At 38.8% G+C, this 57,671-nt stretch carries 57 protein-coding genes, 1 tRNA gene and 1 pseudogene (1 of these 59 running past the window's edge); 23 read left to right on the top strand and 36 right to left on the bottom strand.

All coding sequences use genetic code 11. The features are described 5' to 3' along the window. From fbaA to epd, 3 genes are all read right to left on the bottom strand, one after another. On the bottom strand, positions 1-57 hold the start of the coding sequence (fbaA, locus tag C5469_RS00290; RefSeq protein WP_166300786.1) for a class II fructose-bisphosphate aldolase. Its footprint begins 1,020 nt before the window's first position; the window shows 57 of its 1,077 coding nt (coding positions 1-57); its start codon is at positions 55-57; its stop codon lies beyond the left edge, outside the window. A gap of 53 nt (positions 58-110) precedes the next feature. Then, positions 111-1,274, bottom strand: a complete 1,164-nt coding sequence (pgk, locus tag C5469_RS00285; protein ID WP_166300783.1) for a phosphoglycerate kinase — start codon at positions 1,272-1,274, stop codon at positions 111-113. Positions 1,275-1,356: 82 nt separating this feature from the next. After that, a complete protein-coding gene (gene epd, locus C5469_RS00280; RefSeq protein WP_166300780.1) occupies positions 1,357-2,376 on the bottom strand; it encodes an erythrose-4-phosphate dehydrogenase in 1,020 nt (339 codons plus the stop codon). A gap of 464 nt (positions 2,377-2,840) precedes the next feature. On the opposite strand from epd, the gene C5469_RS00275 reads away from it, so the two are divergent. Together C5469_RS00275 and C5469_RS00270 are read left to right on the top strand one after the other, a co-directional pair. Next, positions 2,841-3,314, top strand: a complete 474-nt coding sequence (locus C5469_RS00275) for a MarR family transcriptional regulator (protein ID WP_166300777.1) — start codon at positions 2,841-2,843, stop codon at positions 3,312-3,314. A gap of 216 nt (positions 3,315-3,530) precedes the next feature. After that, positions 3,531-3,902 carry an antibiotic biosynthesis monooxygenase family protein gene (locus tag C5469_RS00270; protein ID WP_166300774.1) on the top strand — a complete coding sequence of 124 codons (372 nt, stop codon included), beginning with the start codon at positions 3,531-3,533 and terminating at the stop codon, positions 3,900-3,902. A 105-nt stretch (positions 3,903-4,007) separates the two neighbouring features. Here C5469_RS00270 and tkt read toward each other — a convergent pair whose 3' ends face one another. After that, positions 4,008-6,002 (bottom strand): transketolase, encoded by a 1,995-nt coding sequence (gene tkt / locus C5469_RS00265; protein WP_166300771.1) that lies wholly within the window; start codon positions 6,000-6,002, stop codon positions 4,008-4,010. A gap of 626 nt (positions 6,003-6,628) precedes the next feature. Between tkt and C5469_RS00260 the strand changes: the two genes are divergently transcribed. From C5469_RS00260 to C5469_RS00245, 4 genes are all read left to right on the top strand, one after another. Continuing rightward, positions 6,629-7,378, top strand: a complete 750-nt coding sequence (locus C5469_RS00260; RefSeq protein ID WP_166300768.1) for a PAS domain-containing protein — start codon at positions 6,629-6,631, stop codon at positions 7,376-7,378. A 147-nt stretch (positions 7,379-7,525) separates the two neighbouring features. Further along, on the top strand, positions 7,526-8,209 hold the full coding sequence (locus C5469_RS00255) for a helix-turn-helix transcriptional regulator (protein WP_339413195.1): 684 nt from the start codon (positions 7,526-7,528) through the stop codon (positions 8,207-8,209). Positions 8,210-8,226: 17 nt separating this feature from the next. Further along, positions 8,227-8,895: a helix-turn-helix transcriptional regulator gene (locus C5469_RS00250; protein ID WP_166300765.1), complete on the top strand. Its 669-nt coding sequence runs from the start codon at positions 8,227-8,229 to the stop codon at positions 8,893-8,895. Positions 8,896-9,579: 684 nt separating this feature from the next. Next, a complete protein-coding gene (locus tag C5469_RS00245) occupies positions 9,580-9,831 on the top strand; it encodes a helix-turn-helix domain-containing protein (RefSeq protein ID WP_166300762.1) in 252 nt (83 codons plus the stop codon). Positions 9,832-9,942: 111 nt separating this feature from the next. Here the strand turns inward: C5469_RS00245 and C5469_RS00240 are convergent. Then, positions 9,943-10,019, bottom strand: a tRNA-Asp gene (locus tag C5469_RS00240). Between the two features lie 129 nt (positions 10,020-10,148). After that, entirely contained in the window at positions 10,149-10,895 is a 747-nt protein-coding gene (dnaQ, locus tag C5469_RS00235) for a DNA polymerase III subunit epsilon (RefSeq protein ID WP_166300759.1), read from the bottom strand. 56 nt (positions 10,896-10,951) lie between these two features. Between dnaQ and rnhA the strand changes: the two genes are divergently transcribed. Next, entirely contained in the window at positions 10,952-11,422 is a 471-nt protein-coding gene (rnhA, locus tag C5469_RS00230; protein WP_166301619.1) for a ribonuclease HI, read from the top strand. On the opposite strand, the gene C5469_RS00225 is transcribed toward rnhA, so the two are convergent. Continuing rightward, the gene (locus C5469_RS00225) at positions 11,419-12,135 is read right to left on the bottom strand and encodes a methyltransferase domain-containing protein (RefSeq protein WP_166300756.1); all 717 of its coding nucleotides are present in this window, start codon (positions 12,133-12,135) and stop codon (positions 11,419-11,421) included. The two genes, rnhA and C5469_RS00225, sit on opposite strands and share 4 nt — an antisense overlap. A 43-nt stretch (positions 12,136-12,178) precedes the next feature. Between C5469_RS00225 and gloB the strand changes: the two genes are divergently transcribed. After that, entirely contained in the window at positions 12,179-12,931 is a 753-nt protein-coding gene (gene gloB, locus C5469_RS00220; protein ID WP_166300753.1) for a hydroxyacylglutathione hydrolase, read from the top strand. Between the two features lie 71 nt (positions 12,932-13,002). Beyond that, complete coding sequence (gene mltD / locus C5469_RS00215) at positions 13,003-14,364, top strand: murein transglycosylase D (RefSeq protein WP_166300751.1); 1,362 nt, start codon at positions 13,003-13,005, stop codon at positions 14,362-14,364. 168 nt (positions 14,365-14,532) lie between these two features. On the opposite strand, the gene C5469_RS23370 is transcribed toward mltD, so the two are convergent. From C5469_RS23370 to C5469_RS00200, 3 genes are read right to left on the bottom strand one after another with little or no spacing between them, the layout of a single operon-like run. Further along, the gene (locus tag C5469_RS23370; protein WP_242689334.1) at positions 14,533-14,850 is read right to left on the bottom strand and encodes a hypothetical protein; all 318 of its coding nucleotides are present in this window, start codon (positions 14,848-14,850) and stop codon (positions 14,533-14,535) included. A gap of 60 nt (positions 14,851-14,910) precedes the next feature. Next, complete coding sequence (locus tag C5469_RS00205) at positions 14,911-15,117, bottom strand: helix-turn-helix domain-containing protein (RefSeq protein ID WP_166300748.1); 207 nt, start codon at positions 15,115-15,117, stop codon at positions 14,911-14,913. Between the two features lie 9 nt (positions 15,118-15,126). Continuing rightward, on the bottom strand, positions 15,127-15,690 hold the full coding sequence (locus C5469_RS00200) for a DUF2975 domain-containing protein (RefSeq protein WP_166300745.1): 564 nt from the start codon (positions 15,688-15,690) through the stop codon (positions 15,127-15,129). Positions 15,691-16,461: 771 nt separating this feature from the next. Here C5469_RS00200 and C5469_RS00195 point away from each other — a divergent pair. Together C5469_RS00195 and C5469_RS00190 are read left to right on the top strand one after the other, a co-directional pair. After that, positions 16,462-17,394, top strand: coding sequence for a 2OG-Fe(II) oxygenase family protein (locus C5469_RS00195; RefSeq protein WP_166300742.1), 933 nt, complete (start codon positions 16,462-16,464; stop codon positions 17,392-17,394). 1,053 nt (positions 17,395-18,447) lie between these two features. Next, the gene (locus tag C5469_RS00190) at positions 18,448-19,383 is read left to right on the top strand and encodes a 2OG-Fe(II) oxygenase family protein (protein ID WP_166300739.1); all 936 of its coding nucleotides are present in this window, start codon (positions 18,448-18,450) and stop codon (positions 19,381-19,383) included. A gap of 537 nt (positions 19,384-19,920) precedes the next feature. Here C5469_RS00190 and C5469_RS23365 read toward each other — a convergent pair. The 8 genes and pseudogenes from C5469_RS23365 to C5469_RS23355 form a co-directional block, all read right to left on the bottom strand. After that, positions 19,921-20,502, bottom strand: coding sequence for an MFS transporter (locus C5469_RS23365; protein ID WP_242689333.1), 582 nt, complete (start codon positions 20,500-20,502; stop codon positions 19,921-19,923). 17 nt (positions 20,503-20,519) lie between these two features. Beyond that, positions 20,520-21,101 carry a hypothetical protein gene (locus C5469_RS23360; RefSeq protein WP_242689332.1) on the bottom strand — a complete coding sequence of 194 codons (582 nt, stop codon included), beginning with the start codon at positions 21,099-21,101 and terminating at the stop codon, positions 20,520-20,522. Positions 21,102-21,150: 49 nt separating this feature from the next. Beyond that, positions 21,151-21,822, bottom strand: a complete 672-nt coding sequence (locus C5469_RS00180) for a dTMP kinase (protein ID WP_166300736.1) — start codon at positions 21,820-21,822, stop codon at positions 21,151-21,153. After that, a complete protein-coding gene (locus tag C5469_RS00175; RefSeq protein ID WP_166300733.1) occupies positions 21,815-22,948 on the bottom strand; it encodes a radical SAM protein in 1,134 nt (377 codons plus the stop codon). Before C5469_RS00175 ends, C5469_RS00180 begins: the two co-directional genes overlap by 8 nt. Continuing rightward, positions 22,945-23,796, bottom strand: a pseudogene (locus C5469_RS00170) (inositol monophosphatase family protein). Before C5469_RS00170 ends, C5469_RS00175 begins: the two are co-directional and overlap by 4 nt. Next, positions 23,793-24,239, bottom strand: a complete 447-nt coding sequence (locus C5469_RS00165) for a hypothetical protein (RefSeq protein ID WP_166300731.1) — start codon at positions 24,237-24,239, stop codon at positions 23,793-23,795. Before C5469_RS00165 ends, C5469_RS00170 begins: the two are co-directional and overlap by 4 nt. 18 nt (positions 24,240-24,257) lie before the next feature. Then, the gene (locus C5469_RS00160) at positions 24,258-24,815 is read right to left on the bottom strand and encodes a hypothetical protein (RefSeq protein WP_166300728.1); all 558 of its coding nucleotides are present in this window, start codon (positions 24,813-24,815) and stop codon (positions 24,258-24,260) included. 17 nt (positions 24,816-24,832) lie between these two features. Further along, positions 24,833-25,036: a hypothetical protein gene (locus C5469_RS23355; protein ID WP_242689331.1), complete on the bottom strand. Its 204-nt coding sequence runs from the start codon at positions 25,034-25,036 to the stop codon at positions 24,833-24,835. 686 nt (positions 25,037-25,722) lie between these two features. Here C5469_RS23355 and C5469_RS00150 point away from each other — a divergent pair. Next, on the top strand, positions 25,723-26,934 hold the full coding sequence (locus C5469_RS00150) for an MFS transporter (protein WP_166300725.1): 1,212 nt from the start codon (positions 25,723-25,725) through the stop codon (positions 26,932-26,934). 91 nt (positions 26,935-27,025) lie between these two features. Here C5469_RS00150 and C5469_RS00145 read toward each other — a convergent pair whose 3' ends face one another. Further along, positions 27,026-28,411: a DASS family sodium-coupled anion symporter gene (locus tag C5469_RS00145; protein WP_166300723.1), complete on the bottom strand. Its 1,386-nt coding sequence runs from the start codon at positions 28,409-28,411 to the stop codon at positions 27,026-27,028. 974 nt (positions 28,412-29,385) lie between these two features. Between C5469_RS00145 and C5469_RS00140 the strand changes: the two genes are divergently transcribed. Both C5469_RS00140 and C5469_RS00135 read left to right on the top strand, forming a co-directional pair. Further along, positions 29,386-30,108, top strand: a complete 723-nt coding sequence (locus C5469_RS00140; protein ID WP_166300722.1) for a helix-turn-helix transcriptional regulator — start codon at positions 29,386-29,388, stop codon at positions 30,106-30,108. A gap of 594 nt (positions 30,109-30,702) precedes the next feature. Continuing rightward, positions 30,703-31,425, top strand: coding sequence for a helix-turn-helix transcriptional regulator (locus C5469_RS00135; RefSeq protein ID WP_166300720.1), 723 nt, complete (start codon positions 30,703-30,705; stop codon positions 31,423-31,425). A gap of 380 nt (positions 31,426-31,805) precedes the next feature. Here the strand turns inward: C5469_RS00135 and C5469_RS00130 are convergent, their stop codons facing one another. The 3 genes from C5469_RS00130 to pyrG all read right to left on the bottom strand — a co-directional run bounded on the left by C5469_RS00130 (position 31,806) and on the right by pyrG (position 35,532). Beyond that, on the bottom strand, positions 31,806-32,015 hold the full coding sequence (locus C5469_RS00130; protein WP_166301613.1) for a helix-turn-helix domain-containing protein: 210 nt from the start codon (positions 32,013-32,015) through the stop codon (positions 31,806-31,808). Between the two features lie 505 nt (positions 32,016-32,520). Beyond that, positions 32,521-33,822, bottom strand: coding sequence for a phosphopyruvate hydratase (gene eno, locus C5469_RS00125; protein WP_166300718.1), 1,302 nt, complete (start codon positions 33,820-33,822; stop codon positions 32,521-32,523). Between the two features lie 72 nt (positions 33,823-33,894). Next, the gene (gene pyrG, locus C5469_RS00120) at positions 33,895-35,532 is read right to left on the bottom strand and encodes a glutamine hydrolyzing CTP synthase (RefSeq protein WP_166300716.1); all 1,638 of its coding nucleotides are present in this window, start codon (positions 35,530-35,532) and stop codon (positions 33,895-33,897) included. 265 nt (positions 35,533-35,797) lie between these two features. Here pyrG and C5469_RS00115 point away from each other — a divergent pair, with 265 nt between their 5' ends. Genes C5469_RS00115 through C5469_RS00100 form a run of 4 tightly spaced genes read left to right on the top strand, consistent with a single transcriptional unit; the run spans position 35,798 to position 38,274 of the window. Further along, positions 35,798-36,145, top strand: coding sequence for a hypothetical protein (locus tag C5469_RS00115; protein ID WP_166300714.1), 348 nt, complete (start codon positions 35,798-35,800; stop codon positions 36,143-36,145). Between the two features lies 1 nt (position 36,146). Beyond that, complete coding sequence (locus C5469_RS00110) at positions 36,147-36,755, top strand: restriction endonuclease fold toxin 5 domain-containing protein (RefSeq protein ID WP_166300712.1); 609 nt, start codon at positions 36,147-36,149, stop codon at positions 36,753-36,755. Positions 36,756-36,768: 13 nt separating this feature from the next. Beyond that, the gene (locus C5469_RS00105) at positions 36,769-37,491 is read left to right on the top strand and encodes an Imm52 family immunity protein (RefSeq protein WP_166300710.1); all 723 of its coding nucleotides are present in this window, start codon (positions 36,769-36,771) and stop codon (positions 37,489-37,491) included. Positions 37,492-37,551: 60 nt separating this feature from the next. Next, positions 37,552-38,274 carry an Imm52 family immunity protein gene (locus tag C5469_RS00100; protein ID WP_166300708.1) on the top strand — a complete coding sequence of 241 codons (723 nt, stop codon included), beginning with the start codon at positions 37,552-37,554 and terminating at the stop codon, positions 38,272-38,274. A 57-nt stretch (positions 38,275-38,331) separates the two neighbouring features. On the opposite strand, the gene C5469_RS00095 is transcribed toward C5469_RS00100, so the two are convergent. The 5 genes from C5469_RS00095 to rlmD all read right to left on the bottom strand — a co-directional run bounded on the left by C5469_RS00095 (position 38,332) and on the right by rlmD (position 45,030). Beyond that, entirely contained in the window at positions 38,332-38,961 is a 630-nt protein-coding gene (locus C5469_RS00095; RefSeq protein ID WP_166300706.1) for an AAA family ATPase, read from the bottom strand. Further along, a complete protein-coding gene (locus tag C5469_RS00090; protein WP_166300704.1) occupies positions 38,954-40,081 on the bottom strand; it encodes a hypothetical protein in 1,128 nt (375 codons plus the stop codon). Before C5469_RS00090 ends, C5469_RS00095 begins: the two co-directional genes overlap by 8 nt. Positions 40,082-40,511: 430 nt before the next feature. Further along, positions 40,512-41,291 (bottom strand): nucleoside triphosphate pyrophosphohydrolase, encoded by a 780-nt coding sequence (gene mazG / locus C5469_RS00085; RefSeq protein ID WP_166300702.1) that lies wholly within the window; start codon positions 41,289-41,291, stop codon positions 40,512-40,514. 154 nt (positions 41,292-41,445) lie between these two features. Beyond that, positions 41,446-43,677: a GTP diphosphokinase gene (gene relA, locus C5469_RS00080; protein ID WP_166300700.1), complete on the bottom strand. Its 2,232-nt coding sequence runs from the start codon at positions 43,675-43,677 to the stop codon at positions 41,446-41,448. Between the two features lie 21 nt (positions 43,678-43,698). Beyond that, positions 43,699-45,030 carry a 23S rRNA (uracil(1939)-C(5))-methyltransferase RlmD gene (gene rlmD, locus C5469_RS00075; RefSeq protein ID WP_166300698.1) on the bottom strand — a complete coding sequence of 444 codons (1,332 nt, stop codon included), beginning with the start codon at positions 45,028-45,030 and terminating at the stop codon, positions 43,699-43,701. A 54-nt stretch (positions 45,031-45,084) separates the two neighbouring features. Between rlmD and C5469_RS00070 the strand changes: the two genes are divergently transcribed. Further along, positions 45,085-47,415 (top strand): ATP-binding protein, encoded by a 2,331-nt coding sequence (locus C5469_RS00070; protein ID WP_166300676.1) that lies wholly within the window; start codon positions 45,085-45,087, stop codon positions 47,413-47,415. A gap of 4 nt (positions 47,416-47,419) precedes the next feature. Here the strand turns inward: C5469_RS00070 and dgt are convergent, their stop codons facing one another. Next, on the bottom strand, positions 47,420-48,949 hold the full coding sequence (gene dgt / locus C5469_RS00065; RefSeq protein WP_166300673.1) for a dGTPase: 1,530 nt from the start codon (positions 48,947-48,949) through the stop codon (positions 47,420-47,422). A gap of 126 nt (positions 48,950-49,075) precedes the next feature. Between dgt and mtnN the strand changes: the two genes are divergently transcribed. Continuing rightward, positions 49,076-49,777, top strand: a complete 702-nt coding sequence (gene mtnN / locus C5469_RS00060) for a 5'-methylthioadenosine/S-adenosylhomocysteine nucleosidase (protein WP_054479930.1) — start codon at positions 49,076-49,078, stop codon at positions 49,775-49,777. A gap of 98 nt (positions 49,778-49,875) precedes the next feature. Beyond that, on the top strand, positions 49,876-50,703 hold the full coding sequence (btuF, locus tag C5469_RS00055; RefSeq protein WP_242689330.1) for a vitamin B12 ABC transporter substrate-binding protein BtuF: 828 nt from the start codon (positions 49,876-49,878) through the stop codon (positions 50,701-50,703). Between the two features lie 90 nt (positions 50,704-50,793). Here the strand turns inward: btuF and erpA are convergent, their stop codons facing one another. Further along, the gene (gene erpA, locus C5469_RS00050; protein WP_036772078.1) at positions 50,794-51,138 is read right to left on the bottom strand and encodes an iron-sulfur cluster insertion protein ErpA; all 345 of its coding nucleotides are present in this window, start codon (positions 51,136-51,138) and stop codon (positions 50,794-50,796) included. Between the two features lie 342 nt (positions 51,139-51,480). Here erpA and C5469_RS00045 point away from each other — a divergent pair, with 342 nt between their 5' ends. Together C5469_RS00045 and hemL are read left to right on the top strand one after the other, a co-directional pair. Continuing rightward, complete coding sequence (locus C5469_RS00045; RefSeq protein ID WP_166300670.1) at positions 51,481-52,266, top strand: DUF1460 domain-containing protein; 786 nt, start codon at positions 51,481-51,483, stop codon at positions 52,264-52,266. Positions 52,267-52,315: 49 nt separating this feature from the next. Further along, complete coding sequence (gene hemL / locus C5469_RS00040; protein WP_166300667.1) at positions 52,316-53,599, top strand: glutamate-1-semialdehyde 2,1-aminomutase; 1,284 nt, start codon at positions 52,316-52,318, stop codon at positions 53,597-53,599. A 41-nt stretch (positions 53,600-53,640) separates the two neighbouring features. Here the strand turns inward: hemL and C5469_RS00035 are convergent, their stop codons facing one another. The 7 genes from C5469_RS00035 to C5469_RS00005 form a co-directional block, all read right to left on the bottom strand. Beyond that, complete coding sequence (locus tag C5469_RS00035; protein WP_166300665.1) at positions 53,641-53,901, bottom strand: antitoxin; 261 nt, start codon at positions 53,899-53,901, stop codon at positions 53,641-53,643. Positions 53,902-53,982: 81 nt separating this feature from the next. Beyond that, complete coding sequence (locus tag C5469_RS00030) at positions 53,983-54,483, bottom strand: contact-dependent growth inhibition system immunity protein (protein ID WP_166300662.1); 501 nt, start codon at positions 54,481-54,483, stop codon at positions 53,983-53,985. 162 nt (positions 54,484-54,645) lie between these two features. Beyond that, positions 54,646-55,230 (bottom strand): contact-dependent growth inhibition system immunity protein, encoded by a 585-nt coding sequence (locus C5469_RS00025; protein WP_166300659.1) that lies wholly within the window; start codon positions 55,228-55,230, stop codon positions 54,646-54,648. Between the two features lie 147 nt (positions 55,231-55,377). Continuing rightward, positions 55,378-55,878: a contact-dependent growth inhibition system immunity protein gene (locus tag C5469_RS00020; RefSeq protein ID WP_166300657.1), complete on the bottom strand. Its 501-nt coding sequence runs from the start codon at positions 55,876-55,878 to the stop codon at positions 55,378-55,380. A gap of 156 nt (positions 55,879-56,034) precedes the next feature. Continuing rightward, positions 56,035-56,535, bottom strand: a complete 501-nt coding sequence (locus C5469_RS00015) for a contact-dependent growth inhibition system immunity protein (RefSeq protein WP_166300654.1) — start codon at positions 56,533-56,535, stop codon at positions 56,035-56,037. A gap of 163 nt (positions 56,536-56,698) precedes the next feature. Next, entirely contained in the window at positions 56,699-57,205 is a 507-nt protein-coding gene (locus C5469_RS00010) for a contact-dependent growth inhibition system immunity protein (protein ID WP_166300651.1), read from the bottom strand. Next, the coding region (locus tag C5469_RS00005) for an endonuclease toxin domain-containing protein (protein ID WP_479687565.1) at positions 57,205-57,671 on the bottom strand (467 nt) is incomplete at its 5' end. The genes C5469_RS00010 and C5469_RS00005, both read right to left, overlap by 1 nt.

Here is a 57,671-nt window from a genome sequence, read left to right as displayed (position 1 = left end):
TTGAACATCATCACCAGTGATGACACCCGGTTTTACGAAATCAAAAATTTTAGACATGTTACGTGGGTCCTGTTTAGAGCGGGCAGATAAAACTGCCCGTCATGACTTAATTACTGTTTTGCACGTTCTTCCAGCATCACAACCGCGGGCAGTTTTTTTCCTTCTACAAACTCAAGGAAAGCCCCACCACCGGTAGAGATGTAAGAAATTTTGTCAGCAATACCGAACAGGTCGATCGCTGCCAGAGTATCGCCACCCCCTGCGATAGAGAATGCATCACTATCAGCAATTGCACGGGCTACAATTTCAGTTCCTTTACGGAAATTAGGGAATTCAAATACACCAACTGGACCATTCCACAGAATAGTTTTAGCATTTTTCAGGATCTCCGCCAGACGTTGAGCAGACTCATCACCCAGATCGAGGATTTGCTCATCATCTTTAATATCACTGGTGGATTTCAGGGTTGCTTCTGCGGTTTCAGAGAATTCGGTTGCTACACGAACATCAGTTGGCACTGGGATATCACAGCTTGTCAGCAGTTTTTTCGCTTCTGGGATCAGATCATCTTCATATAGGGAACGACCAACATTATGGCCTTCAGCGGCAACAAAAGTATTAGCAATACCACCACCTACAATTAGTTGATCAGCAATTTTTGACAACGAGTCCAGAACAGTCAATTTGGTTGAAACTTTAGAGCCACCAACGATAGCAACCATTGGACGAGCTGGCTTATCCAGCGCTTTACCCAAGGCGTCAAGTTCTGCGAACAACAAAGGACCCGCACAGGCAACAGGAGCAAACTTAGCCACACCATGAGTAGAAGCCTGAGCACGATGAGCCGTACCGAATGCATCCATAACATAAATATCACATAAGAAAGCGTATTTTTTAGCCAGTACTTCGTCGTCTTTCTTCTCACCTTTATTAAAGCGAACGTTCTCCAGAACAACCAATTCACCTTCTGCCATATCCACACCTTCCAGATACTCTTTTTCCAGACGAACTGGAGAAGACAGTTTCTCTTTCAGGTAGTCTACTACTGGTTTCAGCGAGAATTCTTCATTATATTCGCCTTCAGTAGGGCGTCCAAGGTGAGAAGTCACCATGACTTTGGCGCCCTGTTTTAATGCTGCTTCGATGGTCGGTAGGGAAGCACGGATACGCGCATCAGAGGTGACTTTGCCATCCTTTACCGGAACGTTCAGGTCAGCACGGATCAAAACACGCTTACCCGCTAGATCTAAATCGGTCATCTTAATTACAGACATGGTGAATCCTCTCATTGATTCTCTAAATTATTTAATCTTATGCCGTGTACAAATCTATTATGCACCGTCTGTCAGCAACAGATCATTTGAAACCGGTAGCAGCCATCGCTAACGCTGTATCCAGCATTCGATTAGCAAAGCCCCATTCATTATCACACCAGACTAATGTTTTAATCAGATGTTGCCCACTTACCCGCGTTTGTGTGCCATCAACAATCGCGCTGTGGGGATCATGGTTAAAATCCGTTGAGACTAACGGCAATTCTGTATAGTCAACTATACCACGAAATGAAGTCGCTGCTGACTCTTGCATTAGTTCATTGATTCTTTTGACATTTACCGGAGATTTTACCGTAACGCTCAAATCGATAGCAGTAACGTTAATCGTTGGTACACGTACTGAGATAGCTTCAAAACGGTCACAGAATTTTGGAAAAATCCGGGTTATTCCTACCGCCAGTTTAGTATCCACCGGAATAATAGACTGGCTTGCCGCCCGGGTACGCCGTAAATCTTTATGATAAGCATCAATCACAGGCTGATCATTCATTGAGGCATGAATTGTTGTCACTGTGCCAGACTCAATCTCAAATGCATCATCCAACAATTTAATGATGGGAATAATACAGTTAGTGGTACAAGAGGCATTGGATACAATGCGATCTTCGGCTGTCAATAAGTGGTGATTCACACCATAAACCACAGTCGCGTCTAAATCATTTCCACCCGGATGAGAAAACAGCACTTTTTTTGCACCACTGGCAAGGTGAGCCTCCCCATCAGCCTTACTGCCATAAATCCCACTGCAATCAAGAACAATATCAATACCCAATTCCTGCCAGGGTAGCACCGATACATCTGGTTGATGAAACAAGCGAATATTATCATCACCAACCTGCAACAAATCATTGTTCAGACGCACATCCCAAGAAAAACGGCCATGACTGGAGTCATATTTCAGCAAGTGAGCAATCCCTTCGGCATCGGCCAACTCGTTAACAGCAATAACAGCGATTTCAGCCCGGCGACCCGATTCATAAAGAGCACGTAAGACACTACGCCCTATCCTGCCAAAACCGTTTATTGCTACTTTGATTGTCATGTTACTCCCGAATAATAGTAATTATCACGCAACCGCTTAGAATAGCTGACTCAATCATTAATGTACCGACTGTTTATCACAAAATTATTAAAACAATGGCACCGAAAACGCCGTCAGACAACAAAATGAAACGATTCAGCTACTAGTAAGGAGATTACGGGAAAAGGAAATTGATCGCAATAGCAAAAAGTGATCAACCTGCCAAGTGAAGATATCGAAATTAATTGTTAGCAGAAAAATACCTCTTTATTTTCTCCCTGTTCAAAGGCAAGGCTTCCTACTTTATTTAAAGACTGTTGCTCATATTCGTCGAACGTAAGCAAGCAAAAAGAAACAATCCCACCGTTATTTACTCACAACCGCGACATTGATCATCAATATCATTTATTGAAATATTGACATTTAATCTCAATAAATGGAAACTAGTTGTCGCTTTTTGAGGTGCTAAAGGAAGGAAGTAAATCGTGTCAACCGATAAAACTTCGGCGTTTGAAGTATTCACTGAGATCACATTGGCGGTATTTCGGCTCAACGCCCTACTGCTCTCTAAAGGGGATCAGCTCGTCGCCCCGTTGGGAATCACAAGTGCAAGATGGCAAGTACTCGGTGCGATTGCGCATGCACCACATCCACTTACTGCGCCTCAGATTGCCGCCGCAATGGGTATCACGCGCCAGGGAGTGCAAAAGCAATTGAATCTCGGTCTGAACTCAGAGATGGTGAAAATTATCACTAATCCTCGGCATGAACGCTCACCACTCTATCAGCTGACCGAGCTTGGTTGGCGTACTTTTGATACGGCGATATCGCTGGAAGCTGAATGGGTCGGATCACTGATGCAATCCTCTGATCCTAACGAGCTAAAAGTGACATTAAACACCTTGATAAGCCTAGAGACGGGGCTAGAAGAGTCACCAGTGCCAAATGGTGCTACATAACACGTCATAGCGCTACGGATTGGTTAGTTAATAACGACAAAGAATTACCAAACAGTTAAACAAAATACAACGTGGAAACAGCATGTAATTGGTGGAATGCATTTGTCTCTACGTTGGCATATTGTTGCCGTCAAAAGCCGCGTAAATCACGCGACTCGCCTAGGCAGGATAGCAATACAAGCATAAATATAAACAAATAATTTTCAGGAGATAGAAATGGTCAAGCTAGAAGAAATGGACACCCACGTAACCCTACGGGAACAGTTATTTTCGAACACTGATGGCTCTATAGTGCTGGTGAACATATTTCATGTTGATCCCTCAATGGCTGACGCCCTAATAGAAACTTGGAAGGAAGATGCAGAATATTTCCGGTCTAAGGTAGGACTGATTTCCACACAATTACATCGCGGAATCGCTGGCAGTGGCACATTCATGAACTATGCCGTTTGGGAGAGTCTGGAGCGTTTCCGCGCCGCATTCATGGACCCTGAATTCAAGGAGAAACTCTCCAAGTATCCTGATGGGATTGTCGGTTCGCCTCACGTATTCCAAAAAGTAGCCGTCCCTGGAATTTGCGTGGCATAAGCCGAGGAAAACTGTCACGATCCCTCTTCGATAACGATATCATGCAGAACAAGAGCGCACCCGCTCAACGTTTACCTCAGGTGCGCTCATTTATGAAGCGACTAATTATTTCAGCAGAGCTTTAGCCTTAGCGACCACATTCTCTACAGTGAAACCAAACGCTTTAAACAGTTGATCAGCTGGCGCTGACTCACCAAATGTATTCATACCAACGATAGCGCCATTCATACCAACATATTTAAACCAGTAATCAGCAATACCCGCTTCAACTGCAACACGCGCAGAAACCGTAGCAGGCAGAACCGTTTCACGATATGCAGCATCCTGTTTATCAAAAGCATCAGTAGATGGCATAGAAACTACGCGCACCTTACGACCTTCCTGAATCAGTTGATTGTAAGCCGCCACAGCCAGTTCAATTTCTGAACCCGTTGCGATCAGAATCAGCTCTGGCTGGCCTTCACAATCTTTCAGAATGTAAGCCCCTTTCTCAATATTAGCCAATTGCTCAGCAGTACGTTCTTGCTGGGCCAGATTCTGGCGAGAGAAGATCAGTGCTGACGGGCCAGTTTTACGTTCGATAGCGTATTTCCACGCCACCGCAGATTCAACCTGATCGCATGGACGCCACGTACTCAGATTTGGTGTCACACGCAAACTTGCAATCTGCTCTACTGGCTGGTGAGTCGGACCATCTTCACCCAAACCTATTGAGTCATGGGTATAAACAAAGATGCTGCGAATTTTCATCAGTGCCGCCATACGCACTGCGTTACGAGCATATTCAACGAACATCAGGAAAGTGGCACCGTAAGGTACAAAGCCACCATGCAGAGCAATACCGTTCATAATGGCTGACATGCCAAATTCACGCACCCCATAATGGATATAGTTACCTGCCTGATCTTCGTTCAATGGCTTAGAACCTGACCACATCGTCAGGTTACTTGGCGCCAGATCAGCAGAACCGCCCATAAACTCAGGCAGCACTTTACCGAATGCTTCCAAAGCATTCTGAGATGCTTTACGGCTGGCAATATTGGCCGGATTATTTTGCAACTGTTCGATAAATGCTTTTGATTCGGCTTCCCAATTTGCAGGCAATTCACCACAGGTACGGCGTTTAAATTCAGCCGCTAACTCAGGGTACGCTTTTTCATAAGCGGCGAATTTTTCATTCCAGATTGTTTGTTTTGCTTTACCCGCTTCTTTTGCATCCCACTCTGAATAAATTTCCGCCGGAATTTCAAATGCTGGATGATTCCAACCCAATGCTTCACGAGTTGCTGCTATTTCTGCATCACCCAATGGAGCACCATGGGAATCGTGAGTACCTGCTTTGGTTGGTGCGCCAAAACCGATCACCGTTTTACACATCAACAGTGAAGGTTTATCAGAAACTTTACGGGCTTCTTCAATCGCTGCTTTGACCGAGTCTGCATTATGACCATCAACACCGCGAACCACATGCCAGCCATAAGCCTCAAAACGGCTTGCTGTATTATCTGTAAACCAGCCTTCAACATGACCATCAATGGAAATGCCATTGTCATCATAGAAAGCAACCAATTTACCCAGTTTTAACGTACCCGCCAAAGAACACACTTCATGAGAAACGCCTTCCATCATGCAACCGTCACCCATAAATACATAAGTGTCATGGTCAACGATATCATGACCGGGACGGTTAAATTGCTCAGCCAGGGTACGTTCAGCAATCGCGAAACCTACCGCGTTGGCAATCCCCTGCCCTAAAGGACCCGTCGTAGTTTCTACGCCTTGAGTATAGCCATACTCAGGATGGCCTGGGGTTTTGGAATGTAACTGACGGAAATTTTTCAGATCTTCAACTGAAACCTCATAACCGGTGAGATGCAACAGGCTATAAATCAGCATAGAACCATGACCATTAGACAATACAAAACGATCACGATCGGCCCAATGTGGGTCAGTTGGATTATGATTCAAATAATCACGCCATAAAACTTCAGCGATGTCAGCCATTCCCATAGGCGCACCAGGGTGCCCTGATTTTGCTTTCTGCACAGCATCCATACTCAGGAAGCGAATAGCATTGGCAAGGGTTTTACGAGTGGTCATTTTCTACTCCAAGTGGGATAAAAACGTTTAGGGGGTAATTTTCTCAGCACAGCGTACAAACCGCAATCTTTAAAGCCCAAAAGGGAAACTATCTTAATTTCACCTGAACGGCAATTCTTTGATTTAGGTCGCTGCTTTACATGAATTTCAGTGTTATCAGAGCAATAAATAAACGAACTAATTGAGTAATACTAAAGAGGTGAATTAATTAAATATAACCATGAGCCGCAAATCAAGACATAAGATGGTAAAACATAAAATACTCAATTAAATGAAAATACATCTTTAATTTATGGAAATTTCCAAGCATCACATTAGTTGTTTATATTGGGTAGATTCACATATTAATGTCCTATCGTCATTGTAATTTATAAACATTACCGTAACATCAATAAACAAATTAAATAGTGCAGAATAAAATAATAATCACAGTTATATTTTCTCACATAATGAAATTTTTACACAAAATAATAAGCAATTTAATTAACAAATTATAGATAAAGTAAAAAAAATACTATTTTTTAACGAATTAATTATTGCAATCCATTATACGATCGGGTTATTTTAAATAGAATAATTAAAATAACCACGCAGATAACTACTTAATTAGTCATTAGGCGATTCTTATGTCATATATGAAAAACAGACCAAATAATATCACTCCGCAATTACTTTATATGTGGGAAAGAAGTGATGAACCATGGGGAGCTAAAGATTGCCAGTCAAGATTTATATATGCAAATCCAGCTTTTTACCAGTTACTTAACCTGTCTGAAGATTTCGACATTGCAGGGCTTTCAGTAGGTGAATTACCCTCAACCATTGCAGAATATGAAGAAGAATTCAACCATCAAGATCAAAAAGTCATTCAAACTATGCAAAAAGTAACTTCATTTAAAACCCATTTGTTTGGGAAGAATAAAGTTAAACAAACCTACCTCTGTGATAAATATCCACTTTGTGATGAACATGGTAACTGTATCGGTATCACTTTTCATCTGTATAAAATGCAAGACTTTTCTGTTTCTTACTATTATGAAAGAACATCGCCAAAAGCTCTGAAATTCACACCGCCTAATGACACACTAACTCAAATTGAGTGGGAAGTTCTTTTTTTGGCCCTTCGCTTATTAGATGAAGAAAGCATCAGTGAAGAGTTAATGATTAGTACAGAGGATACAATTAATCATATTCAGTCAATTTACCGAAAATTTAATCTACCGCTGCATATAGAACTGGAAGATTTTTGCAAAGAAAATGGTTTTGACCTTTACGTTCCTGAAAGGTTTTCCGCTATAGGCAACAGAGATTTATACCCTATGGATTTCAAGATGCATCGCGACGGCAAGGGAGCGAATCCCCGGGAGCATAGATAACTCTGTGACCGGGGTGAGTGAGTGCAGCCAACAAAGAAGCAACTTGAAAGATGACGGGTATATAAACTTTCACTAATAACATGACTTAAATACGGCCAGAATTAAGACCAAAATTTGGATATTTTCTGATAAAATAGGAATTACATTGTGCATTACAACAAATTAGCGGTATCTCCTCAAATTATTAATATGATGGAAACCAGTGATGAACCATGGGGAATTAAAGATAGAGGTTCCCACTTTGTTTATGAAAACAGAGCGATGGCTATGCTGCGAGATCTTCCTCCTGGTTATAATGTCGAAGGACGTCTTGACAATGATTTACCATGGGCTGGTGCAGAATTTGCCGAACAATTCCAGATACATGACAGAGCAGTAATGCAATCAGAACAAAGAATATGTTCATTAGAAACACATTTATATGGTAAAGAAAAATTACTTTCCTCGTATTTCTTCGAAAAGTTCCCATTGTATAATGAAAATAATGAATGTGTTGGTACCATTTTTCATGCCTGGAAAGCTGAAGTCTTTTCTGTAACCCGCTTTTTTTATGGTAAGCTCCCCGCTTCTATCATGTTTCAGCCACCCTCTGAATTATTTACTCAACGGGAATGGGATGTTATTTTCCTATTTTTACAGAAATACACCAGTAAACAAATCGGACGAATATTGAATATTTCTTATCGCACTGTAGAAACGCATATATTGAGAATATATAAGAAAATTGGTATCAACTCTGGTCAACAATTGGAAGAGTATTGTCGCCTTAATGATTTCGATCTGTATGTTCCTGAAAGATTTTTAAAACCAGGAAGTAAAATGTTTATATAATATTAAAAGTAAAAAATATGAAAACTAAAAACGATATATCAGCACAGATAATAAACACAATGAAAAATAGCTATGATCCTTGGGGAATTAAGGATATAAGCACCTGTTTTATTTATGAAAATAAAGCAATGGCTATGTTACAAAATATTCCTGCTGATTTTAATGTCGAAGGGCGTTTTGATAGTGAATTACCCTGGGCAGGTGCTACCTATGAAGAACAATTTCAACGACATGATAGAACAGTAATGCATTTGGGGAAAAGTGTATATTCATTAGAAACACATATATTTGGCAAAGAAAGACTTATTTCCTCATATTTATTCGAGAAATTTCCTTTTTATAACGAAAATAATGAATGTATTGGCATAATTTTCCACGGGCAGAAATCCGAAGCCTTTTCTTTGAAACAATTTTTTAATGGAAAATTGCCACCTTCCATTATGTTTTGCTCTCCCTCAAAACAGTTTTCACCGCAAGAATGGGAGGTTATTTTTCTTTTCCTAAAGAAACACAGCAAGAGGAAAATTAGTCAAATACTTAACATTCCTTATCTATCTATAGAAAATCATATGGAAAGAGTATATAAAAAACTAGAAATTAATTCTTATTCTCAGCTAGAGGAATATTGCCGATTAAATAATTTTAATTTTTATATACCGGAAAAATTTTTATTTCCTTACATATAAATACTATCTTTATATTCAATTTATTATAAGTTACATCACATTATCAAGGTAAAATATCAATCTTTCAGAGAAGATAAAAAATCCCACTTTAATTATATTAATATAATTTTTATTAAAATCAATAAACTTTCTAAAAATTTTATTATTACGGCATGTTGACGAAAGATCATCCAAACCAGTTAATCAATTTTCTACTTTTTTAAAGAACGTGATCATAGGGTCTCAAAATACATATAGAGGTAATTTTCACAATATCTCATTACATTGGAAATTAACCGCCTGTATCTATTATACTTTAGACAATTAACAACATATCATTACAAAAAAAGCGGGTAATAATCTTTTACTCTGCCATAATATCAGAAATAGATTTATCACTAGTGAAACTAAAATTTCATATCATATTGTAGAAAAATATGATTAAAGTACCCATGGTAAACTATAAATCAATGTAGCTATTAAACTAATAATACTTCGCAAGAATAATGAATTTGACTTTTACATTCATAAAGAACACCATAAATATACAGGTGATATCTTTGTTTCATTATTAAGTATTCTTTTCTATAGCCTGCTCAATTCACCCTAATTGATAATCTGTGCTTAATTACTATTAAACAGTAAAAATATCGATGATTTATTTGTTATCAATATTTCCTTATAATTAAAATCAGGAGATTATTCATGTATATCCAAGATTGGCATCCGGCAGATATTATTGCAGCTCTACGAAAACAAGGAACAAATCTTTCAGCGGTTTCCCGCAAAGCAGGTCTGGCATCATCTACACTAAGTAATGCCTTACATCGCCCATGGCCAAAGGGAGAAGCCTTGATAGCTATCGAATTAGGTTTACATCCATCCGATATTTGGCCATCACGCTATAAACCCGGCAAAGAAAATAAGTTCCTGATAAGAAGCATAGAGTGTTGGTAGCATTTTGATGTCTTATTTCAATGCAATTTCGCCATTGTCTATAAAGAGATTATTACGCAGATGTAACGGAAACGAAAAAGCCCCGGGAGATTACCCAGGGCTTCGGAATTTTGGCGGTGCGGACGGGACTCGAACCCGCGACCCCCGGCGTGACAGGCCGGTATTCTAACCGACTGAACTACCGCACCGCGCAGCGTTCTGGTTGAGAACGTGGTGAATATTACGAACCCAAATTCATTCCGTCAATGTTTTTTATAACAAAAAGGCGCACCTGATCAACTTTTCACCCCAAAAGGTAATTTATCTGCAATTTTATTTTAACTCTGTCCAGAATTTGTACGCCACAGACAACTTCCACCTTTCTTCTCAACTAAATCCAATCTGGATTCATGAGCCGCAAGTTCTTCATCTGTTGCGTAAATAACTTTTAACTCAGTTTGAGGACGAGTAATACGCTGCACTTCAGATGCATTAGCACCACCAGACACTTCTCCTTCCATCGAAAATGCAAGAGCAGTCTGCCCGCCTGTCATTATCAGGTAGACATCAGCCAATATCTCCGCATCAAGTAATGCTCCGTGCAAGGTTCTCTTAGAGTTGTCTATATCATAACGATCACACAATGCATCAAGGTTGTTTCTTTTCCCGGGAAATAATGCTCTTGCAAGTTGTAAGCTATCAGTAATCTTGCAGAAGTCAGCAGTGGGCGGGATATCACGGTTCAGTTTCCCAAACTCATAATCCATAAAGCCGATATCAAAGGGAGCGTTATGGATGATCAACTCAGCGCCGCGAATAAATTCAATAAACTCATCGGCAATATCAGCAAACAGCGGCTTATCCTGCAAAAATTCATCACTTATTCCGTGAACTTCAAATGCTTCAGGATCGACCAATCTGTCTGGCTTAATATAGATATGAAAGTGGCGCCCAGTCAGACGGCGGTTAATGACCTCTACAGCCCCAATTTCAATAATTTTGTGTCCTTCATAGTGAACACCTAGTTTATTCATACCGGTGGTTTCGGTATCAAGGACAATTTGTCGTGTAATTGCAGTGCTCATAATGCCTTTTTATGTCAGACTAGGGTTTTGGATTGAATAAGAAGAGTCTACCAGAGATGAGCAAGCAGGTAGAAATTTTCACCGATGGATCTTGTCTGGGCAATCCGGGGCCAGGTGGATACGGTGTTTTATTACGCTATCAACAACACGAAAGAACCCTTAGTGAAGGTTTTCATCACACAACTAACAACAGAATGGAGCTGATGGCTGCTATTATTGGCCTGGAAACGCTAACCCGCCCTTGTAAAATCATACTAACCACCGATAGCCAATATGTGCGTCAAGGCATCACTCAATGGATTCATAACTGGAAAAAACGCAGCTGGCGTAAAGCAGATAAATCCCCTGTCAGCAATGTAGATTTGTGGCAGCGCCTTGACCAAGCAATTACCCACCATGATATTGACTGGCAATGGGTCAAAGGCCACGCTGGGCATAGTGAAAATGAACGTTGTGATGAATTGGCTCGGACCGCGGCAAACTCACCAACAGAAATAGACGTCGGGTATATCGAAAATACAGATTAATTGCGCTTTCGATAACATTTTGTTGCGCCAACTGCACTGCTTAATTTAGGCTTTAACAACGTTACTTTCATCTGGTTTAGAGTTAATGGTAATGTTCGTTTACGGGCAATAATCAGACTGACACAACCAAACACAGGCAAGTGTCGATTAAAAAAGCCAGTTTCATTTCGCCAGGGTAATACTTGAAAATTCCCGCGATACAGCACTTCATAATTAAGCAGACTTAACCAGTCAAGTTGGCGCATCAGGGAAAACATATGACTGCAATAGGGTCGACAGCGCCATAATCCGGGCACTAATTTCCCTAAGCCAAGCAAACTCAATGAATTGAAGCCACTAATGATAATCCAACCATCATCAATTATCACTCGGTCAACTTCCCGTAACAATCGATGAGGATCATCGCTGTAAGCCAGCATGTGACTCAGCAAACAAGCATCAACCGATTTTTCTTCAAATGGCAGATGGTAAGGATCGGTAATCACCTGCATATTCTTCCCTTCCTTACCGACATTAATCTGATTAAAGATTGGACACTCTTTACTATCAATTTCGGCACTCAAGTTACCGATTTTCAACAGATGGAAACCAAATATTTTCTGCCACCAAGGTTGTAATTGACGTTCCAAAGCGGCACGGTAATATTCCCCCCAAGGTAAATCAGCCCAAGAAGCCGGGGGGTTCATGTTCTGTATTGTATGTGCAGATTTCACGACTTCTTTTCCTTAATAAACTGCTGTTAATAAGAGGCATACAATGAAGCTTATCAGTATTCCTGCCCTTTCGGATAATTACATTTGGTTACTCTGTGATGAAAATAGGCACTCTGTAATCATCGATCCGGCGGAATCACAACCTGTTCTTGATACCTTAAAATCGCATGGCTGGATACCCGATGCGATTCTACTTACCCATCACCATCACGATCATGTTGGTGGCGTTCCAGGCATTCTTGATCAATACCCTGAGCTACCAGTATACGGTCCAAAGGAAACACAGAGCAAAGGTGCCACAATGATAGTACGTGGCGGTAATATCATCAATTTCGGTCATTTTTCTTTCCAAGTTATAGATGTTCCAGGCCATACTCTGGGACATATTGCTTTTTATCAAGCACCTTACCTCTTTTGTGGGGATACATTATTCTCCGGTGGCTGCGGACGCCTCTTTGAAGGCACTGCTGAACAAATGTATACATCTATAGGGAAAATAGCCGCGCTACCTGATGACACACTCATCTGTTGCGCTCATGAATACACAGTTTCTAATATGAAATTTGCTCATGCGATTCTACCTAATCAGGCCATCAGTGAATATCAGCAAAAAGTAACTCAAATGAGGGAAAACAATCAACCAACAGTACCAACCACGTTACAAATTGAGAAAAAAATTAACCTTTTCTTAAAGTGTGATGATGTTGATTTGCAAAGAAATATTGGAATTGAGCCCAACACCCAACCGCTTTCCGTCGTTTTCCGTCAACTCAGAGTGAATAAAGACCAATTCTGATTAAGATAGTTGCCATATCAAGATAAGGTAAGTATTATTGCTCGTCTTTTAAGCAACTATAAAAATTAATCATGAAGACAAAAGCGATTCTGTTCGCATCTGTCTTGCTGGTTGGCTGTCAATCCGGGCCAGATTGGTCAACGACAGCCGGGCAACGGGCACAGAATTCGTCTTCAACGAGTCTGAAAACAGGCAAGGCAGCAACTAATGATAGCGGTCAGTTTGCTGCCTACTGGAAGGATGGTGATCCTGGCACTCAACAAGAGCTGTGGGGATACATCCGTGATGAGTTGAAGATGAAGATCCCTGACAATTACAGGGTTCGTGAACAACGAAATTACTACTTAAAACACAAGAGCTATCTCCACGATGTAACTTTACGGGCTGAACCGTATATGTACTGGATAGTCGGGCAGATCAAACAGCGCGATATGCCGATGGAACTGGTGCTGGTACCCATAGTGGAGAGTGCTTTTAACCCGCATGCTACCTCACATGCTAAAGCAGCAGGTCTGTGGCAAATCATCCCAGATACTGGTCGCAACTACGGTCTTACTCAAGATAAATGGTACGATGCACGCCGAGATGTTGCCGCCTCAACAACTGCCGCATTGGACCTGTTGCAACGCCTCAACAAAATGTTCAATGGCGACTGGTTACTGACTATTGCTGCTTACAACAGTGGCGAAGGCCGTGTTATACGTGCAATGAAAGGAAATGAAGCAAAAGGCAAGCCGACAAATTTCTGGTCATTATCACTGCCGAGAGAAACTGCGCTCTATGTGCCTAAAGTTCTGGCGCTTAGTGATGTCATCCGCAATAGCGATAAATATGGCGTTACGCTGCCAAAACCTAATAATCAACGGGCTCTTGCACAAGTTGATGTTGGGCAGCAAATCACGCTATCTCAAGCCGCAGAAATGGCAGGCATGTCCCTGACTTCTATTAAGGCATACAATCCCGGATATAAGCGAGGAGTGACATCCCCTAACGGCCCACATTATATTATGCTGCCAAAGTCAAAAGTTGATCAGTTTAAAAATTCATTGGCAGATGGAGCAGTTTTAAACAATATTCGTCAGGAAGTTGCTAAAAATAACCTCCGTCTGAATAAACAAAGCCAATATAAAGTTCGTTCAGGTGATACATTATCCGTAATTGCAAAACGGTTTAATATTTCTATCCGTGAATTGCAGCGTATGAATAACCTAAGAACTGCCAATTTGTTGAAAATTGGGCAGACATTAAGAGTAAATAATGACAACGCCATTATCTATCGCGTTCGTCAAGGTGATTCAATTGCCAGCATTGCTAAACGTCACGGTATTAATATTAAAGACTTAATGAGCTGGAATGATGGCATAAAAATTACAGATGTAAAACCTGGAATTGAGTTAACGCTTTATATCGATGAATTCTCTGATGAAGCTTAAAATATTTTCCAGGTGGTGGTTTATTGTTGAAGCAATCACCACCTCCCTGAGAGGTGGTTTAAGGATGACAATAATAGATGGCCCTCTCTTGGGGTGGGGCCATTTTCTTTACATCCGGCGGAATAAAACTAAATTTGCAAGGCACTTTATCTTTAAACAAATCTTAGATCACAGTACAGTATCAATTACACATTGGATAAAAGGTTTTACCTCTTCACTTCTTTTCTTATCTAAAGGTTTTTTTGTTTCATCGGAAACATCAAACTTTCCTTTAAATTTTCCATCTGCATTCGCCGTTTTTTTATCTGACTTTCCAACAATACTAATTGTGTATGAATGCCCTTTGGGCAGTAAATCCGTACATTTACTCAAGGCACCTTTTTCATTTGCATGAACTTCATTATTAACATCATTTACTGATGTTTCCGCAAAAGAAAACGGAATGTAAGCCAAACCAAGTAATAAAGCATATGATAGAAATTTCATCTCTTTTCCTTATTTACTAAATTAATCTAACAATTAACAGTACTAACTAACACTAACCAACTAATCTTTCTTAAACTCCAGTATATCTCCAGGTTGACACTCCAAATATTGACATATAGTATTTAAAGTAGAAAATCTAATTCCCTTAATCTTTCCTTTTTTTAGTAACGAAAGATTCTGTTCGGTAATTCCTATTGATAACGCGAGATCTTTAGATTTAACCTTCCTCTTTGCCATCATGACATCCAGAGTAATATGAATTGACACAGTGCACCCCTATATAATACTCTGATTCTCAGCGTATATATCACAGGCTTGATAAAGAATACGAGAAATTATAGCCAGACAAGCTGAAAGAAAAAAAGCAACAAAATGGCCGGTGGTTAGACTTATCGACATAAAATGATTTCCCGCCGACTCATTCATCGTTAACCATAACGTTAGCAAAGGCTCACATAGAATATCTAACACACTCCAACCAATCACTCCCCAACCAGCAAATCCTAAATACCTTGCTGTTTTCTTTGAAAAGTAATCCCTTTGACTATAACTTCTAAACAGTTGATGTAAAGCCCACAAGCTAAATATTAATGATGACAACGGGATACTTGTTATGAGAATTCCACCAATAAGCTGCCACCAACTGAAAGAGTACATATCAAAGTTAGGTAATATTCTCTCCGTGAGAGAAAATCCAAGTCCATACTTCTCTAGGATCAATTCTGGTTTCAACCAACTAAAAATGTTAATTATAATAGCCACCGTGATGATTAACAGAGAAAATTTAGATATCACTAAGCTAAGGTTAGTCACTCGATCCAATTTTGAAAAGTCTGTCATACTTACCCCCATCACCAAACATGTTCACACTATAACCAAAAATTACCACAAAACAACATTTTCTTATCGTAAAACGATAATAATATCACACCTTGGATTAGGGCAATTAAGTAACAGATTGTTTTTTAAGCATCTTTGGGAAAGTAAAAATGAACCGATAAAGTGGACGAACGTTTTTTCTTATAGGCAAAAGATGCTTCACCGGGTATGTGGATTCATTATCTGGAATATACCTGTTATCCTTCAAGTTGCCTCTTTGTTGGCTGCACTCACTCACCCCAGTCACATAGTTATCTATGCTCCTGGGGAGGCGTTCTCTTGCCGCCGCACTGCAACTTGAAATCTATTGGGTATAAACGCCTATTAAGATAAAGACTAAATACATCCGCTATCAAAATATCAATTCACTAAATAATTCACATTGCCAGTGTTATTAATAACAACTATAAAAATAACCATATTTACCGCTAATAAAAATAGCGATAAAAAAACAATTATTAAAACCTGGGTATAATGAATAAACGGATTAATACACTATAATAGACAAAGAACAATATATTTAAAAAATTCTTCAAACCCAAAAATAAACAAAGTGGAGATACATTATGTTGAATACAACTTATCAGATTCCATTTCCAAACTTCTTTTATTTCGAACTGATAAGAATGGAAGATTGTATACCATTATGAATGGCTAACAAATCTCATCCAAGAATCGAAAATATTCACGAATAACACAAAAATCCTATCACTACGCCTAAGGAATACGACGATGAAAAACGCCTCAACAATGCGAACGACAGTGAAACTACCACCAATGCCATCTGAAAGCATAGCCTTAAAAACATATGAATCGGTCAACATGGCACGATCCCATCTGGAGGGGGACGAGCTAATTTTTACTGACAATGACGGCTTTGATCGAGCCATTCGGCATGGTTTTTTCCTCCTGGAAGCGCCATCCTATATGGATTTTGAATACGGCGATCGATTTGCATACCATTTCTTTGAACCTGCCACAGAAGGAGAGCTTCGTCCCTATACAGGATTCAAATCATGCGCCATTCCCAGTAGTTACGAAGGTTATTTCGACAGAAAACATGATCAATGGGAAAGTTTCCGTATCACACGGAAATACTGGAACCTCATTCCAACCGAAGTCGCAACACTTGGTCGCCAGATGGCACACGTAGGTATATGCATATTACGCTCAGTGTTAAATTATGTTGGCATTCCTCGCAGTGACTGGGAATTAGTCACAGGCGGCTGTTCAGAAGGACTGGGAAACCAGAATATGGGGTTTAATCACTACCGATCAGAGAAAACCACCCGTGGCTCCAAGTTTCATCGAGATGTAGGATGGATAACAGTCCTAAGAACAACTGAACGGGGTCTTTTGGCCTATATAGATAATCAGCTTTTGGCTATCGATCCCGTTCCTGGCTACCTAATTATTAACTTTGGTAGTTCAATCGAAGTGCTGACAGAAAATTTAATCAAGAATGTTCGGGCTAGTATACATGGCGTTGTTCGTACCGAACGAAACGGGCAGCGCGATAGAATGTCATATACAACGTCTTTAGTCAGCAATCTGACTGGTAATATCTACAAATATGGCCCAAAAGGCCCAATCAGAGTTCAATCCGTTAAAGAATTTGTTGCCCAGGAAGTTAGCCGGGCATACGATGATGATAACACTTTATAGATTGCTGCCTTAATGAAAGCACCAGATATGTTAAATCTATTTTCTGGCAACCTGTTTACAACAAATTTTTTCTATCTAAAACCGAGAAAATAGGAATAAGAGTGTAAACAGGTTTTTCCACATGCTTTTGATTAATACCAGCTTTGGTAAAAAATATCAGAAAATACGTATATCATTAATAAATATGACAAATCCTCAGCCCTTAAATTAATATTTAAAGAATTTTTGAATAAAATTATATTGTTAACAATATTGCCTATTCATCTCTTTAAGTTACCCATCATCAGCAGATGATGAAATAGCAGTATATGTGAGCAAGATCCAATTCGTAATAGAATGAAAAAAATAAATTATTTCTACAACACAGGATAATTATGAAAAAATAACCTCAAATTAATGGGTATTCAATCAATTATCATTCTAATCATAACAATTATATAAACTTTCTACTGCACGAGATAATTATATTAATCTCTTACAACGTTTAAACCCAAAATCTGAGTCTGAATTTATATGCCTATAAAATAACCATTATTAAACAGATCGTTCATTATCCTCCTCAATACCGATAATCACAGCAGAACCAATTCCAATTCTGGGAAAATTTCACCTATAAATTATCATATTTATAAAAACATAACAAAATGATTTATAAGATTTTTATTAAAAATAAATTTTTAACAAAAAATACATCGTATTTTTATTGTGGGAATTTGCATTTTAATTCTTTCTATGCCATATATTAATTACATAGACAAGAAAAATTAATTATGTAAATGCATATGTGGCGAGATTGCCACTTATAGCTATGACAAATAATTATATATCATTTCTTTTCTAAAAAAACTGGCAATGTCGAGTAAAGGTAACTTTACTTTTTTAACCCACAATTGGACAAAATGGGAGGATTAATATTTCTATCAATATGACAAAAACAGAATTTTTACACTAGTAAAACCATTCCTCAATTTTCAAAAGAAGAAGATTGAAGAAATTATTTACGAATTTCATCTAATTTAATAGTCCTTTTAACATTATCGCAGGACCATAATCATGAAAACCTCATCAACAATGCGATCTCCAATTAAACTACCACCAATGCCATCCGAAATAATCGCAGCAAAAACTTATAAATCAGCAAACATAGTACGCTCACATTTAGAAGGAGACGACCTTGTTTTTACTGATGATGATGGATTTAACCAGGCTATTCGACATGGTTTTTTCCTTCTGGAGGTTCCATCATATATGGATTTTGAATACGGTGATCGATTTGCATATCACTTCTTTGAACCCGCCACGGAAGGAGAACTTCGTCCCTATACAGGATTCAAATCATGCACTTTTTCCAACGGCTACGAAGGTTATTTCGATAGAAAACATGATCAATGGGAAAATTTCTATCTCGAACGAAAACATTGGAACTTAATTCCAACCGAGGTCGCAACACTTGGTCGCCAGATGGCACACATAGGTATATGTATATTACGCTCAGTGTTAAATCATGTTGGTATTCCCCGTAGTGACTGGGAATTAGTCACTGATGGTCTTTCGGAAGGACTCGGACATCAGATGCTTGGATTTAATCATTACCGCTCAGAGAAAGCTACCCGAGGCTCCAAATTTCATCGAGATCTAGGATGGATAACTATCTTAAGAACAACTGAACGTGGACTGTTGGCTTATATAGATGATGAGCTTTTGGCTATCGATCCCGTTCCTGGTTACCTGATCATTAACTTTGGTAGTTCAATCGAAGTACTTACAGAAGATTTAATGACGAAAGTTCGGGCTAATATACATGGTGTTGTTCGTACAGAACGAAATGGACAGCGAGATAGAATGTCATATGTGATGCTTTTAGATAATAACGCGACTGGCAATATCTACAAATATGGTTCAAAAGGCCCAATCAAAGTACAATCCGTCAAAGACTTTGCCACCCAGGAATTGGGTCGGACATACGATAGTAATGATAGCGTTTTATAAATATTTTCGTCACAATAAATCTAAGACATTGTAGTTTGAATATAAATGGTAGATATAAATAGGAATCCGCCAGACTATAAAGCGGCAGAATTCTGGCATTATTAATAGATTTAATTATATAGTAAAAGATGATTTCTGCTGACAATCGCAACCTGTTTGCAACAAACTTCCCTCTCTAAAATCGAGAGATATAGAACCGTGTAAACAGGTTTTTCTACGTGATTTCGATTGACAATAGCTTTAGTAAAATATCAACGAATACATATATCCTTAATAAACATGAAAAATCTTTAATTATTGAAATAGGCTTTAAAGAATTTTTAAATAAAATTAGGGGTTGTCCTAGATAAGTAATTTGATCTAGGACAGCCAAATCAATATATATTAGATACATACAGCTATGTCACAAAATTTCGTTTTTCAGTAGAAGGCAGACGTATGGCAAAGCTGTTACCCCATTTTGCCACTTGCATGATATTACCTCCTTAGGCATAACTTTTATTGTATATCCACTCACTGGCCCTCAGTAAAACTGTGTCATGACGTGGATTTACGATTTATTAAAATAATCACAATTATGGTTGAAAAAATACCTATAAATGTTGTGAAAAAAACGATGCTTGTGGAAAAAAAATAAGATATTGTGGAGCCTATCAAAGGGCCAATAAACATGGAAAAACCAACAGAAATTGACGTTAAACCAAATATTTTAGCCGAGTTATCATTAGTTGCGAATTTCTGCATATAAATGGTGACAATAATATTATTCATAGACGATCCTATTCCTATTATTACCATTGCTAAAAATATAAAAAACAAATTGATTTTATCAGGAAATAAATCGTTAAATTGATTTGTTATTCCTATTAAAAGATACCCCGATCCCCACAAAAAGAATGAAGATAACATAATACTTAAAGATATGTTAATCTTATACTTTCCAAATACTAAACCAATTAAAACACCTGAAACACCTGAAAGACACATGGCAAAACTATAATGGCTTCCATTTAATCCCTGCTCCATAAAGCTAAGAGCTATTAGGCTATCTGATAAATAGCCAAAACAAGTTAAAGTGGAAATAACAATAAATGAAAACAATATTTTATTATCTTTCATTATATTAAAGTAATTAATTAGTGATATCTTGTTTTTTTGCGGTTAATATTAATCAATGGTTCTGAAACAAAAATATATAAGACTGCTGAAATAAAATAAAGCATTGATATTAAAATAAGAATCTGTTTTGTTGAGTAGTAGATAAGAATAAAACCTAAAAATAACGGGGCCGACATTTTGTATATTTGAAATAAAACCTGCCAATAACTAAAGTTTTTTTCAAATTTGTTGGTTGATATGTTTTTTAATATTAAAAAATTAGAAGGTCCTAAAAATAAACGAAGGATATTTTTAATAAAAGAATAAAGAATATATATATTAATGTCATCAATATTGTATTGAAAAGTAGTAATAACACCGCAAAGTAACGAAATGATAATAATGTACTTTTTGGGTTTTATATTTTCATCTACAAATGACGAAACATAAGGCGTTAGAAATAGTAACGATGCAGCATATGAAATTGTATATAAAGATGAATATATCGCTCCACCGTTCCAGTGATATGTGATTAACGTGAATGATATTATCATTTCCAAATACAAAGTGAAAGAATTTCCTGAGGAGGCTAATATTAATTTTCGAAATTCTTTATCCATTATTTCCCTCCAACTAAAATAGCCTCAATAAATAAAGCCCTTGCAGTAATTACATTTTTTTCAGTATTTCCACCTGAATAACATCCACTATTAATTTAATTACTGCACCTTTAGTTAATGTGTCAGTATTAATAATTTTCCAAGTGTCATCATAAAACGTCTGATATTGATTAAGAACGTGTTTTTGATATTCTATAAAATCATATTTTTCATTTATCTCTAATTTTCCAGATTCACTGGGTTTTAATATTTTTTTCCTTTTTTCAGCAATATTTGGAGGAACATCAAGATATATAACCATGTCTGGTTTTGTGTTTATCGATAGAACCGATTTACTTAATTTTGCTAATTCCGTGGACTTAAGTAAGAATCTTGCTAAATATTTATAATACCAACTATCACATATAATAATTTTACCTTGCAATAAACAAGGTTGAATAATTAAACTATCTAAAACAGCAAACCATGATGCTATCAATAGAATCCAATGCCGGTTACCCAATTCACCCAATGGAGCTGAAATGTCATAATCCCAAAGAACATCTCGTATTTTTCCCATGTGATACATACTATACCCAGATGGTAGTAAAGGATAATTCTTGTCTAAAAAAACAATATTATTATAATCTAGAGATAAAATATCATAAACTTCGCGTGAAATTGTTGATTTACCTGCACCATCATTTCCTTCAAAAGCTATAAATAAACCGCGTTTAATCATTTCTTTTTTCCCCGTAGTACGCTTCAGTATCAAGTGAATTTCTACCACTACCGATAATAAATGGTTTGAATCCATATTTTTGATATAATTTATGCATCTCAGCATATGTTTTATAAATATCTTCAAAAATAGGTCTAGGGTGATTTTGATATTCAGAACCATGATCGGGATGAAAAATTGCTACTGCTGGAACTATGCCATTTTTTGAAAAAAATTCCATTCCTTGTACTAAATCATTTAAAGGTTCTAATCCCGCTACAAATCCAACATAAACATTGCCTTCACCTAACTCTGAAACAGCAGCTAGGTATGCTTCTAATAGATTATTTCTCCCGTAGTCCTGTGATTTACCAGGACATATCTGATCAAATAATTTAGGATTAAATATTTCTAAACTAATAGCCCAGCTATCAACAAATTCAGAAATCCCCTTTATTTTATTTAGATTTCTAGGGGGCATTGATATTAAGTGACTGTTAAGGTTGTTTTTTTCACAAAAAGGTTTTAGAGAAATTAATAATTGTTTGTGCATTTCAAAACCAATATCATAATTACGAGTTGTACCACCATTGATAAGTACTCTTTTATATCTATTAATGTTGTTAACTTCTATTATATTCATAACTTCAATTACTTTTGACGGTCTAATAGACTTTTTATGATCTGATAAACTATTTCTAGCTTCACCTAATGAACAAAATTTACACTGACGACCATCATTAAAATAATAACAATGCCCTGGAGAGAAAAAACCCAAAGTTGTATCACCGTACACCGTGACGTATTCTTCTACTCTACTGCCATCTGAAAGTTCTATACCATATATGTCTGGTTTAATGGGAAATATAACTTTAAACAAAATGTTGTCGGCTTTTATATAAAAATTTCCATTTTTATATATTAAATCATAATCAGAATTTTCATTATAATTACAGGCAATAATTGTACCATCTTCTAAAATAGCCTCTTGAGGTACGGAATGTGTTGTTTCTAATTTAGAGCTATCACTTGTTCCATACGCCCTTCTTTTAGGAATAAAATTTCGTTTACTGTACTCATATATCACGTTTTTATCATATTTTAATCCAGAACATAATACTCTGATTTTTAATTCTATAGTGTTCATTTTTGTATCCTCATTAATTCTAATATTGTATCCTCTACACTTTTAGAAGAAACAGCTATGATTGCTTTTTTCTCAAAAAATAAAGAATCTGTAGGTGATAGAATATTATAACTATTTCCATCACGAGTCATTATGTATCCCCCTGACTCCTCAAGGATTAGTTTAGCTGCTGCTATATCTACACAACGTTCGTGACCCATAAGTGATAAATCTAAGAATGCATGTAAAACGCCACTAGCGATCAGGCATATATCTAAACTTGAACAAGATGAGATTCTTACTTTATTTGCTTCATTAATAATTTTATTCTGAATCTCTGTATACTGATTGTTTTTCGCCCTATGAAATGATACTCTCAAATCGTTCAGTTGAAATGAGGGGCTTGTATATATTCGCTTGCTGGTATATATGCTTTGTATATAAGAACCTTCTCCCAATGATGCTTTATATATAATGTCTCTTGGAATATCATATACTCAGCCCATAATGTATCTATCATTCTTGTAAACAGCTATTGATGTAGTATAGGCAGGATAACCCATAAGCAAGTTATGAGTACCATCAATAGGGTCAATGAGTAAGGAAATCTTATCTTTAATATTTACAGATTGTGATTCAGAATCGTCTTCTGAAATAATGGTGACCTTGAGTTCTGATTTATCCAAGTGCTCGTAAATTATATTATTTAAAATGATATCTATTTCTACTGTTTCGCCATAGTATTTGTTATCATATCCGATATGAATAGTGGAAAGCTTGGCAAACCATATTCTACGAATCTCTTCTCTGAGTTTGTGAAAGTGTATTTCTAAATAATTACTAACTTCATTATTGAATACATACCTCATATGACATGATCTCCCAAATAGATGAGTTTTTTATGCCAATCCTCGGCTGTTAAATATGCTATTGTCTTTTTTACATCAAATAATCTGCCTGCATAAATTGCATAATCTGACGATGAAAATGCCCCTAATGTCTTTGGGGAAAACGATACTTTATATATTTGAGATTTGTACCCAACTAAATTTACAAGCATCTTGTAAGCTAATTGAATACTGCCTCCTGTATAAGATTTATCAATTATCAGCCAACTTTCGTTTTCTTTTCCTTTAAATTTTGGGTATATTTCATTGAATAATTTTCTTTTATGCAGTAAACCATTATCATTTTCACGATGTATTTCGCAGAAATATATATTTTTGTCTAGTGTTTTTGCATGATAAGATAACGCAAGGGGGATTCCTCCCGAAATAATAAATAATTTGTTTTTAGCTAGCGTAAAAACCATATCCCACAGGTAATGATCTTAGTAAATATTTTCTATGTTTAATGTGGGGCAAGTTTCCAATGAAAATAAATTAATACTTTTACTGTATTCGTAACGAAACTCATCATATAAATCAATTGTTTTTTGTGGGGCATCCTTTAATTTTACTGATTTATCAAGCCCTCTTGAATATATTAATTCTAATTTATTTGTTATTCCTTTGTTTATTATTGTGGATAGGATGTTTTCTTTATTTCTTTTTAACTCGCATAGTTCAGTACCATATAAAGCTAATTCTGGATCTAAGCCATATCCATTTACTAAGTTACCCATATCAGAGGTAAGTTTATTTATATTTAAATAATCAACTAGTTTATTCCAAATATGTATTATTTCAGTGCTTGATAATCTTGATATGGGTGATGACAAATTACTTAAGTCCATCAACATCTCTTCCGCATCGCGTAGATGAAATATTGTTTCTTGTAATTGGCATCCATTATTTACTTGGTTCAAATATTCTTGAAAATTATTAGTTTTGGTTCCCTTTAATGTTCTCCAGCAGTGGTTCCTACTTATAATCTTTATTCTTTCCATTGCATTCCCCATATGTATTATTTTGTTAATGCCCCTAGTCTTTCGAATTCCGATATATAAAAATTAGCATTTTTATTAGTTATTCCAAATTTTTCTAACTCTGAAACAACTTCAAACTCTGTTTTTTCATTATCTATTACTAACCAAACTTTATATGCATCTGAATTAATTTCACATAATGCTTTTTTTGCGAAAAGTATTAATTTTCCATCTTTGCACAAGACTCTATACCATAAATTTTTTATTATTGGTTTATTATTTTCATCTGATAATGAAATGCCGGATGTATTAGCTATTCTTTTTTTTGTAAAAGATACATTGTAACTAAAAATATCTTTTCCTTGACGTTAGCAGTCTAAATGCTTGTGCTGTTATCACATTCATTTCATACTCCTCTTGGATGTTTGTTTTGACAAATACACCGGATTAAAATTTAATTCAGCATTGTAATATTAACAGTTTTTATTATTTCAGCTATATAATAGTTAAATATTTGTGGGTATTATCACAACTAAAAATATAACTCATTGAAAAAATGCAAATTATTTGTTGCTTTTTTGTGACAAAATTTGTATCAAGCTTGGTATGCTTTCCAATAAGCTCATTTGACGTAATTATTTGAATTTATTGTTATTATTTTTTCGGTCATGTATTCAATTCGGTGGCAATTACACAGAATAATGTACAGACTCATTAATTCCTTGCCCGCTTTATCCATTAGATATATTACTAATGCGCTTCCCTTTTCTCCTTTGTAATATTTAACATTTTCACATCTGCCTAATCTGGTCTGGCATCGTCTCTTTTCTACGTATTTCACAACCGTTTTTCTACGTCACCGGCTGATCACACTTTACCGCAAGAAATATACGAATATCTATATATGATATGGAGTTAAATTGACCTTATGAACAAAAAAACACAATATTCATCCACCCTAGAACAGAATACAAAATACACGTTTTTATTTATCCTTTCAGTCACCGTATTCTTCGTTGGCGCAACCGAATTCATGCTGTCATCCATGCTTACTCCTCTTGCGGTAGCCTTCGGGACAACTACAGTTGGAGCATCTTGGCTGGTATCCAGCTATGCATTTTCCTACGCTCTGGCAGCGCCTGTACTTGGGTATTTTTCAGATCGTATTAACAGAAGCAAATTACTTCTGGGCTCTCTGCTATTTTTCGCCGCAGATGGCCTCGCTATCATTCTTGCCCCCACTCTTAATATCGCAATCACACTGCGAATTCTTGGCGGTATAGCATCAGCCGTAATCATACCCACCGTATTTTCCTTGATCGCCGATATCATTCCTCATAATCGCCAAGCCGGAGCAATGGGCTCCGTTATGCTTGGTATGACTTTTGGCATTGCATTCGGCCCAGCTTTAGCCGGGATATTGACAGATTTAATAAATTGGCAGGCGCCATTTTTATTTAGCTCACTCGGCTGTGTCGTTACATTCATCATCGGGATCTACTACCTTCCGTCAAAAACTGTGCCTCTAAAACCAACAAACCAGCGATTAGTTTGGTTTCGGCAATGGTCGGTTGTCAGGCCACTCATTGCAAAAGGAGCCTGGAATGGTACCGGCGTCTCTGCTTTTCTTTTGTCTGGAGAAGTCTTACGTCAACGGTACGGATTTGGCCCCACTGAAATCGGTTTGACCGTCACAGCCTTTGGTGTTGGCTTAGGGTTAGGTAATCTGTCCGCTGGTTGGCTTCGCAAGCTTTGCGGTCGAGAAGAAGTAACTTTGGTCTTGGTCAGTTTGCTACTGACTGGTGTAATCTCAGTTTTTATGCTTGTTCCACTTACACTCTCTGGTTCTCTGGGATGTCTGATATTCTGGGGTACAGCACTGGGCATTGGCGCTCCTGCAAGTACCGTCGTCTTAGCAACACGAGCAGGCCCTAACAAAGGTATGGTTCTGGCCTTTGCAGAAACATTCAATAATCTGGGGATCTTGAGCTTAGTTCCACTAGCCATTATTGGGTTAGTCGCAGGCGGGTCAAGCACAGCAATGGCCGTGCTATCCGTCGGATTAGCCATCGGCCTTATATTGACAATATTAGATTTATGGCTGATGCGTTCTGAAAATTCGGTAAGTTCTTCCGTATAAATCTTTTTCTTCTGGCTTTTCTCCCCGCCAGCATATTGGGCGGGGTCGTTATGAGTTATCTTGTTCCGAAAGATATTAATTAAACTTTCAGTTACAGCCAGAAGAACCAGGCAAACAGAGAGATGATAACGATACAAGCAATGTTCAAAACTATACCCACCCTTACCATTTCAGTCTGTTTAATATGACCAGTGCCAAAAACAATCGCATTAGGCGGTGTGGCAACCGGCAGCATAAAAGCACAAGACGCTCCGAAACCGATAATCAGTGTCAACGTCATCACCGGCATACCCAATGCTTCCGCAACTGTTGCAAATACTGGCACCAACAAAGCGGCACTCGCTGTATTACTGGTAAATTCAGTCAGGAAGATAATAAACGCCGCCACCGCAACAATGATCACAAACCAATGGCTTGCACCGAAAGTAGCGGCCATACCATTCGCCATAATTTCACTGGCACCTGAGTTTTTCAAAATGGCACTTAAAGTCAGGCCACCACCGAACAACATCAATACGCCCCACTCGGTGTTATTCTGAATCTGAGACCAACTCGCAACACCGGTTACACCAATCAGAATAGCGGCACTGACAGCGATAATGGTATCCAGATCTTTCACTCCTCCCAGAGCGGAGCTAATCGCAGTACTCGATATCCAGCAGAACACCGCGGACAGAAAAATCAGCATGGCCATCAAACGCTTGCCAGTCCAATCTAATTTTTCCAGCTTCATGTCGAATTTATGATTCAAATTCGGGCGCAACATTAGATACATGACACCCACCATCATTGGCATCAAAATAACAACCAGAGGAACACCAAATTTCATCCAACTAAAAAAATCAATTCCCAGTTGAGCCGCCGCAATCGCATTTGGTGGGCTACCGACCAGCGTACCTAAACCACCAATACTTGCACTATAAGCAACACCCAGCAATACAAACACAAAAGTATGGCGTTCAGAGCGTACATCTAAGTTAGACAAGATCCCCAATACCAATGGCAACATCATGGCGGCAGTCGCTGTGTTACTGATCCACATGGAAAGGCCAGCGGTAACACCAAACAGCAACATCACCGCTACAGACAAACGCCCACGGGCAATCATCAGCAGACGGTTAGCGATCAGTCTATCTAGTCCTTGTATATGAAGTGCCGTTGCCAGTGCAAAACCACCAAAAAACAGAAAGATGATGGGATTAGCAAAAGATTTCAGTGCATCTCCCGTATTCATCAAACCCATGCCAACAGCCAGAATTGGAATACATAACGCAGTAATAGTGACGTGAATAGCTTCAGTCAGCCACAGCACACCAACAAATACCATTAGTGCCAAACCCGCATTAGCTTTTTCACCAAACGGCAAGGTATTGAGCAAGATAAACAGTAATAAAATATCAGCAGCCAGAATAATTAAGCCTTTTTTATTAGAAAAATTTGGCTTCATGGCTGGAGTTAAAGATTCAGAAGCATCCATGGTGACTCCATTAGCGCCGGTGATATCTGATCCACCATTGCTACAATTGTTAAAAAATACAAGGCGTGTGAATATAAGGAGTCTGCCTTAAGAAGAAAATGCAGTTTTTTGAATTTTGAGATCTAAAGCGTGGGAATGGGGTCAATTAAATCATAACAGGCGGTATTTCATCCAAATTTTTGTTGTTACATCACATTATTACATCTTTATAGGTATAGGAAATCTTTACGTTTTATGCAGGTTTTCTGGGTACAAAAGCAGGTAAGTTTTACGTCTCCTCAAGCAGAGGAAAAACCCATTAAAAAAACGAGGGAGTATTTCAGTATCAACGATGGTTAAAGATCTGGCGAATTAATTAGCCAGAAAGGTTATCGGTTGGACGAGTATTTAAATATTAACGAACCCACTTTTTCATTTTTCACTGATAACTTTATGATGGGTAGGTTTTAAACTGTTATTAAAAGCCATTATTTAAACTTCTGGTTTAATCAGTATAAAGTTTTAACGACTTTTTTAACACTTTTAATATCTACTTTTTAAACTCTTTGTATAGGGATTAAATCCTGCCACATTAACCGTTTTATCCTCCTTTTTTATTGCATTATTTTTATGGCTTGATTCGTAAAATAACAGCGAGAAAGTCACTAAGTATGATCCTGTTCGGATAATATTTTTACGTACTGATTTCTTTTCAATTCTTTATTAATGGCGTTTATTAAGTTAAATTTACCTTTTATGTAGAATCTTTCATCTCGCTATATTCGCGTTTTTAAAATCTAGTATTAATTAGAGCTATTCTTTTAACTCTTAGCTGACCGCAGGGTAGACTAATACATTTAAACCCTAAAAAAACGGCTTTTTCAGAGACTATTGTTTTAAATCCACAAAACATAATTATCCATTGAGCCGTAAAAGTGGTACTCTCACATGGAAGTTATTACTGTTTTATAGTTTTATCATAACGGGTGGAAATTATGAATGATGAAAGTATGAGTTTCTCTGTAAATAAAGATCTGGATGTTCGTTCAAAAAGCTTTGATGCCTTCATATCATACATGGAAAACAGCAACGATTTTTGGATTATAAAAGACAAAGAATCTCGATTTTTCTATGCTAATGATGTTACGCATTATTACTGCAATCTACCCAAAGGTTTCAACATGGAAGGTAGGCTTGATATTGAATGTCCAGGACCATGGGTTGAGTTTGTAGATATTATACAAGCCAATGATAGAAGCGTAATGACTAGTCAAAAAACTATTCCAGTATTAAACACTTTCATTTACGGCGGGAGACAAAAAATAATCCAACCACTTCTAGTCAATATTACCCCCCTAATGAAGGACGGAAAATGCATTGGGGTTGTGGGGCACGGTAGAAAACTTGAAATTTATTCCATGTATCATTTTGAAAACAACAAGCATCCTGACTCATTAACTTTTGGCTCACCAACTGATTTATTTACTGATAGAGAGTTCGATATCGTATTTTTTGCGTTGCAATCACTCAGTGCCAAAGATATAGCTAAAAAATTAGGTATTTCATATAGAACAGTACAAAGCAGGCTACAATTTATTTATCAGAAAATAGGGATAAATTCATTAAGTCAGTTAAAAGAATATTGCAGGGGTAAAGGGTATGATAACTATGCGCCTACCAGATTTATTAACCCTAGTCACTATATACCTCTGGCATAACAATGCACAACATCATTATCATCACTATATGCTATTGGGGTTCTGCCTGGCAGAACCCAGCACCTTAATAAGTAAGACCATTTGAATTCTCGTTACCAACGACAAACTCATTTAAACAGTTATTAAAAATCATGATGTTAACTCCTGAGTTTAATCGGTATAAAGTTTTAACGATTTTTTTTACCACTTTTAATATCTACTTTTTGAACTCTTTATATAGGGCTTAAATCCTGCCACATTAACCATTTTATCCCTTTTTTGTCCTTCTGAAAAAGGCGTTTATTAAGTTAAATCCACCTTTTATATAAAAGCTTTTATCTCGTTATATTCACGTTTTTAAAACCTGGCATTAATGGGGAAGATTTTTTTAACCCTTAGCTGACCGTAGAGTAGACTAATACATTTAAACTATAAAAAACGGTTTTTCCAGAGACTATTGTTTGAAATCCATAAACATAATTATCCATTGAGTCGTAAAAGTGATACCCTCACACGGAAGCTATTACTGTTAAATAGTTAAATAGTTAAATAGTTAAATAGTTAAATAGTTAAATAGTTAAATAGTTAAATAGTTAAATCATGATGGGTGAAATTATGAATAATGAAAGTATGAGTTTCTCTGTAAATAAAGATCTGGATGTTCGTTCAAAAAGCTTTGATGCCTTTATATCGTACATGGAAAACAGCAACGATTTTTGGGTTATAAAAGACAACGAATCTCGATTCGTCTACGCTAATGATATTACGATGTATTACAGCGGCCTTCCCAAGGGCTTTAATATAGAAGGTAGGCTTGATAGTGAATGTCCAGCGCCGTGGGCTGAGTTTTCAGACATTATACAAGCCAATGATAAAAACGTAATGACTAGCCAAAAAACCATTCCCGTACTAAACACCTTCATTTACGGCGGGAGAGAAAAAATGATCCAACCGTTCCTAGTCGATATTACCCCCCTAATGAAGGACGGAAAATGCATCGGGGTTGTTGGGCACGGTAAAAAACTAGAAATTTATTCCATGTATCATTTCGAAAATAACAAGCATCCTGACTCATTAACTCTTGGCAACCCAACTGATTTATTTACAGATAGAGAGTTCGATATCGTATTTTTTTCGTTGCAATCACTCAGCGCCAAAGATATAGCTAAAAAATTAGGTATTTCATATAGAACGGTACAAAGTCGGTTACAATTTATTTATCAGAAAATAGGGATAAATTCATTAAGTCAATTAAAAGAGTATTGCAGGGGTAAAGGGTATGATAACTATGCACCTACCAGATTTATTAACGCTAATCCCTATATACCTCTGGTATAACAATGCACAACATCACTATCATCACTATATGCTATTAGGGTTCTGACCTGGCAGAACCCATCTCACATCCCAGCGTGTAGAAACGTCCGTACACCTCTTTAAGCGATTTTCGTGCCTTTAATGATCAGTCGAATTGCTCATGGATTAGATATATTAAATACAAAACATCCGTGAAATCAGCAGAAATAGAGAGAGAGGAGTATCGACATAATACAAAAGATTAAATAATTTATATATAAAAATTAATTATGACAAACATCAAGTTGGTAATAACGCTATTTTAATCTTATGATCATACCTGAAGCTTTCCAAAAGACACAAAAAAAGTTTCAGGTATTTAATCCCTTCTCATTGCTTTTTTACGAGAAGTTTATTTTAATTCATTTAGAATATCTACTTGGCCATATTTCGAAAGGCTCACAATTTAAAGCGGTAGCAATGATTTGCTCTCCCTTAGGCCACGAACGATGTAAAGCATTTGATAAAGTGGATGATGCAAGCCCCGCTTCTCTTGAAATAGCCGATAACGACGTTCCCCGTTTTTTAAGCCCTGCAATAATATCCGCTGGGTGCCAGTCGTTTTGTACAATCATTCCTTCTTCTCCTCTCAGTTTGGTTATTCAAGGTGCTATATTCATACTCTCTTCAGATTAATATTTTTATACCCGTTATCTTTCAAGTTGCCTCTTTGTTAGCTGCACTCACTCACCCCGGTCACAGAGTTATCTATGCTCCCGGGGATTCGCTCCCTTGCCGTCGCGATACATCTTGAAATCCATTGGGTATATATTATTACAGCTTTTTCCCTGAGTCCGCACTGATGCGGAATACTAAAAAATAGCTGTACTAGGACGTTAAACCCCGCTAAGTACAGCCAAATATTTTCCGAATGGAAAAACGATTAAAAGGTCATAAATGAACTTTAATTGCTCAGAAATGCTCTTTTATAGATACTAGAATATTCAGAAAGTTTAGTTATTTTTTAGAAATGTTGCAAGTCGCATTAAATACGTTAACGAACCTCTTAAAAAAAACATATTTATCAAAATATTTAAGGAGGGTTTTACCCCTCCTATTACTTAATTACCGACTCGATTAAGCCTGACCTTTTACTTCTTTCAAGCCCCTGAAAGGAGCACGGTTACCCAGAGCTTCTTCAATACGGATCAATTGGTTGTATTTAGCAACGCGATCAGAACGGCTCATAGAACCTGTTTTGATTTGACCAGCGGCGGTACCTACTGCCAGATCAGCAATAGTAGCATCTTCTGTTTCACCGGAACGGTGAGAGATCACTGCGGTATAACCCGCTTCTTTTGCCATTTTGATAGCAGCCAGAGTTTCTGTCAGAGAACCGATCTGGTTGAATTTGATCAAAATGGAGTTAGCAATGCCTTTCTCAATGCCTTCTTTCAGGATCTTAGTGTTGGTAACGAATAAGTCATCACCAACCAACTGGATTTTTTCACCCAACACTTTGGTTTGGTAAGCGAAGCCATCCCAGTCAGATTCATTTAGGCCATCTTCGATGGAAACGATTGGATATTCTCTGGTTAACGCTTCCAGGTAATGGGTAAACTCCTGAGAAGTGAAAGTTTTTCCTTCACCTTTCAATTCATAGTTACCTGTTTCTGAGTTGTAGAATTCAGAAGCGGCGCAATCCATAGCCAAAGTGATATCTTTGCCCAGAACATAACCTGCTTGTTCTACCGCTTCCTTGATAGCCGCCAGAGCAGCAGCATTAGACGCCAAATTAGGTGCATAACCACCTTCGTCACCAACAGCCGTGCTCATGCCTTTTGCTTTCAAGACTTTAGCCAAGTTGTGGAACACTTCAGAACCGATACGAACCGCTTCTTTCAGCGTTTTTGCACCGATAGGCTGAATCATGAACTCCTGGATATCAACGTTGTTATCCGCATGCTCACCACCGTTGATGATATTCATCATCGGCAACGGCATAGAGAATTTACCCGGAGTACCATTCAGTTCAGCAATGTGTTCATACAATGGCATCCCTTTCGCAGCAGCAGCCGCTTTAGCGTTAGCCAGAGAAACCGCCAGAATCGCGTTAGCACCGAATTTAGATTTGTTTTCGGTACCATCCAGATCGATCATGATTCTGTCGATGTTAGCCTGATCTTTTGCATCCTGGCCGGTCACTGCCTGTGCAATCAGTCCATTTACTGCATCAACAGCTTTCAGTACACCTTTACCCATAAAACGGGATTTGTCACCATCACGCAGTTCCAACGCCTCGCGGGAACCGGTAGATGCACCAGATGGTGCAGCCGCTAAACCAACAAAGCCCCCTTCCAGATGTACTTCTGCTTCTACGGTTGGATTACCACGGGAGTCGATGATTTCACGAGCGATCACTTTAACGATTTTGGACATTAGGTTTTCCTCAGTACAAGTTATATTTCAAGTAAGTGGCAGAACATCTGATACCACCACTTACTGCACATCTTATTTGAGCTGGCCTTTCTGATATTTACCGGCGGCTTTTACAAAACCGGCAAACAACGGATGGCCGTCACGAGGAGTAGACGTAAATTCTGGATGGAATTGACAAGCCACGAACCAAGGATGGTCAGGTATCTCAATAATTTCCACTAATTTATTGTCTACTGAACGACCCGCTACCCGCAGACCAGCATCTTCAATGCGTTTCAGCAGCAAGTTATTAACCTCATAACGATGACGATGGCGTTCAATGATAGTATCTGCACCATATAAGGTACGAACCAGGCTATCCTTCGTCAGGTGACATGGTTGACCACCCACGCGCATCGTTCCACCGAAATCACTCTCTTCGCTACGCACTTCTAAATTACCATCCTCATCACGCCATTCGGTGATAAGGCCAACAACCGGGAATCGGCAATCAGGTTCGAATTCTGTTGAACTGGCTTTTTCCATGCCTGCAACATGACGTGAGAACTCAATTAATGCAACTTGCATTCCGAGACAAATTCCCAAATAAGGAATTTTGTTCTCACGGGCATAACGGGCGGTCATGATTTTGCCTTCCACACCACGACCACCGAAACCACCTGGAACCAGAATCGCATCCAAACCCTTTAATAATTCGACACCACGGGTTTCAACATCCTGCGAATCAATCAGCTTGATGTTAACAGTCAAACGATTTTTTAATCCACCGTGTTTCAACGCTTCAATCACGGATTTATAAGCATCAGGCAGTTCAACATACTTACCAACCATCCCGATAGTCACTTCACCGGAAGGATTCGCTTCTTCGTAAATGACCTGCTCCCATTCGGACAGATTTGCTTCCGCGCAATCGAGGCTGAATCGTTTACAAATATAATCATCTAATCCTTGAGATTTCAATAGCCCTGGGATTTTATAAATGGAATCAACGTCTTTCAGAGAGATAACGGCTTTTCCCGGCACATTACAGAAAAGCGCAATTTTTGCACGTTCGTTAGCAGGAATGACGCGATCTGAACGGCAAATCAGAATATCTGGCTGAATACCGATAGAAAGCAGTTCTTTTACAGAATGTTGAGTTGGCTTGGTTTTTACTTCGCCAGCCGCTGCCAGATAAGGAACAAGGGTCAGGTGCAAATATAAAGTATGTTCACGACCCACTTCTACCGCCATCTGACGAATCGCTTCAAGGAATGGCAAGGATTCAATATCACCGACCGTACCACCGACTTCCACCAGCACCACATCATGACCTTCACCGCCACTGATGATGCGATCTTTGATTTCATTGGTGATGTGAGGAATAACCTGAACGGTCGCTCCCAAATAATCGCCACGGCGCTCTTTACGCAGAACTTCGGAATAAACTCGGCCAGTAGTGAAGTTATTGCGACGCGTCATTTTAGTACGAATGAAACGCTCGTAGTGACCTAAATCGAGATCAGTTTCAGCGCCGTCTTCAGTAACGAAAACTTCCCCATGCTGGATTGGGCTCATCGTCCCTGGATCGACATTGATGTACGGGTCCAGTTTCATAATAGTGACATTGAGTCCACGGGCTTCAAGTATAGCGGCCAAAGAGGCTGCGGCAATGCCTTTACCCAGAGAGGATACGACCCCGCCGGTCACAAAAATATAATTAGTTTTCATGCTGAACCTGAAAGTTTAGGTTTAAAGATGATGGATACAACAGGACGGGAAAGCAGTATACCCGAACCTTAAATACGCTACAAATAATCTGCGCATTTTTCATGAAGCCAATCGTTATTGGCTCTTTTCAACGTCGAATGATTTCATTGCCTTAATTGATTAAAAAACAGTATGATTGCTTCCATCGCGATCGTTTCGTCTGAATTTAACACAGATAGAAGACCCAATATAGGTAATAGTAGCTTATGAGTTAAGGGGTGATGCCATGATTATACTGACTCAGGAACAATTCGATAAAATCATTGATATAGAGGACAATACTTATATTGAAAAAATCAGGCAATGCATTTTGTCAGAACATGCCGATTTGGTTGTGCATGAGGATGAGAAAAATTTGCATAAGCGACTGAAAGAAGCCTATCGGTATTTAATCGAAGACTTGGGCTTTAAAGATAAAAAGCTGATTAACTCATACCTTTATTTAACAGCATTTAATCGTAACTTCCACGGTGTACCAGAAATCAAAAATGCCCTTGAAGCAGGGGAAAACCCGGAACAACAATACAAAGATATCTTGAGAATAATAGATAACTTGTTGAAAAGGAGCAATTAACATGCCTTTACCTCTGGTAGTTCCGGTCGCTCTGACTGCCGCTGAATATGCAGCATCAGCCCTTACGGGCATATTGGTTGGCGTTGGTGTTGGCCTCGGCGTTACGGAAATGACAAAAGACAAGGATGATGAAAAAGAGCAAGCGGAAGCCCGAACGGATGTGATCAGTACAACAAGGGAAGAATGCAAGGCTTGCCCCGCCATTGAGAAAGTGAGTCCCAGTTGGGAAAGTACCAGCTCATATTCACAGGTTACCCTTGATTATCAACTCCAGATAGCCAAAACCGTTTACAAACCTGACGCAAAACTCATACAGGTATGGGAATGTCTGGGGGTCAGTTTTGATGGCTGGCGACCAAAAGCCTGTCTGTTTCTGGAATCTAAAGCTAAATATGATCAGTTTTTTAGGAAGGGAGAACCGATGGGATGGTGGACGGGAGATGAACCCATCAAAGATCAAGGAAGGCGACAGCAAAACGTATGTACCTCATTGAACGGCATTCCACGTTCCCATTGGCATTTTATGGAACCTGTAAGCGCCGGTTATTATTCACAGGAATTTTCTGAATTCCACAACATTAAAGTATTTCATACCCCTTTACTTGGATAGTGCGAGGCAATAAATGGCTATTTTATCACCAGAAATAAAGTTGTATTTTGACCTGCAAAAACCCTTAACTCCCGAAATAGTATTGGTTGATTTGTATCGAATTACTCAACAAATCGATCACTTTTTTAGCCGTCATAAAACCTGGTTTTTGACTGGACACACTCGTAAGGAAGCATTAGAGCATCCTGTTTTTGAAGGACAGCATCCAACGAAAAAAGCAGTTCAGGTATTCGAAAAAAATTACAAAGAAAATTTCCCTTTTATAGGAAAAAGTATTTGGGATGGTGAAGATGACGATCTTGCCTGTTCCCTATTTTATGAGAACTATCGTAGTGACAGGTTAGGACAAACTGAGATAACAATAGATCTTAATATCGACGAAAAAGAGTTTCAATTTTCACGGTTAATTGATTTTATTACCTTTTTAGTTCTCAGCCGTGATGCCCCCTACATTATGGTAGAAACTAACGGTTATACCTTGAAGAAAAATCAAGTATTCCCCGACAGACTGAGTGCAGGATGGATGATTTATTTACCCTTTGTTATAGACCCCGCATTATTACCAATGGCCACTGAAATCTTACCTATTGCCAATGATAAAGCGCAATTGGGGACATTAATTATCACCAAACAAGGCATTTTTGACGGCGAAAATCAGGATGATATTGATAAAGCCAATGATATTGAAATTCAGTTGTTGAATTTGGGATTACTGCCATTAATTACTGAGGTTTAATCGCTGCCCTTATCAGGGCGGTATTTCACACCCCTTTATTTGGATAATGCGAGGTAATAAATGGCTATTTTATCGACAAAAATAAAGTTGTATTTTGACCTGAAAGAATCTTTGACTCCTCAAGTGGCACTGGCTGATTTGTATAAGATAACACAACAGATTGACCAACTCTTCGGGCGTCAAAAAAACTGGTATTTGACAGGTCATACTCGTAAGGAAGCATTGGAACACCTTGTTTTTGAAGGCGGCCACCCGACAGAAAAAGCGGTTCAGGTGTTTGAAGAAAGTTACAAAGAAGATTTTCCTTTTATAGGAAAACAAATCTGGGATGGTGAAGTTGATGACCTTGCCTGTTCCCTATTTTATGAGAACTATCGTATTGATAAACTGGGGCAAATTAAGCTAACAATAAAGCTTAAGATTGACGAAAAAGATTTTCAGTTTTCACGGTTAATTGATTTTATTACCTTTTTAGTTCTCAGCCGTAATGCTCCCTACATTATGGTAGAAACTAACGGTTATACCTTGAAGCAAAATCAGGTATTCCCCGACAGGCTGAGTGCTGGGTGGATGATTTATTTACCCTTTGTTATAGATCCCGCATTATTACCAATGGCCGCTGAAATCTTGCCTATTGCCAATGATAAAGAGCAACCGGGGACATTAATTATCACCAAAAAAGGTATTTTTGACGGCGAAAATCAGGATGATATTGATAAAGCCAATGATGTTGAAATTCAGTTGTTGAATTTGGGATTACTGCCATTAATTACTGAGGTTTAACTACAATGACATTGTTTTACATTCGGACAACGCTACATTCTTACTAATCAGGATGTTTTATTCCCCATACTGCATTATTTTATTACCATTTATTTCATAGGTAGTGAAGTTTAATCCCTGCAAAAAGCTGTCATCATGTGAGCTAAAAATAACAATTTTCTCTTCTGCAAGAGAAATCATCAATTCTATTAAAAATGTTATTGAATCTGAGTCAAGGCCATTTGTGGGTTCGTCAAAAATATAAACATTCGCATCCGTAATAAAAGCTGAGGTCAATAAGAATTTCTTTTTTGTGCCAAGTGACATTTGCCCATATTCAATACCAGAATATTTAGATATGCCAAAACCATTTAAATAGTAATCTAATTGATGTCTTAGATTATTTTTCCTATAACGTTTGCATAGCTTTATCACATCCATCCCAGTAATAAAGTTATAAAAATCAACATTATCTGAGACATAAAAACCATGTTTCTGTAAATTAAATCGATATTTTTTCTCCTTTTTTATCAAGTTAACCATTCCTTTTTTAACCTTATTCATACCCGCAATACTTGAAAGAAAAGTCGTTTTACCCACTCCATTAACTCCAGCAACACGGTTTAATCCAACATGAAAATTACAATTGCTTCCTGAAAGAATAGTCTTATCATTAATAACCACTTCCAATCCAACAACTTCAAGCATAAATAACCCCAAAAAAGTATGTAAAAGAGACAATAATACAAAGAATAATAAGTTTCGTATACTGAGTTCTCAGTAAAGAAATAAATGAGAGAATAACTGAAAGAAAAACATAGGATATAAACATAATAACAGGAAATGATTTAACAACAAAAAAACAAAAAGCAGAAATTAAAATAGAAAATAAAAACAAAGAAACCAAATAATTATAAAGTGAAATTTTTCGCATAGACAAAAAATTAGACAAATATGAAAGGCGATTTATTTCAATATATGAGAGATTATAAAACAATAACATGCATATATAGATAACAACACTGAAATATGTTAGTAATATATAATCAGACTTGGCTGGAATTTGAGAAAACGCACTTTCACATAATATATATAAAATCAGAACAGATAATAACATAATAAATGACGATATTTTATTTTTATGAAAATGATATCGTAGATTTACAATATAAGGTGATAGAAAAAATCCTGATGAAAATAATTTCTTATTTTGATTAATTGTGTGATGTGATGCAGGATTTAAATATAATCTAAACGCTATTAATAAAATAGCCGATGTAAAAATAAAATTATACAATACTCCATTTCTCAATAATGCAGAAAAAATAAAGAATGCAGCAACCAAAATAAAACATAATAAATTTAACTCAAACAAGCAAAATCCAATTACAGCAAAAGAAATAATCAAAAACAACACAGATGAAAAATAATATAAAGAATTAGCATTTCCAGAAAAAAAACCTAAAGAAAAGAAAATAATCATCGGAAAAGCACTATAAATAAAAAAAGCGATACTACAAAGAAACAATGTTTTTTTATCTACCAAAGAAACAACGATTGAATTTTTTCTTGCCGTGGGAAAAAACCTTATATTAACCAAATAAAATAACACATACATTATTAAGGATACGGAAGAGAAATAAAATGATTTGATGTAGTTCTCTGGAGTAACAATATTCGAAGACAAGACAATTAAGAACTCAATTACACCACTGGCTTTTGCCGGAAGTAATAAGAAGCAAAGAAATACAATGACATTTTTGTTCCCGGACGCAAATTTTTTTATTCTGCCTCTATACTCCAATGCATCAACCATTATTAAATTCATACAACCCTCTAAAACCAAAATCTAAACAACGTCCTTTGTGAGTCTTTCGGAAATTTCGTCCTGGAATGTAAATACAAATAATTACTAAACACAATACATTGACTTTACCTTAAACGCAATCGGTATTGATTTTCCTTTTGGTGTATAAATATATTGATGTCCATAAGCATTGAGTAAACCTCTTCCGTGCATTTAAAATTATTAAGTAATGGTGAAAACGATATTCCAACCTTACCTTCTATTCTTGAAAAGATTCTTTTTTGAAAAAGCTTATCATTGGAAAAACGAGAAAGATATTCATTATTAAATAATAGAATAGCCAATTCGGAAATATTTAATTCCTTCTCAAACAAAGCTCAGGAAAATTTATTCAACATAAATTTTCCTCTCAAAAAAATAAAAATTCCAGCTTTCAGACTATTATTTCCGGTTACTGTTTCTTAACCTGTTGCCACATTTGTTCCATTTCTTCCAATGTCGCCGTTTCCAACGTATGGCCTTGACTCCGGATCAGCTTTTCCACTTCCCTGAAACGACTCTCAAACTTATTACAGGCTTTCTGCAATGCAAGTTCAGGTTTGTACCCCAAATGACGCGACAAGTTCACAACAGCAAACAGTAAATCGCCAATCTCTTCTTCCAGATGTTGTTCATCAACCACGGCCTGATGAGCTTCATCCATCACTTCGTCTATCTCTTCATAAACTTTGTCCAGCACCGGGCCCAGAGTATCCCAGTCAAAACCAATGGAAGCACAGCGTTTCTGCATTTTATAGGCTTTCATTAACGCCGGCAGGCTTACAGGAATATCATCCAGGACGGAATGAAGATCTTTTTGCGCTCTTTCCTGCGCTTTCCGTTTCTCCCAACTACTGATAGCCACATCACCGCTGATATTCTGCTGTTGCTCGAAAATATGCGGATGCCGACGTTCCAGTTTGTCGCTGATCCCATTGCAGATATCATCGAAATCAAATAATTGCTGCTCTTTGCCCATTTCAGCATAGAACACGACCTGAAATAGCAGATCACCCAATTCTTCTTTCAGATCAGAAAAATCACCGCGCTCAATAGCATCGATAACTTCATAAGTCTCTTCTAACGTATAAGGTGCTATCGTTTTGAATGTTTGCTCTTTGTCCCAGGGGCATCCCTGCTGAGGATGGCGCAACCGAGCCATAATCTCTAATAACCGTTTTATACCCGTCATCTTTCAAGTTGCCTCTTTGTTGGCTGCACTCGCTCACCCCGGTCACACAGTTCGCTATGCTCCCGGGGATTCACTCCCTTGCCGTCGCGATGCATCTTGAAATCCATAGGGTATATAGCAAATGATTTCATTTTTTATCCCAATTTCCCTGCTGTCAGTTGCCATGAAGGCGTTTGGCTTCAATGACATCTGGTAACTGATTGATTTTCGTCAGTATCCGCCCCAATACTTGCAGGTTATAAATCTCAATATTCATATCAATGGTAGCAATTTGCTGTTTTACATCACTACGGCTGCTCACCCCAAGCACATTGACCTTTTCATTCGCTAAGATCGTGGTGATATCACGCAATAATCCACTACGATCATTTGCAACAACACGCACAATCAATGAGTAACCGCTGGAATAACTCTCTCCCCAGACCGCATCCACCACCCTTTCAGGGGCATTTGCCTGCAAATCTGCCAGTTGTTCACAGTCAGCCCAATGGATAGATATTCCCCTCCCACGGGTAATAAAACCAACAATCTCATCTCCCAGAATTGGCTGGCAACAACGCGCTATGTGATGCATCAAATTACCCACACCTTCTACCACAATCCGCCCATTATCCTTAGCAGAACTACGCTGTGCATGGGGTTTGCTTTCCAAATTGCGAAGCGCTTCCCGATCTGCATCTTCTGCGGTAGTTTTATTAAATTTACTTTGCAAGAAGTTAATCAACTGGTTGATACGGATATCACCAACACCAATTCCTGCCAAGACTTCATCAAGTGTGTGGACGTTATAACGAGCAATGAGTAGCTTTTCTGCTTCTTTTAGACTAATCCCCAAGTGTGCCAGTTCGTTATCCAGCATTTGACGCCCAGCAATGATGTTCTTATCCCGATCCTGTTTGCGGAACCAGTTATGGATTTTCGCCCGGCCACGGCTTGTCGTGACATATCCCAAGTTTGGGTTCAGCCAGTCGCGGCTTGGGTTCGGCTGTTTTTGCGTGATGATGTCAATCTGATCGCCCATCTGCAACTGGTAGCTGAATGGCACAATCCGGCCACCAATTTTCGCCCCAATACAACGATGCCCAACATCACTGTGAATATGATAAGCAAAATCCAGTGGCGTAGAACCCGCAGGCAGATCAATCACATCCCCTTTAGGTGTAAATACATATACCCGATCATCAAACACCTGGCTGCGAACCTCATCCAGCATTTCGCCAGAATCTGCCATCTCTTCCTGCCATGCGATCAGTTTACGCAGCCATGCAATGCGCCCTTCATATCCAGCACGATTAACCGCTGTTGCACCTTCTTTATATTTCCAATGTGCAGCAATCCCTAATTCAGCATCTTCATGCATCTGACGGGTACGGATCTGAATTTCCAGTGTCTTACCACCCGGCCCAAGCACGACAGTATGGATAGATTGGTAACCATTGGGTTTTGGGTTGGCAACATAATCATCGAATTCATCCGGTAAATGGCGATAGTGAGTATGTACTATTCCCAGAGCCGCGTAACAATCCTGTAAACGTTCAACCACAATCCGCACAGCCCGAACATCAAACAACTCATCAAATGCCAGTGATTTTTTTTGCATCTTCCGCCAGATGCTGTAGATATGTTTAGGACGCCCGTATATCTCAGTCGTTACACTCTCTTTGAGCATATATTTACGTAATGTACTGACAAAGTGATCAATATATTGTTCGCGATCAATTCGACGCTCATGTAATAACTTAGCAATTTTTTTGTATTCATCAGGATGGAGATAACGGAAGCAGTAATCCTCAAGTTCCCATTTGAGTTGACCAATTCCCAGACGGTTAGCTAATGGCGCATAAATATTGGAACACTCTTTGGCAACCAGTACCCGCTCATCTTCATCCGCCTCTTTGACTTCCCGCAGATGCGCAATCCGCTCCGCCAGTTTGATGACAACACAGCGAAAATCTTCCACCATGGCCAATAACATTCGGCGGACATTATCAACCTGCACAGAACAAGTTGAATCGTTATGAGTGGCTTTCAACTGGCGAATAGCATCCATTTCCATAACGCCTTTCACCAGATTGGTAATCGCACCGCCAAACGCTTCTGTGACAGTTTCCCCATCGAGTAATTTGGCATCAACCAACGGGAACAGTAACGCAGCACGCATGCTGTCACTGTCCATGCTCAGCGTGGAAAGGATCTCGACCATTTCTACGCCACGCCATAATAGAAGTTCTGAATCAGGATGATTTTGCGCTTTTTCGTAACAATAACGCCAGGTTTCGGCCAATTTCTCACTCAATTGAAGATTCACTGTATTTAAACTAGCGATCCACTTATGTACTGCAAACTCTCCCGCAGGGGTTAAATGAGCACTTCTTACCGCAACCATAATCTCTCCCATTTCTAGCGACTACCCGCCACAATCCATACGGCTAAATAGCGCCATTGACTCCAGATGACCTGTATGCGGAAACATATCCAACATCCGCACACTGATAATATGATAGCCAGCCTCAAGCAGAATCTTACTGTCCCGCGCCAATGTTGTTGGATTACAAGAGACATAAACCACTTTTTCAGGGGCTAGCTTGACGATGTGTGACATGACTCCTGCTGCACCCGCACGCGCCGGATCTAATAAAACCTTGTTAAATCCCAGCTTCGCCCAAGGTTGCTGATGTATGTTAGCTTCCAAATTTTCATGATAGAAAGATATGTTATCCAAATTATTTAATCTGGCATTATATTGCCCATTCGCTACTAGCGTGGCAACCCCTTCCACTCCGACCACAGACTGCACTTTCCGCGCAATAGGCAAGGTGAAATTCCCCATACCACAGAACAGGTCAAGGACTCTGTCATTCGGTTGTAAATCGAGCCACGCCATCGCCTGAGCAACCATTTGCTGATTTACCGTATCATTAACCTGAATAAAATCTCTGGGGCTAAACACCAGTTTTAATCCGTCCACCTGATACCAGGGTTCCGACGGTTTATTCAATGGTTCAAGTGTAGTTTCATCTGCCATCAGATAGACAACCACATGATGTTGCACCGCAAACGTGCATAATTTTTCTTTATCTTCCTCTCTCAAGGGATCAAGGTGGCGCAATATCACCAACGGCCCATTATCTGCTAGCACCAGCTCCACATGTCCCAACCGTTTCGCTGCTTTCAGATTATTTAGACACTGAGATAATGGTTGCAATAACTGTTCCAATTCCGGCTGTAAAACCGGACATCTTTTTACAGCAACGATTTCATTAGATTGATTCTGCCGAAACCCCATCACAAGTTGACGTTGTTTCATTTGATACTGTAAACCAAGTCTTGCCCTGCGCCGATAACCATATTCCGGGCTGAGAATCACAGGCTTAACAGAGACAGTGACACCGGTTTCCCGCCGAATAAGATGTTCCAGAACACTAGCTTTACTCTCACGTTGTAAATCAGGTGCAACATGTTGTTGCTGACAACCGCCACATACGCCAAAATGCGGGCAACGGGGACTTACACGATATGGACTGTCAGAAAGACGCTTAACCAGCTTTGCCTTTGCAAACTGGCGTTTCTCTTCTGTTAGTTGTATCTGTGCCTGTTCGCCGGGCAATAACCCAGCGACAAAAATAGTTTTACCTTGATGACGAGCCACGCCCTGCCCCTGAGCATCCAGATTATCCGCAGTGACTGTGATGATATGTCGATTTATTGTTCGGCGATTGGGGGAATAAAATTGCACCATGATTCTTATGGACTATGAGTTATTAAGCCCTTATTTTCCCATACATAGACGCCTATGACCAAATATAGCTTACTCATCCGAATGATGAGCCTGATCCTGGGTCCAACTTTACTGATTGGCATGTTTCTCAGTGTATCATTTATCTATTACCACTATAGTGAAATAAAAAACCAGATCGTCCGATCCGGAATCAGTATTATTGAACCTCTTTCCATTGCCAGTGAAATTGGCATAAACCTACATAACCGTGAACGTGTCAATTCATTGATAACCCGGCTTCACCGCAGAAATTCTGAGATAGTTCGGGCAATTGCCATTTTTAATGATGATAATCAGCTATTTGATATATCAAACTATAAATACGATTCAACCCAGCTACAAATCGCACCAAATACCCCATTGCCAATCACTCTGGCAAAAATGGAGATCAAAAACAGCATTATTTTACGGATGCCAATTATCTCAGAGCATCACTTATCTAAAAATCAACAGATTCCAAATTCCCCGGCCCTGCATCCCATTGGTTATATCGCCATTGATCTTGACTTACGCGCCGCTCACTTACAGCGATATAAAGATATCGCTATCTTTATATTACTCTTGATCATTTGCCTCGGTGGGGCATCATTATTTGCCTACTATTTGGTTCGTAAAATCACGAAACCTATCAGCGAAATAGTCCGTACTGTTGATAGAATTCGTCAGGGACAGTTAAACAGCCGTGTCAGCGGAAAGTATTTTGGTGAACTCGATACGCTAAAAAATGGCATTAATGCAATGGCAAAATCCCTTTCTAGCTATAAAGAAGAGATGCAGCACGACATTGCTCAAGCAACTTCGGATTTGCGGGAAACAATGGAACAGTTCGAAATTCAGAATGTTGAGTTAGCAATAGCGAAGAAACGAGCACAAGAAGCAGCCAGAATAAAAACAGAATTTCTGGCTAATATGTCTCATGAATTACGTACACCACTGAATGGTGTCATTGGTTTTACCCGCCAAACTCTAAAAACATCCCTGACAACACAACAAACTGAATATCTGTATATTATTGAGCGTTCTGCCAATCACTTGCTGAATATTATCAATGACATATTGGATTTTTCACGACTTGAATCTGACAAGTTAATACTAGAAAACATTCCATTTCTTCTACAAGATACTATTGATGAAGTTATTGTTTTACTGACACCGAGTGCCCAAAATAAGAACATTCAACTTACTCACCATGTTGATCCGCAAATACCGAATTTAGTCATAGGCGACCCTACGCGCCTCCAGCAAATATTAACCAACATCATAGGTAATGCGATTAAGTTCACTGAACAAGGTTCAGTAGAAATAAAAATTAATTTGACACAACAGCAACACCATAAAATCAATTTAGAAATGACTGTCAGTGATACCGGTATCGGTATCAGTCCTGAACAGCGACCACATCTGTTTCAAGCTTTTCATCAGGCAGATGCCAGTATCTCTCGCCGTTATGGTGGCACCGGCCTTGGTCTGGTGATTACACAGAAACTGATCCGCGAAATGGGCGGAAATATCAGCTTTACCAGTGAACCGGGAAAAGGTTCTGTTTTTCATTTTGATTTATGGCTGGAAAAAGATGATTTCATTCTAACCGGGTCCGTTATGCCACAAAAAGCACTTCCCCATCCACCACGTTTACCCATAGCAGCCATGGCCGTTGATGACAATCCAGCTAATCTCAAATTAATAGGCTCATTATTGGAAGAAATCGTAGAAAAAACGATCCTGTGCAGCAATGGCGAAGAAGCTTTGCAAGCGGCAAATGATCACCACTTTGATGTTATTCTCATGGACATTCATATGCCGGGTATGGACGGCATCTGCACTTCTGAACGCATCCGCCAGCTACCGCAACACCATAGCACACCGATCATTGCGGTCACCGCTTATACCTGCCGACCGAAGGTTGATGCAGATCTATCGCTATTTGAAGGCTTTCTGACCAAACCATTGAATGAAAATTGTCTAAGATCCGTACTAAACCGCTATGCCAAAATGCACGAATCACAACATATTGACTGGCAGTTAGCTCTGCAACAGGCCGCAGGAAAAGAGCAACTTGCGCTGGATATGCTGCAAATGCTGGTAAATTTACTGCCGGATATCAAAGCAATGACCGAAAAAGTTTTGTCCGGGGAAATGGTTGAAGATTACCCGCAACAGATCCATAAGCTGCACGGTAGTTGCTGTTACAGCGGCGTGCCACGACTAAAAGCACTCTGCCAAGTGATTGAACAACAATTACAAAAAGGTGTTCCATCCACGGATATAGAACCTGAATTATTGGAATTGACAGATGAAATCGACAACGTACACACCGCTGCCCAAAAAATATTGAACAACGGTTAAAGCATTAATTACGTACTGTGAATTTGCAGTATTCTTCATAGGCATAATTATCTGTCATGCCACTGATGTAATCCTGAATAAGACGAGCGCGATAATAGAACTCTATCAAATCTTTTTCAGATTCATCAGTGGCGATAATTCCTTCTACCGCTTCGCTATAAGCCAGACGATGTTTAGTGGAAAGTTTGTGTAGCAACCGGGTTTCAATAAAATACTTTTCGTGACAATTATTCTGGTTTAATTCCATAAAATGCTGACGGGGCATTTTCAATAATGGGTAGTAAAAATCCAATAGCCCATTAATAACTTTGTATCCCTGTAACTCTAACTCTTCAACTTCTGGATGATTAAATACTCTTTTACACGCAACATTTTTCAGCGTCTTAAGTAACCGATGCTCTTCACTCTTATCTTCAAGCAATGCCTGATTAAATGTCCCCGCAAAAACCGCAGGCAGATGATCAATAAAACGATGGGCAGTATAAGGCACAAGCTTATCGGTAATATAAACCCTTAGATCCATAAAGAATTGGTCTTGCCGGCTACGGCGTAATAATTTATTACCACGAGTTCTGTTATAAGCCTTGTTAATAGTTACTTCAAATAGATCCCCAGTCTGATGACCGCCACTTTCTTGCCACTCCTGTTTGAGATATTCCACCAGCATATCCACGCCAAAAATATCTTTTTCAACAGCGTCGTCCAGATCAGCAATGCAATAAGAGATATCATCTGCGGCTTCCATAATATAAGTCAGCGGGAAGCGACAAAATTCGCCCATTTTAAGCTCACGACGTAATTCGCGGACAAAATTTTCTTCCGACCAATAAAAACCCGGTTTTTTCATCAGGTAATTAAATTGATCCGGTTCTTTTTTAAGACGAAAAGCAGGACAAGTATATTTTAGAATACAGCCAATTTGGGCATAAGTCAGATTGAGTTTTAGCAGGCTGTGGACCATACGGATCGCCTGAGCATTCCCTTCAAACTGACATAAATCTTTACGCAATTGACGACGGAAGTGATCTTTTTTCGCATCACAGCTTAAATGCAATGCCAATATTTCACATTGATCTTTTTGCCCCATATTTTCCGGGTCAAAATCAGGATCGAGCTTTCTGGCAAACCAATTTTTAATCGCAACTTCACCAAAATGACCAAACGGTGGATTACCAATATCGTGCATTAAACAGGCCATTTCAATCAGGCTTTCAAATGGCAACAGACGTTTATCCAACCCATAATGAACCAACAAATTACGCGATTTCAATTCACTGATAATCGTTTTCGAAATATAACGCCCAATTTGTTGCACTTCTAATGAATGAGTTAAACGACTGCGAACGGCAGCATTATGTTCCAGCGGGAAAACCTGTGTTTTCTGTTGCAAACGGCGAATAGCCGCCGAATTCATTATCCGTCCGCGATCACTTTCAAATTGGCGAATAACTTGTTCTTCATCATTAGGATCAACATCATACTGACTGTATTTACGTTGATAATTAAGCTTCTGACTAAAGTCTATTTCGGACATTGATCCCCCAACTTGTGAGATAGCACTGTTTTACATCACAGATTATCTGATTGTTCCGTATTCGATGTTAAACTCAAGAACTGAATGATTTTATATGATTAATTAATCAACAGCGAGTATGACATAATGAAAGTAGGCGTGATAGGTGCTATGGAGCAAGAAGTGACTTTACTGCGTGATCAAATTGAAGATTGCCAGACACTGTCACAAGGTGGCTGCGAAATCTATACCGGTAAACTCAACGGCGTGGAGATCGCACTGTTAAAATCGGGTATTGGTAAAGTTTCGGCTGCAATTGGTACGACTTTGCTGCTTGAACATTGTCATCCAGATGTGATTATTAATACAGGTTCAGCCGGTGGCCTTGATCCGCAATTGCAAATTGGTGACATCGTGGTATCCAGCGAAGTTCGCTATCACGATGCAGATGTCACCGCTTTTGGTTATGAGCCGGGACAAATGGCGCAATGCCCACCAGCTTTTGTGGCGGATAGCCAGCTAATCACATTGGCAGAAAAGTGTATTCATTCCCTGAATCTGAATGCGATACGTGGGCTAATTTGCAGCGGTGATGCATTTATTAACGGTGCAGAGCCACTGGCACGTATCCGGGCTAATTTCCCACAAGTCACGGCGGTAGAAATGGAAGCCGCAGCGATAGGGCATGTTTGCCAACAATACAACACCCCGTTTGTTGTTGTACGCGCTATCTCCGATGTAGCAGATAAAGAATCTCATCTCAGCTTTGATGAATTTCTTTCGGTGGCAGCCCGCCAATCCACATTAATGGTTAACGCAATGCTAACCGAATTGGGCAAAAATAAATAAGATATTACCGATAGAATCACGCCCTGTTGGATATTTCCGGGAAATCTTAAGGGCGTGTTTGCCAGCAGCATATTTAATATTTTAAAGAGCACACCTCCATGAGATGGATAAAAAGCCTGAGTTCAGTTTGGTTACCGCTTTTACTGTTTCTCAATGGTTTCAGCCATTCTCTATATGCCAAGCCTCTGCGGGTAATTAGTTTATCCCCATCAACCACAGAATTAGCCTATGCCGCCGGGTTAGGTGACAATCTGATCGCGGCCAGTGCTTATTCAGATTATCCTCCTCAAGCCAGTAAACTTGAACAAGTGGCTAGCTGGCAGGGAATTAATCTGGAACGTATTATTACCCTTAAACCCGATATCATTCTGGCATGGCGAGGAGGTAATCCCCAACGCCCACTGGAACAACTGGCTTCTTTTGGTATTAAGATCTTTTATTCCGATCCTGAAACCACCGAGCAAATAGCTCAGGATTTAGAACGACTGGCTGAATACAGTCCACATCCCGAACAGGCAAAAAAGGCGGCGACTGAACTTCGCCAGCGATTTGCCGATCTGAAGCAAAAATATGCCTCTACAGTACCAAAACCGGTCTTTTTACAATTCGGCACTCATCCTCTGTTTACTGCTTCGGGACATACACTACAAAGTGAAGTGCTTTCAATCTGCGGTGGCAGAAATATCTTTGCTAACAGCCATGTTCCCTGGCCACAGGTAAGTCGTGAGCAAGTACTCACTCGAAAACCTGAAATGATTGTTATCAGCGGTGGAGAGGAGCAGATCAAATTAATTGAACATTTTTGGCATCCACAATTGCATGCCAAAGTGATTACATTAAATGAAGATTGGTTTCATCGCTCGGGGCCGCGCATTGTTCTGGCAGCCGAACAACTATGCCAGCAATTAAACGACAAGGGTTCTTGATAAAGCAAAACGTTTAATAAGATTGCAAGAGGACTCCCGCAAATGGGTCATATCATTCAGACCCAATTACGGGAAACAAATAGCCCAGAATCAGATGCTGAAAGAAGAACCGCAACCGCAGGTTGTCTTCGCATTAGGGTTCGTAACAATAAAACGTGAACCTTCCAGACCTTCGGTATAATCAACACAGCCGCCAACCAAATATTGCAAGCTCATTGGATCAACAACCAGCTCTACCCCCTGTTTCTCAATGGTCATATCCCCTTCATTGATCTGATCATCAAAGGTAAAACCATACTGGAATCCGCTGCAACCGCCACCTGTGATATAAACCCGTAAACGCAGGTTCGGATTCTCTTCATCCGAAACCAAGATTTTCACTTTGTTGGCGGCAGCATCGGTAAACTGTAAAGGTAACGCCATATCATTGCTCATCATTTTTTACTCCAAACCGGAACCCGGCAAAAATATTCAGAAGACAACAAAAATTTGCCGATCATTAATAACTCGAATTATCCAATACCTGATTAGTTCGTTCAAGTATTGTCATTTTGACAACACACTAACCGCCAAAAAATTATCACACATTTGTTTACCATCGCGGCTACCTTAGCGACAAACGCTGGCTTTTTACGATAGCTTCAAAGAGCAGTAAACCGTCACGTGTAGTTAAACCCTCCGTCAATCAATTAACAATTAAGAAAGAAAAAATATTGATTTATCATCATGATTAGTTACTTTATTGAATATTTTTCAAAGTAACCATATGGAGTTCCTATGCGAAAAATGTTGCCACTGATGCTTGCTGTCACCTTGACAGGTTGTGCCGCTCATAGCAAACAAGCCGATATTGACAGCTATACCTCGAAAAAAATTAATGAAATTATAGAAAACCAAGTAAAACCGGGAAACAAAGATAATCCCGGAGAAATAATAAAAAACGTCTCTTATCAATTACTGGGCACACCTTATGCCGCCAACAAACTTATTGGCTCCCCTACTGAACCTGAAAAATTAGTGATAGACTTCAACGGACTAGACTGTTTTACTTTCCTTGATTATGTAGAATCGCTAAGAAAATCCAACGACCAAAGTGATTTTGTAAAAAATCTCATCCAGACAAGATATATCGACGGAAAGATTAGCTTTTTACAAAGAAAACACTTCTTTACAGATTGGTCAATCAGAGAAAAATTAAATGCCAAAGATGTAACGGATGAAATAAGTTCTTCTTACATAAAAATCACAAAAAGCCTGAATAAAAAGGCTGATGGCGGCGAATATATCCCCGGATTGGGTGTTACCAAAAGAGATATCAAATATATTCCTGGTGATAAAGTCAATGATGATGTTATTAAGAACCTAAGAACAGGCGATTATATAGGAATATATACCCATCTTGCCGGGTTGGATGTCACACACACAGGGATTTTTATTATGACAGATCATGGCCCAATGCTTAGGAATGCCTCCTCACTGGCTGCGAATAAAAAAGTTGTCGATTCGCCATTTCTTGAGTACGTCAAGAATAAACCCGGAATTATCGTTCTAAGAGCATTATAATCTGGGGGCAAACGACAAACCCATTTAAAAATAGATTCAGGAGCCTTTCATGAGCCAATCCGACATTCTCTATTCTCAGGCAAAGCAACTTATTCCCGGCGGTGTCAACTCTCCGGTACGTGCATTTAATGGTGTTGGCGGTACTCCGTTGTTTATCAAACATGCTGATGGCGCTTATCTCTATGATGTTGATGGTAAAGCCTATATCGATTATGTCGGTTCCTGGGGGCCAATGGTATTGGGACATAACCACAGCGCTATCCGTAATGCCGTTATCAAAGCCGCAGAACAAGGACTGAGTTTCGGTGCACCCACTGCTGCCGAAGTAGAAATGGCGCAGTTGGTGACTGAACTGGTGCCATCAATGGATATGGTGCGCATGGTTAACTCAGGTACAGAGGCGACCATGAGTGCTATTCGTCTGGCTCGTGGCTATACCAACCGCGATAAAATCATCAAATTCGAAGGTTGTTATCATGGCCATGCAGATTGTCTGCTGGTGAAAGCCGGTTCTGGCGCCCTGACTATCGGCCAACCCAACTCACCAGGGGTTCCGGTTGATTTCGTTAAACATACGCTAACCTGTACCTACAATGATTTGAGTTCAGTTCGAGCAGCGTTTGAAAAATATCCGCAAGAGATCGCCTGTATTATTGTCGAACCTGTCGCCGGTAATATGAACTGCGTACTGCCACAACCAGAATTCCTACCCGGTCTACGCGCGTTGTGTGATGAGTTCGGCGCTCTGTTGATTATTGATGAAGTGATGACAGGTTTCCGTGTTGCCCTATCCGGCGCACAATCTTACTACGATGTCGAACCTGATTTGACTTGCCTTGGCAAAATCATTGGTGGTGGCATGCCCGTTGGCGCTTTTGGTGGACGTCATGAAGTAATGGAAAAATTAGCACCAATTGGCCCTGTTTATCAGGCTGGCACCTTATCTGGTAACCCAATTGCAATGGCTGCCGGCCTTGCCTGTCTGAAAGAAGTTTCTCAACCCGGTGTACATCAACGTTTAACCGAGCTAACGGATAATCTGGCTACCGGCCTGACGAAAGCAGCGAAAACAGCCGGTATTCCTCTGGTGGTTAACCATGTCGGTGGTATGTTTGGCATTTTCTTTACCGATGCGGAGAAAGTCTCCTGCTATCAGGATGTGATGAATTGCGATATTGAACGCTTTAAACATTTCTTCCACCTGATGCTTGATGAAGGAGTTTATTTAGCACCTTCTGCATTTGAAGCGGGTTTTATGTCTATTGCTCACACTAATGAAGATATTCAGCGTACTGTTGATACAGCCGCTCGTTGCTTTGCCAAGTTGAAATAATTTCTTTTTTTTCAAATAATAGCGCCGTATTTTTACGGCGCTCATTCTTTCCATCCTTCGAATAGGTCACAAGATTGTTCTTGCTGACACCGCTCATCTTTACTCAGAAAATCATTAGGAATAGTTGTTCCTTTCAATGCCGCAAAAAATCCGGCCCAATCGTGTGGCTTACAGGACAGTATGACATCTCCTGTCTCAGGATCTTTTCGAATAAAAACTTCATCAGAGTCAAACCAATAAGCTGCTGGCAAGCGTACCGCTTGATTCTTCCCATCCATAAACAATTTAGCTTTATGGCCCATACAACCTCCTGATATTGATTGGTATATATCAAAGCATATTAGAAATCATGACTAATCAGTACGAAGCCGTTGCCTTAATCGTCAAACATAACTTCTGCAACGTGAAAAAGCCAATCGTAATGCCGCACCCACTTCCTCAGGGGGGCTGTCTGCCGGAATAACGACATAATCAGTTTCAGAAAAACCATCTCCAGACCAACCATCCAATTTTTCATGACAAGATGGTCGTATTGTTATTTGACTATCAAGTAATTGGATACCACAATTATGCATTTTTTTAAAAAGCTGGCGTCTTGAACGATAATTGTAAGTTTTCATCATTTGTTTAATCCATTCATCATATAGCTCAGATGTTTTCTCATTATCAAAAAAATCATCATCAGGATCGACCAACCGACTTTTAGAAAGTGAATCTAAAACAGCACTACCTAATTGGCTATCAGTTATATCGGGAGATAAGATATGTTCGGAGCTTTGAGGATCAGCTAAAAGCAGACGATATCCAGAATAAGTCTTAACAGAGTAAAAATCACCATTAAACTTAGCGCCCGCATTAAATCCTTGATCAAAATCTGTATTCATTATTTCACCACCGTAGTTTTAGCGGTAAAGCTCATGTAATAATTCTTTAAGCCTTTTGAGATAATTAGTGGACACATAATAGTGATTACGTGTCCACCCTAATTAACTCTCTAAATCAAAGATCATGAATAATCAATGCAAAAATAAACTGTTACCTTATCGTCAAACATAACTTCTACAACGTGAAAAAGCCAATCGTAATGCGGCACCCACTTCCGCAGGGGAGCTGTCTGCCGAAATAATGACATTATCAGATTCTACAATGCCTTTTCCTGTCCAAAGCTCAAGTTTCTCATGACCATAGGGCATAATAGTTATCACACCATCTAACAAGCGAATATTGCAACTGTTCATCTTCTTGAATAACTGACGTCTTGAACGGTATCGATGAAATCCCATCATCTCTGTAACCCACTGCTCATATCGTTCTTTTCTTTTTTCATTATCTAAAAAATCACCGAGATTCTCATAGGGAATAAATCGACTTTTAGAAAGAGCACTAAAAACTGCAACCCCTAATTCTTCATCAGAAGTACCGGGAGATAACATATGGTTACCTCCTAAAGGATCTAAATTAAGCGAACGGTAACCGGAATAAGTTGTTACTGAGTAAAAATCACCATTAAATACGCATCCGGCATTTTTACATCGTTCAAAAATTTCACTCTTTATTTCACTATCGTAACTTCGACGGTAAGGAAAATTTAATAACTGTTTGAGCCTTTTTAAGATAATTAGGATACTCATAATAGCCATTCCATTTTAAATTGATCATATAAATCAAAGATTAAGATAATTAGCGGACACATAATAGTGATTACGTGTCCACCTTAATTAACTCTCTAAATCAAAAATCATGAATAATCAATGTAAAAACAAACTGTTACCTTATTGTCAAACATAACTTCTACAACGTGAAAAAGCCAATCGTAATGCGGAACCCACTTCCTCAGGGGAACTGTCTGCAGAAATTATGACATGATCAGATTCAGAAATACCATCTTCAGACCAACCTTCCAATTTTTCATGGTGAGATGGCTTTATCGTTATTTGACCATCAAGCAATTGGATTCCACAATTATGCATTTTTTTAAAAAGCTGACGTTTTGAACGATAATTGTAAATTTCCATTAAAAATTTAACCCATTCTTTATATCTCTCAGCCTTTCTTTCATTGTCAAAAAAATTATCATCGGGATCAATCAGCCGACTTTTAGAAAGAGCATTCAGAATTACAACACCTAACTTCTCATCAGAAACATCAGAAGTTAACATATAGTTTCCTCTCGAAGTATCTAAATTAAGTGAACGGTAACCGAAATAAGTTGTTACTGAGTAAAAATCACCATTAAATACGCATCTGGCATTTTTCCATCGTTTAAAAGTCTCATTCATTATTTTACTACTGCAACTTCGGCGGTAAGGAAAATTTAATAACTGTTTGAGCCTTTTTAAGATAATTAGGAAACTCATAATAGCCATTCCATTTTAATTGATCATATAAATCAAAGATAATGACTGAATTAGCACAAAACAAACCGAGCTTTATCGTCAAACATAACTTCTACAACGTGAAAAAACCAGCCGTAATGCCGCACCAACTTCCGCAGGGGAACTGTCTGCCGAAATAATGACATTATCAGATTCTACAATGCCTTTTCCTGTCCAAAGCTCAAGTTTTTCATGACCAGAAGGCGTGATAGTTATAACGCTACCTAACAAACAGATATTACAACTGTTCATCTTCTTAAATAGTTGACGTTTTGAACGGTAATTGTAAACTTTCATTAAATGCTCAATCCACTCTTTATATCGCTCAGCTGCCCTTTCATTGTCGAAAAAATCATCATCAGGATCAATCAAGCGACTTTTATAAAGTGAATCTAAAACAGCATTTCCTAATTGACTATCATTTACATCGGGAGACAAGATATGCTCGCAGCTTTGGGGATCAGCTCGAAGCAAGCGATACCCAGAATAAGTTTTAACAGAGTAAAAATCACCATTAAACTTAGCGCCCGCATTCAATCCTTGGTCAAAATCTATATTCATTATTTCACCACCGTAATTTTAGCGGTAAGGCTCATTTAATAACTATTTGAATCTTTTTGAGATAATCAGCGGACACATAATAGTGATTACGTGTCCACCTTAATTAACTCTATGAATCAAAGATCATGAATAATCAATGCAAAAATAAACTGTTACCTTATCGTCAAACATAACTTCTACAACGTGAAAAAGCCAGCCGTAATGCGGCACCCACTTCCTCAGGGGAGCTGTCTGCCGGAATAATGACATAATCTGACTCGACAATACCCTGCCCTGTCCAAAGCTCAAGTTTTTTGTGACCATAGGGCATAATAGTTATGACACCATCTAACAAACAGATATCACAGTTATTCATCTTCTTAAATAGCTGACGTTTTGAGCGGTAACCATAAGATCCCATCATCTCTGTGATCCAATTTTTATACTGTTTATCATTTACATCATGATCAAAATAATCCCCACATTCATCAATTGGGATTACTCTGCTTTTTGATAAAGCATCAAATACAGCATTTCCCAATTCTTGATCAGATACAAATGGCTGTAATAAGTGTTTACTTCCTAAGGGATCTACCCCTAATAAGCCATTGCCTGAATGGGTTTGTATTGAATAAAAATCACCATTAAATTTAGCCCCGGCATTCAACCCTTGGTCAGGATGCTTATTCATTATTTCACCACTGTAATTTTAATGTTAACGTTCTTTTCTGTACCATAAGCAATTGCACGATTAATCTGAACCCATTGTTCAGGAGTTGTAGCCTTTGGTACAGCAATATACACTTCACGTCGCGAAATGCGACTAGCATTAACAATGCTACTTCCCTTCACCGCGCCTGTAAAATTAGCGACAACATCAATATTCCCTTTCATTGATGTATATATCTGCTTGGGGTCCTTTATCCGTGCAGCTGTACGTGTATCTATAGTTTTAACACTAACGGCTGTACGTGTTCCGATATCATAAAAATCAAAAGTCTTAAATCCTGCGGGTAGCCGAGTACCTTTAGGCATCTGCGTAGCAACAAAATCCTCAAAAGGATACCCCTGCTTATAGTTACCTTCTCCCCATGCCATTTGAGTTTTACTACCATCTTTTTCTACCCGATACACATGACGGATGTCTACTGTTGGGT

The organism is Photorhabdus cinerea (assembly GCF_011189575.1).
Lineage (GTDB): Bacteria > Pseudomonadota > Gammaproteobacteria > Enterobacterales > Enterobacteriaceae > Photorhabdus > Photorhabdus cinerea.
Note: the sequence above shows the minus strand (reverse complement) of the source record. Positions and strands in the feature narration are given on the sequence as shown.

Coding starts and splice junctions, on each gene's coding strand:
- pgk (WP_166300783.1), bottom strand. CDS start 1,274: ATGTCTGTAATTAAGATGACCGATTTAGATCTAGCGGGTAAGCGTGTT.
- epd (WP_166300780.1), bottom strand. CDS start 2,376: ATGACAATCAAAGTAGCAATAAACGGTTTTGGCAGGATAGGGCGTAGT.
- C5469_RS00270 (WP_166300774.1), top strand. CDS start 3,531: ATGGTCAAGCTAGAAGAAATGGACACCCACGTAACCCTACGGGAACAG.
- tkt (WP_166300771.1), bottom strand. CDS start 6,002: ATGACCACTCGTAAAACCCTTGCCAATGCTATTCGCTTCCTGAGTATG.
- C5469_RS00260 (WP_166300768.1), top strand. CDS start 6,629: ATGTCATATATGAAAAACAGACCAAATAATATCACTCCGCAATTACTT.
- C5469_RS00250 (WP_166300765.1), top strand. CDS start 8,227: ATGAAAACTAAAAACGATATATCAGCACAGATAATAAACACAATGAAA.
- C5469_RS00245 (WP_166300762.1), top strand. CDS start 9,580: ATGTATATCCAAGATTGGCATCCGGCAGATATTATTGCAGCTCTACGA.
- dnaQ (WP_166300759.1), bottom strand. CDS start 10,895: ATGAGCACTGCAATTACACGACAAATTGTCCTTGATACCGAAACCACC.
- rnhA (WP_166301619.1), top strand. CDS start 10,952: ATGAGCAAGCAGGTAGAAATTTTCACCGATGGATCTTGTCTGGGCAAT.
- gloB (WP_166300753.1), top strand. CDS start 12,179: ATGAAGCTTATCAGTATTCCTGCCCTTTCGGATAATTACATTTGGTTA.
- mltD (WP_166300751.1), top strand. CDS start 13,003: ATGAAGACAAAAGCGATTCTGTTCGCATCTGTCTTGCTGGTTGGCTGT.
- C5469_RS23370 (WP_242689334.1), bottom strand. CDS start 14,850: ATGAAATTTCTATCATATGCTTTATTACTTGGTTTGGCTTACATTCCG.
- C5469_RS00200 (WP_166300745.1), bottom strand. CDS start 15,690: ATGACAGACTTTTCAAAATTGGATCGAGTGACTAACCTTAGCTTAGTG.
- C5469_RS00195 (WP_166300742.1), top strand. CDS start 16,462: ATGAAAAACGCCTCAACAATGCGAACGACAGTGAAACTACCACCAATG.
- C5469_RS00190 (WP_166300739.1), top strand. CDS start 18,448: ATGAAAACCTCATCAACAATGCGATCTCCAATTAAACTACCACCAATG.
- C5469_RS23365 (WP_242689333.1), bottom strand. CDS start 20,502: ATGAAAGATAATAAAATATTGTTTTCATTTATTGTTATTTCCACTTTA.
- C5469_RS23360 (WP_242689332.1), bottom strand. CDS start 21,101: ATGGATAAAGAATTTCGAAAATTAATATTAGCCTCCTCAGGAAATTCT.
- C5469_RS00180 (WP_166300736.1), bottom strand. CDS start 21,822: ATGATTAAACGCGGTTTATTTATAGCTTTTGAAGGAAATGATGGTGCA.
- C5469_RS00175 (WP_166300733.1), bottom strand. CDS start 22,948: ATGAACACTATAGAATTAAAAATCAGAGTATTATGTTCTGGATTAAAA.
- C5469_RS00165 (WP_166300731.1), bottom strand. CDS start 24,239: ATGGTTTTTACGCTAGCTAAAAACAAATTATTTATTATTTCGGGAGGA.
- C5469_RS00160 (WP_166300728.1), bottom strand. CDS start 24,815: ATGGAAAGAATAAAGATTATAAGTAGGAACCACTGCTGGAGAACATTA.
- C5469_RS00150 (WP_166300725.1), top strand. CDS start 25,723: ATGAACAAAAAAACACAATATTCATCCACCCTAGAACAGAATACAAAA.
- C5469_RS00145 (WP_166300723.1), bottom strand. CDS start 28,411: ATGGATGCTTCTGAATCTTTAACTCCAGCCATGAAGCCAAATTTTTCT.
- C5469_RS00140 (WP_166300722.1), top strand. CDS start 29,386: ATGAATGATGAAAGTATGAGTTTCTCTGTAAATAAAGATCTGGATGTT.
- C5469_RS00135 (WP_166300720.1), top strand. CDS start 30,703: ATGAATAATGAAAGTATGAGTTTCTCTGTAAATAAAGATCTGGATGTT.
- eno (WP_166300718.1), bottom strand. CDS start 33,822: ATGTCCAAAATCGTTAAAGTGATCGCTCGTGAAATCATCGACTCCCGT.
- pyrG (WP_166300716.1), bottom strand. CDS start 35,532: ATGAAAACTAATTATATTTTTGTGACCGGCGGGGTCGTATCCTCTCTG.
- C5469_RS00115 (WP_166300714.1), top strand. CDS start 35,798: ATGATTATACTGACTCAGGAACAATTCGATAAAATCATTGATATAGAG.
- C5469_RS00110 (WP_166300712.1), top strand. CDS start 36,147: ATGCCTTTACCTCTGGTAGTTCCGGTCGCTCTGACTGCCGCTGAATAT.
- C5469_RS00105 (WP_166300710.1), top strand. CDS start 36,769: ATGGCTATTTTATCACCAGAAATAAAGTTGTATTTTGACCTGCAAAAA.
- C5469_RS00100 (WP_166300708.1), top strand. CDS start 37,552: ATGGCTATTTTATCGACAAAAATAAAGTTGTATTTTGACCTGAAAGAA.
- C5469_RS00095 (WP_166300706.1), bottom strand. CDS start 38,961: ATGCTTGAAGTTGTTGGATTGGAAGTGGTTATTAATGATAAGACTATT.
- C5469_RS00090 (WP_166300704.1), bottom strand. CDS start 40,081: ATGAATTTAATAATGGTTGATGCATTGGAGTATAGAGGCAGAATAAAA.
- mazG (WP_166300702.1), bottom strand. CDS start 41,291: ATGACGGGTATAAAACGGTTATTAGAGATTATGGCTCGGTTGCGCCAT.
- relA (WP_166300700.1), bottom strand. CDS start 43,677: ATGGTTGCGGTAAGAAGTGCTCATTTAACCCCTGCGGGAGAGTTTGCA.
- rlmD (WP_166300698.1), bottom strand. CDS start 45,030: ATGGTGCAATTTTATTCCCCCAATCGCCGAACAATAAATCGACATATC.
- C5469_RS00070 (WP_166300676.1), top strand. CDS start 45,085: ATGACCAAATATAGCTTACTCATCCGAATGATGAGCCTGATCCTGGGT.
- dgt (WP_166300673.1), bottom strand. CDS start 48,949: ATGTCCGAAATAGACTTTAGTCAGAAGCTTAATTATCAACGTAAATAC.
- mtnN (WP_054479930.1), top strand. CDS start 49,076: ATGAAAGTAGGCGTGATAGGTGCTATGGAGCAAGAAGTGACTTTACTG.
- btuF (WP_242689330.1), top strand. CDS start 49,876: ATGAGATGGATAAAAAGCCTGAGTTCAGTTTGGTTACCGCTTTTACTG.
- erpA (WP_036772078.1), bottom strand. CDS start 51,138: ATGAGCAATGATATGGCGTTACCTTTACAGTTTACCGATGCTGCCGCC.
- C5469_RS00045 (WP_166300670.1), top strand. CDS start 51,481: ATGCGAAAAATGTTGCCACTGATGCTTGCTGTCACCTTGACAGGTTGT.
- hemL (WP_166300667.1), top strand. CDS start 52,316: ATGAGCCAATCCGACATTCTCTATTCTCAGGCAAAGCAACTTATTCCC.
- C5469_RS00035 (WP_166300665.1), bottom strand. CDS start 53,901: ATGGGCCATAAAGCTAAATTGTTTATGGATGGGAAGAATCAAGCGGTA.
- C5469_RS00030 (WP_166300662.1), bottom strand. CDS start 54,483: ATGAATACAGATTTTGATCAAGGATTTAATGCGGGCGCTAAGTTTAAT.
- C5469_RS00025 (WP_166300659.1), bottom strand. CDS start 55,230: ATGAGTATCCTAATTATCTTAAAAAGGCTCAAACAGTTATTAAATTTT.
- C5469_RS00020 (WP_166300657.1), bottom strand. CDS start 55,878: ATGAATGAGACTTTTAAACGATGGAAAAATGCCAGATGCGTATTTAAT.
- C5469_RS00015 (WP_166300654.1), bottom strand. CDS start 56,535: ATGAATATAGATTTTGACCAAGGATTGAATGCGGGCGCTAAGTTTAAT.
- C5469_RS00010 (WP_166300651.1), bottom strand. CDS start 57,205: ATGAATAAGCATCCTGACCAAGGGTTGAATGCCGGGGCTAAATTTAAT.